Genomic DNA, 57,671 nt, shown 5'->3' with positions numbered 1-57,671 from the left:
GGCACGCTGCGCGAGCCGGCTGTCTGCGTCATCAGCTCCCTCCACCTCGTTCACCCAGCCCCCCGTGCGCTGCGCCGACAGGCGTGGATCGCGCAGGGCAGGCTCGACATCGGCATGCCGGCTGACCAGCCAGGCCCCCTGGAAGAACTCGTCACTCCACTGCACCGGGTGCTCCTGACGCAGATGGGCATAGACCGGATAAGGATCCTGCAGAAAGGCCGGAGTGACGATGGGAGCATGTTCCTGTTCCATGACGGCGTTCATTCCGTGCAATCTCCTGAATCAAGTGCAAAAACCCGGCGCAGCCGCGCCGCATCCAGATGCTCAACGGCAGCAGCCGGCCCCGCCTGGCCCAGAGGAGGAATTCTGCCCAGACACGGCGTCTGGTGTTCGCGTTCGAGAAAAGCCTGAAGCGTATGGAAATTTTCTTCCAGATAGGGCATGTCGGCATGGACGGAGTTGGCAACCCATCCGGCGAGGCGCAGTCCCCGCTGGGCCAGCACATCGGCCGTCAGCAGCGCGTGGTTGATGCATCCCAGCCGCATGCCCACGACCAGCACCACCGGAAGATCGAAGTCGACCATCAGATCGGCGCTGTCCCAATCCTCGCCCAAGGGCACACGCAGCCCCCCAGCTCCCTCGATGACAAGGCGATCCACCAGTCCTCCCAGGACATGGGCCCCGCTCACCAGGGCCATGCGGTCGATGGGACGCTGCTCCAGCGCAGCTGCAATGTGCGGCGCGCAGGCTACCCGAAACTGAAAGGGCCCGATCAGGCCCGGAGGAATATCCGCACTGCCGGCTGCATGCAGACGCATCACATCATCGTTGTACCAGCGGCCGTCGGTCGCCTGCTCCATGCCCGATGCCACGGGTTTGTATCCTGCTGCACGCAGGCCCCGCGTGGTGAGCCAGTGCACCAGCGTGGAACTGACCAGAGTCTTGCCCACTTCGGTGTCGGTTCCTGTCACCAGGCAACCTTGCAATCCTTTCATGCGGGACCTCCTCCTTGCAATGCAATGTCCATGTCTGCCAGCGCCGCCGTGAGCGTCTGCACCTGATCGAGCGTATGGGCAGCGCTCAGGGTCATGCGCAGGCGTGCAGTCCCCATGGGAACCGTGGGCGGGCGGATGGCCGGAACCCACAGTCCCTGATCCTCCAGCCTGCCGGCAAGGGCCAGCGCATCGTCATTGCTGCCCACGATGAGCGGCTGGATGGCCGTGCATGAAGCGGGCAGACTCCAGCCTGCATGGCGCTCGACCACCTGCCCTACCCCTTCTCGCAGGGCGGCGATGAGATGCTGCAGATGCATTCGGCGCGCTGCCCCCTCTGCCCCTTCGATGAGATCCATGCTCACCCCGAGCACATGGGCAAGCACGGGAGGCATGGCCGTGCTGTAGATGTAGGGACGGGCACGCTGGATCATTCCCTCGATGAGGGTGCGATGCGCCACCACGACAGCGCCCGACACTCCAACTGCCTTGCCCAGAGTGCCCATCCAGATGAGTCGCTCACTGCGCAGGCCCGCATGCTCCAGCGAGCCATGTCCCTTCGCGCCAAGAACGCCCACACCATGGGCGTCATCGACCACCAGCCAGGCATCGTAACGCTCGGCCAGAGCCAGCAGAGCGGGCAGATCCGCGACATCCCCGTCCATGCTGAACACGGCGTCGGTCACGATCAGCCGGATGGGCGCTGCGGACTGCTGCAGCATCTGCTCAAGCCGGTCGAGCCGACCATGGGGATAGCGCTGCATGCGGGCCTGTGCCAGCAGCCCCCCATCGATCAGGGAAGCATGGTTGAGCTTGTCGGCAAGGATCACGGCCTGATCGTCCCCCAGCGCCGTCATGAGTGCCATGTTGGCCATGAATCCGCTGCAGAAGAGCAGCCCCCGCGCTTCGGGAATGTGAGCCTCCTGCCAGCGGGCAGCACGTTCCTCGACGGCCGCATGGGCCTGCGAATGGCCGCTCACCAGGTGCGAAGCCCCACTGCCTACCCCCCAGCGCCTGGCCCCTTCTGCCACAGCCTCGACCAGAGCAGGATGCTGGGCCAGGCCGAGATAGTCGTTGCTGCAGAAGGTGAGCAGCGGCGTCTCGCGCCCTTCCAGCTGCTGAACCGGGCCACAAGGCGACAGCACGGTGCGACGTCTGCGGCGCAGGGCAGCCGCATCGGCCTCATGCAACTGCCGGTTCAGATGTTGCATCAGCATCGTTGCTCTCCCAGACATCGTTGAGGGTCATCTGCAGGGCATGTGCAAGCCAGCTGCACACGCCTTCATCCAGCAGATAGGGGGGCATCAGGTACACCGTCGATCCAATCGGACGAATCAGTAGCTCATGGCGGCGCCCTGCCAGATGCACACGTTCGGCAAACCGCCCGCGTGCATGCTCGGGCTTCACATCGAAGGCCCAGATCATGCCGCGCCGGCGCCAGTGCTGAATCCGTTCATCCTCCCGAAGAGAGGCCAGTGCCGCATCGAGCCATTCGGCCTGCCGCACATTGCGATGCAGCACATCATCCTTCTCGAAATGGTCAAGCACCGCCAGTGCAGCACTGCAAGCCAGCGCGTTGCCAGTGTAGGAGTGTGAATGCAGGAATCCGCGTGTCACATCCTCCGACAGAAAGGCCGCATAGACGGTATCGCGCGTCATCACCAGCGACAGCGGCAGATACCCCCCCGTGATGCCCTTGGACAGACACAGAAAATCTGGCCATATGCCTGCCTGTTCACAGGCGAAGAACGTCCCGGTACGGCCGAAACCCACGGCGATTTCGTCGGCAATCAGATGCACGCCATACTGATCACACAGGGTACGCACCTCCTGCAGATAAAGAGGATCGTGCATGGCCATGCCTGCGGCACACTGGATCAACGGCTCCACGATCACGGCAGCAATGCGGTCATGCTGTTCCTGCAGCAGTTTCTCCAGATCGGCCGCCGCACGGCGGGCCACATCGACCGCCGTTTCTCCGGCTCCCGCCTGACGTGCATCGGGCGAAGCCACCTCGTGGCCCTGCAGCAGCAGGGCATCATAGGCATCGCGGAATACCGCCACATCGGTCACCGACAGGGCCCCCAGCGTCTCGCCGTGATAGCCATGGCGTACATGAACAAACTCGCGCTTGCCCGGCTTTCCGGTGTTCTTCCAGTAGTGGAAGCTCATCTTGAGGGCGATCTCGATGGCAGATGCTCCATCACTGGCAAAGAAGGCGTGTCCCAGGACTCCCTGTGTGCGCGCAGCCAGGCGCTCCGCCAGCACCACCGCCGGTTCGTGCGTGCATCCCGCCAGCATGACATGCGGCAGGGTATGAAGCTGATGCGTCACCGCCTGCTGAATGCGCGCGTCGGAATGCCCAAACAGGTTGACCCACCAGCTGCTGTTGGCATCGAAGTACCTGTGACCGTCCTCATCGAACAGCCAGGGCCCCTCTCCCCGCACCATGGGCAGCGGAGGCACGGCATCCGTCCGCTGCATCTGCGTGCAGGGGTGCCACACGCTGGCGATGCTGCGCATCTGCCAGGGCCCATTTCTGCTGTCCACACGTGCCGTGTGTGCTGCGCTTCCCGCTCCAGCATGGTCCACGGCCATGGGCGTTTTTTGATTCATCGAAAAGAACTCTTTTGTCATTCCTGATTTCCTCCGACCCTACGGTCGGCTGTCCTCTCTCTATCCCGTGCATGATTCGGCTGCAGCCGGAGCAATGCTCCCCTTCAGGTACTGCTGCCCGGCGCATCATGACAGAGTTGCTGCAACCTGAGTCTGGCCTGCTGCAGCGCATGCTCGTCTGCGCACTGCACCGCCAGCACTTTCTGTCGCCCTGCCGCGCCATGCAGCAAATCGACCTGCCGCCTCGGCACTCCGAAGACGTCAGCAGCCCAGGTCAGCAGCGCTTCGTTGGCCTTGCCGTCGACAGGAGGAGCCGCAAGACGCACCTTCAGCGCATTTCCATGCATGCCTGCGGCCTCCGTCCGGCGCGCCCCCGGAGTCGCATGGATCGATACCTTCAATACCCAGGACATTTCACTCCATCACCCCATTTGATGTCCCATGGACCCGCTCCTACCATATCTTTTCAACGGGAATGGCTCGCTGCAAAGGCATCCAGATTGACCCATACGGTTTCCAGATGTTCCTCGCAGCCCTGCCAAATGACAGAGGCCTTGTAGACTTCACCAGTTGCTATTCCTTCAGACGCATCCCAAGGCAGCTCTCCAGCTACCGCACCATATGCAGCCCCTCCGCTTGCATCGGCCAAGACCGTGCAGCGCGTGGCCAATGCATCGAGCCGTTCCTGCAGGCCTCTTGGAGGAAGTCCGTTTTCAGGCTGCTCGGTACTCTTGCGCAACCCATCTCCCAACGCTTCCGCTAAAAGCAAGGTCGAAGCATACAGACGATTGCCGCGCCGATCATAACGCGCTGCCACCTCATGCACCGCATCGGCCATCCAGCGCCCCCGCAAGGACCACCGTGCCGTCTTGCGCGCCTCAGTAATCGCGGCATCCAGGACCTGAACCGCGCCATAGGCTGCCGAGATACGGCGCATGGCCACCTCTGCTCGATGCCAGTCACCCTCTCGCAAGGCTTCAGCCGACAACGTCAGTCCTTGCGCCAATTGCCAAAGCAATGCATGCACGGCACGGTTGACGAGACGTACCGGATCAGGGGTCAGCAGCACTTGGCTGAACAGCAGCCCCACGCCGCATCCCACAAGCACATCCAGAAGCCTGGACACCCCTGCTGTCTCCGGCCCGAAAGCAAGAATGAGAATGGCGGAAACACCGGCTTGAATAGGCACGACTGCAGCAAAGCCGAAGGATGAAGCCACCAGCATCGATGCAAAGGTGGCCACGGCCACCTTGAACAGCATCGGCTCCACAGGCGCCATGAGCGTCAACTCGCCCAGCACCATGCCGATGACCACGCCCAATACCACGATGATGCTTTGCTGCCCATGATTGGGCAGCCCAGGCGCCAGACACACCACCGCCGTGACGGCGGCAAACAAGGGCCGTGGCTGTCCATAGAGGTATTGAGCCAGCATCCATGCCAGGGCGGCTGCGCATGCAGCGGTCAAAGCATCGCGTGCGGCAGGCCTCATGCGGGACAGCCACAAGGTCCACCAGGAAGAAAAGGCCATAGAAGTCATGCGTACCCCATGAACAAGGCGATGCTGCTGCCGGCATTCTGCAGGGCTGTCTTCATGACAGCCTGCATCATGCTGGCACGCAAGCATCGCCCGCTGTTTCCTGTGAGCGAGCAGGTCTGCTCCCACAGGAATGTGAATCACGCTTTATTCGAATTCAACGATAGGCTGATCCACAGCCAGGCTCTCGCCCTGCTGCGCCATGATGTCCTTGACCACCCCATCGGCTGCCGCAAAGAGAATGTTCTCCATCTTCATGGCTTCGATGACGGCCACACGCTCACCCGCCTGAACCTTCTGTCCGGGCTTGACCGCCACCTGCACCAGCAGGCCCGGCATGGGGGAGAGCACGTACTTGCTCATGTCCGGCGGTGCCTTGTAGGGCATGAGACGATGCAGCTCGGCCGTGCGGGGATGCATGACGATGGCATCGAGCTGCGTCCCGTTGTTGATCACGCGGATGGCCAGCGGATTCTTGGTGCGGCCACGTTCCATCTGCACCGTGAAGGGTTTGCCGTTCGAGGAACCATGAATGGCGCTGCCGCCCAGGAAGTGGTCGAGCTCCATGTCGTATTCACGATCGCCGGCAGCATCGTGCACCACCACCTTGGTGGGCTTGCCGAGCTCGACTTCACCCAGGCTGACATTGACATAGCGGTTGTCGCCTTCGTTGCCCAGGGCACAGACGGTGAACTCGCGACGCGGCAGACGCTTGTAGCCTTCCCAGAACTTGCCCTGGAGCCCTTGCGCACGGTTGCGATACCACATGTGCAGGCGTGCAGCGAGCGCCACGAGGAAATCGGGATCTTCGTGGGGCACGTCTTCGGCACGGAATCCATGCGCATAGTGCTCGGCGATGAAGCCGGTGTTGAAGTCGCCTGCCATGAACTTGGGATGTGCAAGCAGTGCAGCCTGGAACGGAATGTTGCTCTGCACGCCCTTGATCACGAAGCCATTGAGAGCTTCGCGCATGCGGGCAATCGCGTCGGCACGATCGGTACCATGCACGATCAGCTTGGCGATCATCGAGTCATAGTACATGGAGATCTCGCCCCCATCGACCACCCCTGTATCCACGCGCACGCCGAAGTCGGTCGTGGCCTGTCCGGCAAAAAGGGTCTGCTCCGGCGGCTGGAAGCGCACCAGACGACCGGTGGAGGGCAGGAAGTTGCGGAACGGATCCTCGGCGTTGATGCGGCACTCCATGGCCCAGCCGACGCGCTTGACCTCGGCCTGGGTGAAGGACAGCGGCTCGCCAGCCGCAATGCGGATCATCTGCTCGACCAGATCCAGGCCGGTGATCAGTTCGGTGACCGGATGCTCCACCTGCAGGCGCGTGTTCATTTCCAGGAAGTAGAAATCCTGGTTCTTGCCCACCACAAACTCCACCGTACCGGCAGACTGGTAGTTCACAGCCTTGGCCAGTGCCACAGCCTGTTCGCCCATGGCCTTGCGGGTTTCATCGCTGATGAAGGGAGAGGGAGCCTCTTCGATCACCTTCTGGTGACGGCGCTGAATGGAGCACTCGCGCTCGTTCAGGTAGACCACATTGCCATGCGCATCGCCGAGCACCTGGATTTCGATGTGGCGGGGCTGTTCGACGAACTTTTCGATGAAGACACGGTCATCGCCAAAGCTGTTGCGAGCCTCGTTGCGGCAGGAGCTGAAGCCCTCATAGGCTTCCTGGTCGTTGAAGGCCACGCGCAGGCCCTTGCCACCGCCGCCGGCAGAGGCCTTGATCATGACGGGATAGCCAATGTTCTTGGCGATCTCGACGGCATGCTCGGGCGTATCGATCGGATCGTTGTAGCCGGGAATGGTGTTGACCTTGGCCTCGTTGGCCAGCTTCTTGGAAGCGATCTTGTCGCCCATGGCCGCAATCGCAGCGTGCTTGGGGCCGATGAAGGTGATGCCGTGCTCTTCGACCTTGCGCGCGAACTCCTCGTTCTCGCTCAGGAAGCCGTAGCCGGGATGCACTGCCTGTGCACCGGTCTGCTGGCAGGCCTCGATGATCTTGTCGGCCAGCAGATAGGACTCGCGGGAAGGCGGCGGGCCAAGGCGCACGGCCTCGTCGGCGAGCTGCACGAAACGCGCATCCTTGTCGGCATCGGAATAGACCGCCACGGTCTTGATGCCCATTTTCTTGGCAGTGGCGATCACGCGGCAGGCAATCTCGCCACGGTTCGCAATCAGAATCTTGGTGAACATATTGGGTACTCTTGAATTCGATAAGCTAGTCTGTACGGAAGGCACACGGTGCGATTTACAGCGGAATGTTGCCGTGCTTGCGCCACGGGTTTTCCAGCTTCTTGTCCTTGAGCATGGCGAGGCTGCGGCAGATGCGCTTGCGCGTTTCGTGCGGCAGGATCACATCGTCGATGAAGCCACGGCTGCCGGCCACGAACGGGTTGGCAAAGCGTGCCTTGTACTCGGCCTCGCGGGCAGCGAGCTTCTCGGGATCATCCTTGTCCTGACGGAAGATGATTTCCACAGCACCCTTGGCCCCCATCACGGCGATTTCCGCATTGGGCCAAGCCAGGTTGACATCGCCGCGCAGGTGCTTGGATGCCATCACGTCGTAGGCACCACCGTAGGCCTTGCGGGTGATGATGGTGATCTTCGGCACGGTGCATTCTGCATAGGCGTAGAGCAGCTTGGCGCCATGCTTGATGATGCCGCCGTATTCCTGGCTCGTGCCGGGCATGAAGCCGGGAACGTCCACGAAGGTCACGACGGGAATGTTGAACGCATCACAGAAACGCACGAAACGTGCGGCCTTGATGGAGGACTTGATGTCCAGGCAGCCGGCAAGCACCAGCGGCTGGTTGGCCACGATGCCGACCACATTGCCGTCCATGCGCGCAAACCCGATCACGATGTTGGCCGCATAGTCAGGCTGCAGCTCGAAGAATTCACCATCGTCAACGGTCTTGACGATGAGCTCCTTCATGTCGTAGGGCTTGTTGGCATTGTCCGGCACCAGGGTGTCGAGGCTCATGTCGGCACGATCGACCGGGTCGAGCGTGGGACGATAGGGAGCCTTTTCGCGGTTGTTGCTCGGAATGTAGTTGTACAGACGACGCAGCATCAGCAGCGCCTGCACATCGTTGTCGAACGCCAGATCGGCCACACCGCTCTTGGAGGTATGGGTCACGGCGCCACCGAGCTCCTCGGCAGTCACGGTTTCGTGCGTCACGGTCTTGACCACGTCAGGCCCGGTCACGAACATGTAGGAGCTGTCCTTCACCATGAAGATGAAGTCGGTCATCGCAGGCGAGTACACGGCGCCGCCGGCACACGGGCCCATGATCATGCTGATCTGGGGGATCACGCCAGAAGCAGTCACGTTGCGCTGGAACACCTCGGCATACCCTGCCAGCGAGGCCACGCCTTCCTGGATGCGTGCGCCGCCCGAATCGTTGAGACCGATCACGGGAGCACCCACCTTCATGGCCTGATCCATGAGCTTGCAGATCTTTTCCGCATGGGCTTCGGACAGGGCACCGCCGAAAACGGTGAAGTCCTGGCTGAACACGAACACCAGACGGCCGTTGATGGTGCCATAGCCCGTCACCACGCCATCGCCCGGAATGTGGTTTTCCTCCATCCCGAAATCGGTGCAGCGGTGCTCGACGAACATGTCCCATTCCTCGAACGAGCCGTTGTCAAGCAGCACCTCGATGCGCTCGCGAGCCGTCAGCTTGCCCTTCTTGTGCTGGGAATCGATGCGTCGCTGTCCACCACCCATGCGGGCGGCTTCGCGCTTCTGCTCCAACAAATCAAGAATATCTTTCATTGCCTATCCTTCATGAAGTTTGAAAACTGAAAATTCTGGCCACTCTCACCGGGCCTGAAACCTTTCGAGCAGCTGGCGTGCAGCGGTGGATGCTGCAATTTGACCATGCCGAACCTGATCGGTGGTCGCACCCAGTTGCTCGCGTATACCCGGATGTTCCCTGAATGCCTGCTTGAGCCCGGCATCGATGCGCTCCCACATCCAGGACAATGCCTGCCGCTGCCGCCGCTGATCGAGCTGGCCGTTGGCTGTCTGCAGGCCACGGTACTGTTCGACTGCCGACCAGAAGTCGGGGACGCCTGCATTCTGCAGGGCACTGATCTGGAGCACCTGCCGCTGCCAGACTGCAGGATCATGGGTGGCGTGATGAGGATTGCCGTGCAGACCGAGGAGCCGGAGGGCACTGGTGATCTGCGCCTGTGCGCGCGTGGCGGCTGCAGGGTCTATGTCGGCCTTGTTGATGACGATCAGATCGGCCAGCTCCATGACGCCCTTCTTGATGGCCTGCAGGTCGTCGCCTGCATTGGGCAGCTGCAGCAGCACAAAAAGATCGGACATGTTTGCCACGGCCGTCTCGCTCTGTCCCACGCCGACGGTCTCGACAATGATGACGTCGTATCCGGCCGCCTCGCACACCAGCATGGCTTCACGCGTCTTCTCGGCCACCCCTCCCAGCGTGCCTGCGCTGGGGCTGGGACGGATATAGGCAGCTTCCTGTACAGACAGCTGCTCCATGCGTGTCTTGTCGCCGAGAATCGATCCGCGCGACACCGTGCTCGATGGATCGATGGCCAGCACTGCCACACGGTGCCCCTGAGCAATCACATACATGCCCAGCGCCTCGATGAACGTGGACTTGCCCACGCCCGGCACTCCGCTGATACCGATCCGCAGCGAGCGACCGGTATGCGGCAGCAGAGCCGTGAGCAACTCATCCCCCTGGGCACGATGATCGACCCGGGTGGACTCCAGCAGCGTGATCGCCTTGGCGATGGCCCGGCGCCGAGTGAGCGTCGAGCCCCCCAGGATATGTTCCTGGATGGTTGCAATCGCTGGGGTCATGGGCGGATCAGGCGGCGCGGGCCTTCTTGATCTGCTCCAGCACATCCTTGGCGCTGGCAGGAACCGGTGTGCCGGGACCATAGATCCCCTTGACGCCGGCTTCGTACAGGAAATCATAGTCCTGACGCGGAATCACGCCGCCCACAAAGACGACGATGTCATCTGCCCCCTGCTTGCGCAGCTCTTCGATGATGGCCGGCACGAGGGTCTTGTGCCCAGCGGCAAGAGTAGACACTCCCACGGCATGCACGTCGTTCTCGATGGCCTGACGTGCACACTCCTCGGGAGTCTGGAACAGGCTGCCGATGTCCACGTCGAAGCCCAGATCGGCAAAGGCGGTGGCCACGACCTTGGCGCCGCGGTCATGTCCATCCTGGCCCAGCTTGGCGATCATGACACGGGGACGACGCCCTTCTGCCTCAGCGAAGGCATCGATTTCCTTCTTGAGGGTTTCCCAGCCTTCGGCCGAGTCATAGGCCGCAGCATAGACGCCGGTGACCTTTTGGGTATCGGCACGGTGGCGGCCAAAGGCCTTTTCGAGTGCGTCGCTCACTTCGCCGACGGTCGCACGCAGGCGGATGGCCTGAATGCTCAGGTCGAGCAGATTGCCCTGTCCGCTTTCTGCGGCAGCCGACAGTGCGTCGAGTGCAGCCTGTACGGCGGCGGCATCGCGCGTGGAGCGGATCTGCTGCAGACGTGCAATCTGCGATTCACGCACCTTGACGTTGTCGACTTCCAGGATCTCGACCGGATCTTCCTTGGCGAGCTTGTACTTGTTGACCCCGACGATGACATCCCGGCCGCTGTCGATGCAGGCCTGCTTTTCGGCAGCTGCCGCCTCGATCTTGAGCTTGGCCCAGCCACTGTCGACAGCCTTGGTCATGCCGCCCATGGCATCGATTTCCTCGATGATCTTCCAGGCGGCATCGGCCATCTGCTGCGTCAGGGTTTCCATCATGTAGCTGCCAGCCCAGGGATCGATCACATTCACGATGTGCGTTTCTTCCTGGATGATGAGCTGCGTGTTCCGGGCGATGCGTGCCGAGAACTCGGTGGGCAGGGCGATGGCCTCGTCGAGAGCATTGGTGTGCAGCGACTGGGTACCGCCGAACACGGCTGCCATGGCTTCGATGGTGGTACGAACGATGTTGTTGTAGGGATCCTGCTCTGTGAGAGACCAGCCGGACGTCTGGCAGTGTGTGCGCAGCATGAGGCTCTTGGGCTTCTTGGCATCGAAGCCCTTCATGATGCGGCACCACAGCAGACGGGCCGCACGCATCTTGGCGATTTCGAGATAGAAGTTCATGCCGATCGCCCAGAAGAACGACAGACGGCCTGCGAAGTCATCGACGTCCATGCCCTTGGCGATGGCGGTCTTGACATATTCCTTGCCATCGGCCAGCGTGAAGGCGAGCTCGAGTGCCTGATTGGCACCGGCTTCCTGCATATGGTAACCAGAGATGGAAATCGAGTTGAAGCGCGGCATGTGCTTGCTGGTGTACTCGATGATGTCGCCGATGATCCGCATGGAGGGTTCCGGCGGATAGATGTACGTGTTGCGGACCATGAACTCCTTGAGGATGTCGTTCTGGATGGTGCCGCTGAGTTTTTCCTGGGAGACGCCCTGCTCCTCTGCTGCCACAACGTAGCCTGCCAGCACAGGCAGCACGGCACCGTTCATGGTCATGGACACGGACACCTTGTCGAGCGGGATGCCGTCGAACAGGATCTTCATGTCCTCCACGCTGTCGATGGCCACACCGGCCTTGCCCACATCACCGGTCACACGCGGATGGTCGGAGTCATAGCCTCGGTGCGTAGCCAGATCGAAGGCCACGGAAATGCCTTGTCCCCCGGCAGCCAGCGCCTTGCGATAAAAGGCGTTGGATTCTTCGGCCGTGGAGAATCCGGCATACTGGCGGATGGTCCAGGGGCGGCCTGCATACATGGTAGCCTGCGGACCGCGCACAAAAGGCTCGAAACCCGGCAGGGTATTGGCATAGGGAAGCCCATTGGTGTCTTCGGCCGTGTACAGCGGCTTGACCACGAGATGATCCGGTGTCACCCAGTTGAGTGCCGACACATCACCATGCGGGGCGGACTTGGCAGCAGCCTTGAGCCAGTCTTCCATGGTGGCGGTTGCAAAAACAGGAGCTTTGGGATTCTGGTCTGTAGACGACATGAAATTTTGTCCTCGAATGATGCAATATGTGCCGGCAGGTGAACGTATGTGCACCCATGTGCATGCATGTATCCACCTTGCGTGAATCTCATAATTATGAATGCGAAACCATGCGTTCAGCTTACATGAAACTGAATGTGAAGCCGAACTCTTCTCTCTGAACGGAATATGGCCCCCATCCACTCACGCTCCACCGAGAATCCTGCGCGCGCCACGCGGCTGAAACTGCCTTCTGCCCTGTATATCCAGGTGGCTGATGTGCTGCGCCAGCGCATCCTGAAGCAGGAGCTGCTGCCGGGGACCTGGATCGATGAGATGGCGCTCGCGGAGGAGCTGGGCATCAGCCGTACGCCCATGCGCGAGGCGATCAAGGTGCTTGCAACCGAAGGTCTGGTGACGATCAAAGTCCGTCGCGGCGCCTATGTCACCGAAGTGCCCGAAAGCGAAGTGCGGGAAATCTATCACCTGCTGGGCCTGCTCGAAAGCGACGCTGCCACGGATGTGGCGCTGCATGCCAGCGATGCCGAACTCGACGCGCTGCAGGAGCTGCATGTGGGTCTGGAAGAGTGTGCCGAGCGCTTGCAGCAAATGCCCGGAGACAGTGTGCTGGTGGACGAATTCTTCAGTCTCAATCAGCGGTTTCATGCCCATATTCTGGAAGTGAGTCGCAACCACTGGCGCACACAGATCGTGAACGATCTGAGGCGTGTGATGCAGCTGGGCCGACACCATTCGCTCTTCAAGCAGGGACGCATCCACCAGTCGCTGCGGGAGCATGCGGCCATCATGCAGGCGCTGCTCGCACGGGATGCCAACCGGACTCGCGCAGCCATGCTGCACCACTTCGCGCAGGGACTGCTGGCAGCCGGATGACCTCCAGCACATGACAGGGGATGTGGACGCGGTGCACCCAGCCTTCCGGGGAGCCCCCCTACAATCGGCACATGGCCATCCCGCACGGATTCATTCAGGACTTGCTCAGCCGCGTCGACATCATCGATGTGGTGGGGCGCTATGTGCAGCTCAAGAAGACAGGGGCCAATTTCAGCGGACTGTGTCCCTTTCACAGCGAGAAGTCGCCCTCTTTCACGGTAAGCCCAAGCAAGCAGTTCTATCACTGCTTCGGCTGTGGCCAGCACGGAGATGCCATCGGATTTCTGATGGCGCACAACGGCCTGTCCTTCGTGGAGGCGGTACAGGAGCTGGCGCAGCAGCAGGGCCTGCAGGTACCAGACGACCACCTGAGTCCCGAAGATCGTGACCGCGCGGCAGAACAGCGCCGTCAGCGGCTCACCCTCACCGATGTGCTGGAAAAGGCCGTCGACGATTATCGACAGCAGCTCAAGTCGAGTCCTGAAGCGATTGCCTATCTTCAGGGACGGGGGCTGAGCGGACAGATTGCCGCGCGTTTCGGGCTCGGATATGCCCCCAACAGCTGGCGACATCTGGCCAGCGTGTTTGCCGACTACACAAGCCCCCTGCTGGAAGAGACGGGGCTGGTGATCCATTCAATGCCGGAAGGAGCCACTGCCGGCAGCAGCTCCCATGCGTCTTCCCCGACCGAGGAAAAGCGCTACGACCGGTTCCGCCACCGCATCATGTTCCCGATCCGCAATGTGAAGGGGGAATGCATCGGTTTCGGAGGACGAGTGCTGGGCAATGAAAAGCCCAAGTATCTCAATTCGCCCGAAACGCCTCTTTTCAGCAAGGGACGGGAGCTCTATGGCCTCTACGAGGCACGCGATGCCCTGCGCGAACGGGGCTATGTGCTCGTCACCGAGGGCTACATGGATGTCGTCGCTCTCGCACAGCTGGGATTTGGCAATGCCGTGGCCACCCTGGGCACCGCCTGTACTCCAGACCATGTCCACAAGCTTTTTCGCTATACGGACGAGGTGGTCTTCAGCTTCGACGGAGATGCAGCAGGTCGCCGAGCCGCCCACAAGGCCATGGGGGCTGCGCTGCCCTACGCTACCGACACCCGCACCATCAAGTTTCTCTTCCTGCCGCCCGAACACGATCCTGACAGCTACGTTCGCACCCACGGGCCGGAGGCATTCGAAGCCCTTGTCAAGCAGGCCACGCCACTGAGCCAGTTTCTTCCGATGGCTGCCGCAGAAGGCTGCGATCTCGATACCGCCGAAGGACGGGCGCGCATGGCCAGCCACGCGCGGCCACTGTGGCAGGATCTTCCCGAGGGAGCTCTCAGGAGCCAACTGCTGGGAGAACTTGCCAGGCAGGTCCAGATTCCACTCGACGATCTCAAGGCTCTGTGGGACAAGCCGGATCCTGCCCGCAGATCACAGACACAGACTCCGCCGCCCTCCTCCTCTTCTTCAGGAGGATCAGCCCGCCAATCCCATGTTCCCCACGGAGGCAGGCCGGCATGGCGTAGCGATCGCGTTGCGGCATCCCCTGGGTATGTCGCCTCCGCGTCCTCTCCCAAACGCGGACGTTCCGCTCCGAGCACCAAGGCAGACCATGCACTGCGTCTGCTGCTGCTGAACATGCCGCTGTGGGAAAGCCTGCCGCCCGCTACGCAGGCCATGCTGTGCGAGCTGCCGGCGCCGCATGGCCCGCTCTTTGCGTGGCTCGATGCACAGTACCAGGAATATGGAGCACGCGGCTGGGGGGCCCTGCAGGAATCACTGCCCGCAGCCCCCGGAGGCACGGAGGCACTTGCACTGGTAAAGCGGTTCCAGGCCATGGAACTGCATCCCAGTTCCCAGGAAACCCAGACCGAGCTCCGCTCGGTACTCAAGAGACTGGAACTCGATGAGCTCGGCCGCGCCATCGAGGAAGCCATCCGCACTCAGGACATCGAGCGTTTCAAGACCCTCGACGCGCGTCGCACGGCGCTCAGGATGCACTGAAACCCCGGGGGCACTGCAGACCGCCATGCCTTGCATCACCCTGTGCATCCCTGCCGCCCTTCATGCCTCGGTACAGGACTGCGAAACGGGAGCAGAGACCTCCATTCGCAGGAAATGGGTGCGGTAATAGACCAGCTCCTCGATCGATTCATCCACATCGGCCAGGGCCGTGTGCTTCTGCTTCTTGCGAAAGCCGTCATGCAGATCGGGACGCCAGCGCCGTGCCAGCTCCTTGAGCGTGCTCACGTCGAGGTTGCGATAGTGAAAATAGGCTTCGAGCTTCGGCATGTATTTGACAAGGAAACGCCGATCCTGGCCAATGGTGTTGCCACACATGGGGGACTTGCCCTTGCTGACGTAACGACGGAGAAAGGTCAGCAGCTGCGACTCTGCATCTGCCTCGCTGAGCGTACTGGCCTTGACCTTGTCGATGAGACCACTGCGTCCGTGGGTACCCTTGTTCCAGGCATCCATCTTGCCAAGGAGCTCGTCACTCTGGTGAATGACCATCACAGGACTCTGCGCCCGCACCGACAGATCGGGGCTGGTCACAATGATCGCGATCTCCAGCAGACGCTCCTTTTCAGGATCCAGTCCGGTCATTTCGCAGTCGAGCCATATGAGATTGTCGTCGTGCTTGGTCAGTGCCGGCACTGCAGCCGGCTCCTGACCGACGACGGTTTCTGAGGGAGAGGGAGAAGAAAAGTTCATTCTTCTATTGTCGCGCAACTCCCGCACCCCCAGGATGCACCCCACTCGCCGCCAAGTCCCCACGAAGCCAGAGCCGGTACACTTGCGAGATGGATGCGCAACTCTTTACCGACATCAGTTATCTCAATCTTTTCACCGGGCTTTTCGTGGTCGCCCTGCTCGGTGGGCTGCTTATCAAGTTCTGGCTGGCCTTGCGCCAGATGCGCCATGTGGCGTGGCGCCGTGACCGCGTACCAGACATGTTCGCCCATATGGTCAGCCACGATGCCCACCAGAAGGCAGCCGCCTACACGATATCCAGGAACCAGTGGGACATCTGGGCTTCGGTGTATGCCGCAGCCGTGCTCGTAGGCTGGACACTGCTGGGTGGTCTGGCCGCTCTCAACTACGCACTGCTTGAGAAGCTGCAGCACCCCATGGCACAGCAGCTGGCCCTCCTCGCCTGTTTCTTCCTGATCAACGGTGCACTGGAGCTTCCCCTGGGCTGGTACCAGACCTTCCGACTCGAACAACGCTTCGGCTTCAACACCACTACCACCGCCCTTTGGATAGGGGACCTGCTCAAGGGCATTGTGCTCTCTGCCATCATCGGTCTGCCGCTGGCAGCACTGTTCCTCTGGCTGATGCAGAAGGCAGGCATCTGGTGGTGGCTGTGGGCATGGGCGGCATGGGTGGCCTTCAATGTGCTGCTGATGGTGATCTATCCCACCTGGATTGCCCCCCTGTTCAACCGATTCAAGCCTCTGGAGGATGCACAGCTTGCGGCGCGCGTACAGGCCCTGATGGAGCGCTGCGGATTCCGCTCCCGCGGACTCTTCGTCATGGACGGCAGCCGCCGCAGCGCGCATGCCAACGCCTATTTCACGGGACTGGGCCATGCCAAGCGTGTGGTGTTCTTCGATACGCTGCTCAACAAGCTCAATGCCGACGAAGTCGAGGCCGTGCTGGCGCATGAACTGGGGCATTTTCACCATCGCCACGTCATCAAGCGCATGCTCGTGCTCTTTGCTCTCAGTCTGGCAGGCTTTGCGCTGCTGGGCTGGCTCTACAACCAGGTATGGTTCTACACCGGACTCGGGGTGATCCCGAACATGATGTCCCCAAATGCCGCTCTGGCCCTCATCCTGTTCATGCTGGTCACACCGGTATTCGGATTTCTGCTTTCACCCTTCCTGTCGGCCCTGTCACGCAAGCAGGAATACGAAGCGGACGCCTATGCCGTTGCCCAGACGAACGGCAAGGCCCTGGCTTCGGCCCTGCTCAAGCTCTACGAAGACAACGCCAGCACACTGACGCCCGATCCTCTCTACGCACGCTTCTACTATTCGCACCCCCCGGCGGTGGAACGTCTGTCACACCTTGGCTTTCCTCCCCGGAACTCCTGACCCATGCCCCCTCCTCGCCCATCTTCAGGGAAAACAGGCAAGCGCCCTGTCCCTGCCTCCACCAGCTCTCCAGACCTGTCCACACTCCATGAAGCGCGTGTGGTTTCCAGTCACGGAAGGCACATCGTGGTGGAATCCAATGACGGTACACGGCGCATCTGTCACCCTCGTGGCAAGAAAAACCTGTCTGTGGTGGGAGACCGCGTGCAATGGGCAGCCCCCCCTGCCGGACAGGGACATGAAGGCACCATCGAACAGATTCTCCCGCGCCGCAATCTGTTTTATCGCCGGGACGACATGCGGACCAAGGCATTCGCCGCCAATCTGGACCAGATCCTGATCCTGCTCGCTGCAGAACCCGAGTTTTCACACCGGCTTCTGGCCCGGGCACTGCTGGCGGCAGAAGCTGCCCAGATTCGCCCCTTGATTGTCCTGAACAAAGCCGACCTCGAGGCCGCCCATGCCCGCGGTTGGGAACGGCTGGCGCCCTACCGCGCCATGGGCTACCCCGTGACTGCCGTATCGCTGCATCTCGCTGCAAACCATTCCGCCCACGAAAATGGAGCAGAGGCATTGCGCATGGCCCTGAGCGGACACCACACCCTGGTGCTCGGTCCATCGGGCACGGGCAAGAGCACTCTGGTGAACCTGCTGGTGCCCGGGGCCGGTGTCCAAACGGGCGCCATCTCCCAGGCACTCAATTCAGGCCGGCACACCACCACGGCCACCCATTGGTACTGGGTGGACCGCGCCTCCAACACCGCCATCATCGACTCGCCGGGATTCCAGGAATTCGGCCTGCATCACCTGGCTCCGGCCGAACTGGCCCTGCATATGCCGGACTTCAGTCGCCATGCCACCGCATGCCGGTTCTACAACTGCAGCCATCTTCATGAACCTGGATGTGCCGTACTTGCACAGGTCGGCAAACCGCTCGATCAGGGCGGCATAGATCCCGGCCGACACCGCTTCTATGCCGAACTGCATGCAGAATTGGGGCAGTCCCGCTACTAAACGCTGGCCCCGAGGAAGAATGTCGCCATTCCGCACAAACCGCAAGGCAACCACAACCTCGAGCTCATCCTGCCTGCAGGAAGTGATACAGATCCCGCAGAATGCCCGCTGTCACCCCCCATATATAGCGCTCCACTCGCTGTTCAGGATCGTCATAGGGCATGGAAAACCATTCCCGTCGCTCCCCGGTGGGCGCATGCCAGACATGCTTGCGGTGGTTGCGTGGATCCATCAGAAAGCCCAGTGGCACCGTAAAGATATCCGCCACCTCGGCCGGATTCGGATGCCGTGTCCATACCCTGGGCAAAAGCGCCACCACAGGCAGAATCCGATACCCGGTATGGGTCACGTAAGGGCGCAGTGCGCCCAGCACCTGGATGCCTTGCCTCTCAAGCCCAACCTCCTCGCGAGCCTCGCGCAACGCTGCATCCACAGCATCTCTGTCCTGTGCATCGATTTTTCCACCGGGGAACGCAATCTGTCCGGCATGTGCACGCAGCTGAGCGGTACGCTGGGTCAGCAGCACTTCCAGCCATGCAGACCTGTCAGAGGTGGAAGCTGCTTCCTGCACCCGCTGCAATCCAATCAGCACGGCTGCGTCTCTCTGCCCTGAAGGCACAAGCTGCAGATCATGTCGTTCTTCCTGTCTCCAATCCAGAGGCTGAAGAAAGCGCCTGCGCAGCGCATCGGACGTAAGTCGATCTGGCGTCACGGCCGGTTGATCATGCAGACGATTCGTGGCGTCCTGCCATATCGACACGGCATGTGGATCGGGAACACGTTCGGATACAGAGGCAGCAGGCACAGGGACTGCATGCGGGACAGGAGACATCATCGCGATCTCTGAATGGACAAATCACCGGGCAGGTACGCCTTGATTATCCCTATTCGATTTCGAGCGCACTGCAGTCAGACATGAAAAAAGCCGCTCCATCACAGAGATGGAAACGGCTTTTTTCATGCCGAGGTCCCGCAGCAGAGCTGCCGGACCTGCGTCGAAGCAATCTGCCTTTACTGGGCAGCGACTTCCTTGACGCGGGAAGGCAGCTTTTCCTTGATGCGGGCAGACTTGCCGCTGCGACCACGCAGGTAGTACAGCTTGGCACGACGCACGTCACCGCGGCGCTTGACTTCGATGCTGGCAATCAGCGGGCTGTAGGTCTGGAACGTACGCTCCACGCCTTCGCCGCTGGAAATCTTGCGCACGGTGAAGCCGCTGTTGATGCCACGGTTACGCTTGGCGATCACGACGCCTTCATAAGCCTGCACGCGCTTGCGGGTGCCTTCAACCACGTTCACATTGACAATCACCGTGTCGCCAGGAGCGAATGCAGGGATGGTCTTGCCAAGGCGTTCGATTTCTTCTTGTTCCAGGGTCTGGATGAGATTCATGGGGAATTTCCTCAGAATTTCCGATCGTATTCAAGCTGCACAAAAGGCCTCTTCACAATGTTCCCACACACGGAAACACGCTGCTGCTGGCCGATGCACTGCATGCATCAAGAGCCCAGCGAGGCGGCTAACAGAGGATCAGAACCGTTGATTATAAGATGATTATTTTGCTTTATGCAAGCAGTTCAAGCACTTAGGACCGTCATAGGCCCCTGATGGACAAATGCCCCACCAAGCCGGAGGCCTTGCGGGGCATTCATTCTGCAGACATCGATTCAGGCTGCGCTGCGCTTAATTGGCAGGATGCCGACGTCCACTGCGTGCGCCGGACATGCCATCAGGACGTCCCTGCCCCGAGCGTACGTTTCCACGCTCGGCACGGAATCCCCCATCACGCGAAGGCGCAGGTGCATGGCGAGGCTCCCGACGCCCGGTCGGCGCCGGATGTCCGCTCTCGCCAAATTCGCCGAAGCCGCCAACGCGTCCTCCTCCAAAGCCCTTGCGGCGATTGGCACCACCACCCCAGGCACCCTGTCCGCCCTTGCCACGACCGCCCCGGCCATCGCCAGTACCGGCACCACGCCCTCCCTTGCCGCGCGGCGGATGCCGCGTGGGAGTACGCTGCTCAGGCTCCATGCCCGGAACCACTGCGGTCATCAAGGGCTGGCGCGTGTAATCCTCGATGTCCCAGACGCGATTGCGGTCACGGAATTCCGCAAACGTGATGGCCAGACCCGAACGTCCCGCGCGCCCTGTACGACCGATGCGGTGCGTATAGTCCTCTGCCTTCATCGGCAGACCGAAATTGAAGACGTGCGAAATGGTCGGTACGTCGATTCCGCGCGCCGCCACATCGGTTGCCACAAGAAACTGCACCTGCCCCTGACGCAGCGCCATGAGACGCCGATTGCGCAGACCCTGACTCAGGGCACCGTGCAGTGCGACGGCGGCAAAGCCTGCCTGCTGCAGATCTTCGGCCAGACCATCGCACTCGATCTGGGTGCTGGCAAATACAATCGCCTGATCGATCGAAGGATCACGCAGCCAGTGGTCCAGCATGGCGCGCTTGTGCGCGAAATTGTCGGCCCAGTAAAGCCGCTGGGTGATCTGGCTGTGGCGATCCTGAGGTGAATCGATCTGGATGCGCTGGGGATCCCGCATGACGCGTGCAGCCAGCTGCTGAATGCGGGGCGCAAAGGTCGCGCTGAACATCATCGTCTGGCGCCGGTTGGCCGTAAGGGCATGGATCTCTGCCAGATCCTCCGCAAAGCCCAGATCCAGCATCCGGTCGGCTTCGTCGACCACCAGAAACTGTACCTTGTCGAGCTTGATCTGCATGCTGCGCTGCAGGTCCAGCAGGCGCCCGGGGGTCGCCACCACGAGATCGGCGTTCTGCAGGCGCGCAATCTGCATGGCGTAGGGCATGCCACCCACCACATGGGCAATGCGCAGTCCCTTGCAGTGGCGAACCAGGTCGATGGCGTCATGCGCCACCTGCTGCGCCAGTTCGCGCGTGGGACACAGCACCAGAGCACCAGGCTCGGCTGCACGGAAATGGCGGCGATCGGTGGGATTGCGACGACGGGGACGACGCGGCGCAGGTTCACCCTGCGCTTCGGCCTCATCGATCTTGCGCTGCCACTCAAGACGCTCTGCCTCGGCAGCTGCTTCGCGCTGCGCAAGCAGGGTATGCAGCACGGGAAGCAGGAAGGCAGCAGTCTTGCCACTGCCAGTCTGGCTGGACACCATCAGATCCACGAACCCCGGCGCCGATTCTTCGGAATCAGCCTCTGTGGCCAATGCCATGGGAATGGCGCGCGCCTGTACGGGAGTCGGTTCGGTATAGCCCAGATCGACGCAGGCCTGCACCAGAGGCTCTGCAAGATGCAGCAGTGCAAAACCGTTCGGCGCCACCTCGGCAGGCTGCGAGGGCTGTTCGGTACCGGACTGCTCGGTCGCTGCAGGAGAAGATGCCTCCACCTCGTCGGTGGAAGGCAACACAGAAGCGTCTGTCGAAGGCACCTGTGCCTCATCGGCAGGCGAAGTCATGCCGGGCTGCAGCTGTGCAGCGTCATTGGAAAAAGAAGGAATCATGAAAAACACGCACGCCAAGCTTGGCGCCTGGCGCGTCATCAGAAGGAAGGAGGAAATGTGCATCCACCTTCTGACGATTTTTCACCGCAACAGAGGTTGCGGGCTCCCACGACGTGGGACAGGAAAGAGGGAAGATGTACGCGAATGCCCGATACATTCACCGCAAGGTGATGCTGCGCCAAATCATGTCAGCGCAGCGTCTGGACATGGGACGCTCATTATGCGGCATTCATCAAAAATTGCCAAGCATCCCATGATCGATGCATCATTCGGTGCGCCCTGCTTCGGCACTTATGCCACACAGGCGCTGACGACGCGCCTCATACAGGCAGACCCCGCTCGCCACGGACACATTCAGGCTTTCCACAGCGCCCAGCATGGGAATGCTCACCAGTTCGTCGCACGTCTTGCGCGTCAGCTGACGCATGCCGGGACCTTCCGCACCCAGCACGAGAGCCGTGCCTTGCCGCATATCCACGTCATAGAGCGTGGAGGAGGCATCCCCGCTGGTGCCTATGATCCAGATGTTGCGCTCCTGCAGATCACGCAGGGTGCGTGCCAGATTGGTCACCATGAAATAAGGCACGGTTTCGGCCGCCCCACTGGCCACCTTGGCCACTGTGGCATTGATTCCCGCAGCATGGTCCTTGGGGGCAATGACGGCATGGGCCCCTGCCCCATCCGCCACCCGCAGGCAGGCTCCAAGATTGTGAGGATCCGTCACGCCGTCGAGCACCAGCAGAAGAGGCGGCTCCTGGAGAGTGTCGAGCAGATCATCGAGCGAGTGCTGCACAGGCAGATCATGCACACGTGCCACCACGCCCTGATGGCCATGACCACCACTCAGTCGCGAAAGACGCAGGCCATCGGCTTCGATCACCCTGATTTCCGCTTCCTTGGCACGCTCGAGAAACTGCCGCATACGCGCATCGCGTCGACTGGCGTCGATATAGACCTCAATGACCGAGGAAGGAGCCGTCTTGAGCCGGACGCCCACCGCATGGAATCCGAAGATGATCTTGTGATGTGTAGTAACCATGCGGCCATTATCGCCGCCCCTGCCAGTTGTGCAGCTCCTGTCCTTTGCCCCGTCCTGACGACTCACAATTTTGTTGCCTGGCTGAATCGAAAAACAGATTTTTTCCGCTATACTTTCGGCTTCAGCGCGGGAATAGCTCAGTTGGTAGAGCGCAACCTTGCCAAGGTTGAGGTCGCGAGTTCGAGTCTCGTTTCCCGCTCCAGATTCCTCAGGGAAGCATCACCAAAGCTTCCCTTTTTTGTCGCAGAAGCTGCTTCTGCGACAAAGCCCTGTTCAAGGCGCGATAGCAAAGCGGTTATGCACCGGATTGCAAATCCGTGAAGGGCGGTTCGACTCCGCCTCGCGCCTCCATCCATTGCTTCACACAAGCTTCTCAAGGCCCTCATTCGAGGGCCTTTGTTTTTTCACTCCCTTTCCAAAGACCGACCAGAAAAAATCCCGGAAGGCGGCTGGAATGCCCACCTGTCCGGGATGATCGGCCTTTCGGTCTCCCTACTATGGCATCACATCAGTGCTTGACTGCTCCCTTGCGGGACCTCGCAGTCGCTCTGTCGGACTTGACAACCACGTCTGCCGCTTGTGCCACGGGAACTTCTTCCGTTCCGTGGGCTGCTCCTGTCGCTTGAGGCAAGGGTTGGGGGACATGTTCCAGCGCAATGCCCAGTACCTGGTCAATCCAGCGTACGGGAATGATCTCCAGACCGGTCTTGACGTTGTCGGGAATTTCCTGCAGATCCTTGACATTCTCTTCCGGAATGATGACCTGACGGATACCGCCACGCAGCGCAGCCAACAGCTTTTCCTTGAGGCCACCGATGATGGTGACCTCTCCGCGCAAGGTGATCTCACCGGTCATTGCCACATCGCTGCGCACCGGGATGCCGGTGAGCGCGGACACCATGGCCGTCGTCATGGCGGCCCCTGCACTGGGTCCATCCTTGGGTGTTGCACCATCGGGCACATGAATATGAATGTCGCGCTTCTCGAAGACTTCATCCGGGATACCCAGCTGGGCCGCACGGCTGCGCACCACAGTGCGTGCCGCTTCCACCGACTCCTTCATCACGTCGCCCAGCGACCCTGTGCGCTGAATGACCCCCTTGCCCGGCATGGTGGCCACTTCGATGGTCAGCAAATCGCCGCCCGTCTCGGTCCAGGCCAGTCCCACCACCTGTCCTACACGGTTGGCCGTTTCCGCATGGCCATAGGTGAAGCGCCTTACTCCCAGAAGATCGTTCAGATTGTCTGGTGTGACGACCACCTTGCCGCTGGACTGCTTGAGCAGCACGGCCTTGACCACCTTGCGGCAGATGCGGGAGAGCTCCCGCTCCAGGGACCGCACGCCTGCCTCCCGCGTGTAGAAACGCACGATGTCACGGATGGCGGCCTCGGTCACCTCAAGCTCGGAATCCTGAACTCCATTGTTCTTCATCTGCTTGGGCAGCAAATACTGGATGGCGATATGGACCTTTTCGTCTTCGGTGTATCCGGAAAGCCGGATGACTTCCATGCGGTCGAGCAACGCTGCAGGAATGTTCATGGAATTGGAGGTGGCCACGAACATCACATCACTGAGGTCGAAATCAAGCTCGACATAGTGATCGGCAAAGACATGGTTCTGCTCGGGATCCAGCACCTCCAGCAGTGCACTGGAAGGGTCACCCCGGAAGTCCGCACCGAGCTTGTCGATCTCGTCGAGCAGGAAGAGCGGGTTGCGCGTACCTACCTTGGAGAGATTCTGGAGCACCTTGCCGGGAAGTGCTCCGATGTAGGTGCGGCGATGCCCACGGATCTCAGCCTCGTCGCGCATGCCGCCGAGCGCCATGCGGACATACTTGCGCCCTGTCGCCTTGGCGATGGACTGCCCCAGAGAGGTCTTGCCCACTCCAGGCGGCCCCACGAGACAGAGAATGGGCGCCTTGACCTTGTCCACGCGCTGCTGGACTGCAAGATATTCCAGAATGCGATCCTTGACGCGTTCCAGCCCATAGTGATCGGCGTTCAGGATCTCTTCGGCATGGGCCAGATCGTTCTTGACCTTGGTCTTCTTGCTCCAGGGAAGATCCACGAGCACGTCGAGATAGTTCCGCACGACGCCCGCCTCTGCCGACATCGGCGACATGAGCTTGAGCTTGCGCAGTTCGGACTCGGCCTTGGCAAGAGCTGCCTTGGGCATGCGAGCCTGCTTGATCTTCTTTTCGAGCTCCTCGATGTCGGCCCCCTCCTCGCCTTCACCGAGCTCCTTCTGGATGGCCTTGACCTGTTCGTTGAGATAGAAGTCGCGCTGGTTCTTCTCCATCTGACGCTTGACACGGCTGCGGATGCGCTTGTCCACATTGAGAATGTCCACTTCCTGCTCAAGCTGGGTGAACAGCTGGTCGAGCCGGGTCTTGACATCCTGCTGATCGAGGATGGCCTGCTTTTTGTCGAGTGTCAGCGGCAGATGGGCTGCGATGGTGTCTGCCAGACGTCCTGCCTCGTCAATGCCGGAAATGGAGGTAAGTATTTCCTGGGGAATCTTCTTGTTGAGCTTGACATACTGCTCGAAGGACTGCATGAGGGCACGACGCAGTGCCTCCATCTCGGACTGGGTTTCTCCCAGCACCGTGAGATCGGATTCCTGCTCGACGGGAGCGGGCTCGATGTGTGCAGAAAAATAGTCATCTCCCTCCACGATCGCATCCACACGTGCACGCTGACGGCCTTCCACCAGAACCTTGACAGTTCCATCGGGAAGCTTGAGCAGCTGAAGAATGGAGGCGATGCATCCGGTCCCGAACATGTCTTCGGTCGTCGGGCTGTCCTGGGCTGCACTTTTCTGCGCCACGAGCACAATGGAACGCCCGGCCTGCATGGCCGCCTCCAGCGCAGCGATGCTTTTGGCACGGCCGACGAACAGAGGAATGACCATGTGCGGGAACACGACGACGTCGCGCAGAGGCAGCATGGGCAGATCCACCGCCTCGGGTGGAAGATAGGTAAATTCAGACATGGGAGGCACTTTTCTCCATCTTGGGCATCAAGCCTTGTTTATGAGGGCAGCAGAAGGCTTTTCAAGCAGGGCACCCTGGGAAGGTGGCTGAATTCAGAGGTGCAGCGGTCACCGCTAACTCCGCATGAAAATCCCGAAGGCCGGCTGCAGGCACTTCGGGATAGAAAATGAACACAGGCAGAAGCAGCTCATGGCGTCAGCAAGGGAGCGAGAGGGAAAAGCTGCAGCGCAGCCGCAACTCTGCTCTCCTTCACCTTGCCGCCCACTGTACGGCGGACGCCGGGTGGGTCAGGCCTGTTTTTCCTGCTCGGGGACACGATAGACCAGCATGGGACGCTCTCCCTTGGAAATCGTGGCCTCTTCGAGCACTACCTTCTCGACGTTGGAGAGCGCGGGCAGCTCGAACATGGTGTCGAGCAGTGCCTGCTCCATGATGGAGCGCAGCCCCCGTGCGCCGGTCTTGCGCTGCATGGCCTTGTTGGCAATGGCCTCAAGTGCCTTGGGCTGCACTTCCAGCTCAACCCCTTCCATCTGGAAAAGGCGCTGGTACTGCTTGACCAGGGCGTTCTTGGGTTCGGTGAGAATGCGCACCAGGGCTTGCTGATCGAGCTCGGAGAGCACCGCCACCACCGGCATGCGTCCGATGAGTTCGGGAATGAGGCCGTACTTGATCAGATCCTCGGGCTCGATCTGGTCGAAGATTTCGCTGAGTGTACGGTTTTCCTTGCCACGCACCTCGGCACCGAAACCGATGCCAGATCCTTCGGTACGCTGCTCCACCACTTTTTCGAGTCCTGCGAATGCCCCACCACAGATGAACAGCATATTGGTGGTATCGACCTGCAGAAAGTCTTGATTGGGGTGCTTGCGCCCTCCCTGCGGAGGAATGCTGGCGATGGTCCCTTCGATCAGCTTGAGCAGTGCCTGCTGCACACCTTCGCCCGACACATCGCGTGTGATGGAAGGGTTGTCGGACTTGCGGGAAATCTTGTCGATTTCATCAATGTAGACGATGCCCTTCTGCGCACGCTCGATGTCGTAATCACAGCTCTGAAGCAGCTTGGTGATGATGTTCTCGACATCTTCGCCCACGTAGCCTGCTTCGGTGAGTGTGGTGGCATCCGCCATCACGAAGGGCACATTGAGCATGCGTGCCATGGTCTGAGCCAGCAGGGTCTTGCCCGATCCGGTGGGACCTATGAGCAGAATGTTGCTCTTGCTGAGCTCGACATCATCCTTGCCGGGCTGCTCCTTGTGACGCAGACGCTTGTAGTGGTTGTAAACCGCCACGGCCAGGGTCCGCTTGGCCACTTCCTGACCGATCACGTAGTTGTCAAGGTTGGCCTTGATCTGCGCAGGAGTGGGCAAGGCATCGGCTGCAGCGGTGTCGCTGCTCCCCTGATCGAGATCTTCCTTGAGGATGTCGTTGCATTGCTCGATGCATTCGTTGCAGATGAAGACGGACTGCCCGTTGTAGCTGCCCGAAACCATTTTCTGCACTTCATCCTGGGACTTGCCGCAGAACGAGCAGTGCATGGTCTTGCTGTGGGACGAGCCTTCTTTGTGCGTGGTCATGAATCATGTGCGACCGGCAAAATGCCAATCGACTGGAGAAGACGGAAAAAATGCGAGAAATGCCAGAACCAGAAATGCCCGGCACCAGTGTGGCCGACGGTCTCGCTGAGATCGTTGGCCACACCTGCAGGAAGGAGGTCGGTCAGACGGCCTGGCTGCGGTGCGTGATCACCTTGTCGACGAGGCCATAGTTCTGGGCTTCCTCGGCAGACATGAAGAAATCCCGCTCGGTATCGCGTTCGATCTTGTCGAGCGGCTGTGCGGTATTGGAGGCCAGGATATGGTTCAGGTCCTTGCGCAGGCGCAGGATTTCCCGGGCATGGATCTCGATATCGGTAGCCTGGCCCTGGGCCCCGCCCAGAGGCTGATGGATCATCACGCGGGAATTGGGAAGGCTGAAACGCTTGCCCTTGGCACCGGACGACAGGAGGAATGCCCCCATGCTGGCTGCCATCCCCATGCAGAGGGTGGAGACATCCGGCTTGATGAACTGCATGGTGTCATAGATGGCCATGCCAGCGCTCACCGACCCACCGGGAGAGTTGATATAGAAGGAAATGTCCTTCTCGGGATTCTCGCTCTCCAGGAACAGGAGCTGCGCCACCACCAGACTGGCTGTCTGGTCGTTGACGGGCCCTACCAGAAAGACCACCCGCTCACGCAACAGGCGGGAATAGATGTCATAGGAACGCTCCCCCCGTCCCGACTGCTCGATCACCATGGGGATGAGGCCAAGCGCCTGGGCGTCCAGTGCACCGGTACCGCTGAATTGATTCTGCATGACTTGCTCGCTCCGATAGGATGGATCAGACACTGCACTCACCTGACAGCAGATACAGAAAACAGTGTCGACCTGCAATAAATAAGGCCTGTGAAGGGGACTGCAAGCCCACCCGCACAGGCCACCCGTTCAAGGGCTGACGTCGCCGCCGATCAGGCCTGAGGGCCCATCAGTTCGTCGAAGGACACCTTCTTGTCAGTGACCTTTGCCTTGCCCAGTACATAGTTGGCTACGTTGTTCTCGGTGACGACCGCTTCGATTTCGGCCATGCGCCCTTCGTCGCCATAATACCAGCGGGCCACGTCCTCGGGCTTCTCGTAGCTGGAAGCCAGCTCTTCGACATGGGTCTTGACCTGTTCGGGCGTAGCAAGCAGGTTATTGGCACGCACGAGCTCTGCCACGATCAGGCCCAGACGGACGCGACGCTCGGCCTGATCCTTGAACAGGTCGCCGGGAATGGGCGCCTTGTCCGCATCCTTGATGCCGCGCTGCTGGAGATCGGCACGGGCGTTCTGCACCATGTTGTCGATCTCGGCCTGCACGCTGGCCTTGGGCAGGTCGAGCTGGGCATGGGCCAGCAGCGCTTCCATGACCGCAGACTTGTTGCGGGCCAGCAGACGGTACTTGACCTCACGAGCCAGATTCTTGCGGATGTCGTTGCGCAGGGCTTCGACCGTGCCTTCGGCCACGCCGAGCTGCTTGGCGAATTCGTCATCGACTTCCGGCAGGTGCGCAGCTTCGAGCTTCTTGACCGTGACGAGGAAGTCGGCGGTCTTGCCTGCCACGTCCTTGCCGTGATAGTCCTCGGGGAAGGCCAGGGGGAAGGTCTTGCTTTCGCCCAGCTTCATGCCGCGCACGGCATCCTCGAACTCCTTGAGCATCTGGCCTTCGCCGACGAGGTACTGGAAGTCCTCTGCCTTGCCGCCCGCGAACACTTCACCGTCGATCTTGCCCTCGAAATCCACAGTCACGCGGTCGCCATCCTGGGCCGGCTGATCGTTGCCACGCTGGCTGAAGGTGCGGCGCTGCTTGCGCAGGATGTCGATGGTGCGATCCACGGCAGAATCATCCACCTCGGCTTCCAGCTTCTCGATCTCGGCGTTTTCCAGGCCTTCGATCTTCACTTCAGGGAACACCTCGAAGACAGCGTCGAACTGAAGCTCGCCTTCGGGAGCGCCTTCCTTCTCGCTGATGGCAGGCTGGCCAGCCACGCGCAGGCCAGCTTCGCTGGCTGCCTGGTAGAAGGCCTCGCCGACCTTGTCGTTGATGACTTCGTACTGGACAGCAGGACCATACTGGCGCGCCACCACGCTCATGGGCACCTTGCCGGGACGGAATCCATCCATCTTGACGGTACGGGACAGACGCTGAAGGCGCTTGCCGACTTCGGTCTCGATGTCCTTGGCAGGGACGTTCAGGGTGATCTTGCGTTCCAGCTTTTCCAGCGTTTCAACGGTCACTGTCATTGAGATTTCCTTTGTGATGACGTGCATGTCGCAGCGGGGGCTGCGGCATGGCTGCAGAATCGTGTGGTGCGCGGGGGGGGACTTGAACCCCCACGCCATTGCTGGCGTCAGGACCTAAACCTGGTGCGTCTACCAATTTCGCCACCCGCGCTGCTCCCGGTCCATGGGGCACCGCACGGCGGTGTTCCGGACGAAAACAGGTAACATGTGATTCTACCTTGCAAAATGCACCGCACGGGCCACGCGCCGGACAAACGGCCGCTTTGGCCCGCGTGGCGCCCTTCCCCACAGGGGATCTGCGCCCTTGGATCACACCGTGCCCCCATCTCCCTCCCCCGTCGATCATTACGAGAACTTTCCCGTGGCCAGCCTGCTGTGCCCGGCTGCGCTGCGCCCTGCCATCGTGGCGATCTATCACTTCGCGCGCACAGCCGATGATCTGGCAGACGAAGGCAGCCACACAGCCGATGCACGGCTGCAGTCTCTGGCCGCGTATCGGCTCGCCCTCGACCGCACCCTGACTCGTGCCTCCGAGAATGTGGACGACGGTGCCCCCTGGGCGTCCGTGATGCAGCCGCTCAGAACGGCCGTGATCCGGCATGCCCTGCCGGTGTCGTGGCTGCATGATCTTCTCAATGCCTTCGAACACGATGTGGAGGCCTCCCGAGATGGCAGCGTGCACGCCGACCTGCGCAGCCTGCAGGACTATGCCCGTCTGTCGGCGAATCCGGTAGGACGACTGCTGCTGCACCTCTATGGTGTTGCTTCCGAAACGGCCCTGCAGCAAAGCGACGCCATCTGCACGGCGCTGCAGCTCTTCAATTTCTGGCAGGACCTTTCGGTGGATGTGCCCCGAGGACGCTACTATCTCCCAGCAGACCTGTGCGCACAGTTCCATGTGGATCCGCGGTGTCCGCAGCAAGCCCATGCCATGGATCTGCAGATGCTGATGGAGGAATTGCTGGCGTTCAGCACGACATTGATGCGCAGCGGGATGGGCCTGCCGGGTGTCGTGCGCGCCGCAGCGGGCTGGAAGGCCGGGCTGGAACTGCGGCTGGTGATCGAGGGCGGACTGCGAATCGGTCGCCGAACCCGCGCCCTTGGAGCCAGCATCGCGCAGCACCGCCCTGCGCTGGGTGCTGGAGATCTGCCGGGGCTGCTGCTGAGCGCCCTGCTCCTGCCGGCGCGGTGAGGCTTCCATGGGACAATAGGCGCATGTCTTCGCCTACCGCCAGTTCTCCCCAGGATTACGTTCAGCAGACCGCTGTATCTTCCGGCAGCAGTTTCTATTACGCCTTCCTGTTCCTCCCGGCCGAACGCCGTGCCGCCATCACGGCCTTCTACGCCTTCTGCCGCGAGGTGGACGATGTGGTGGATGAGGTCAGCGATCCCATGGTGGCACAGACCAAGCTCGCATGGTGGGAGCGCGAGGTCGAACAGGCCTACGCGGGAGAAGCGACCCACCCCGTGATGCGTGCGATCATGCCGCTGGCTCCGCGCTTCGGCATCGAGAAACGCCACCTGATGGCTGTGATCGAAGGCTGCCGCATGGATCTGCAGCAGACACGCTATCTGGATTTTCCAGGCCTGCAGCGCTATTGCCACCTCGTGGCGGGCATCGTCGGTGAAGTGTCGGCACGCATTTTTGGGCAATCGGAAGCCGGGACCACCGACTACGCCCACAAGCTGGGACTGGCCCTGCAGCTCACCAACATCATCCGCGATGTGGGCGAGGATGCCATGCGAGGCCGCATCTATCTCCCCGTGAACGACATGCAGACTTTTGGGGTGCGTGCAAGCGCCATCCTCGATAGGCAATACAGCCCCGAATTCCGGGCCTTGATGCAGTTTCAGGCCCAGCGTGCCCATGCCCTCTACGATGAGGCACTGGCCGCATTGCCGGCAGCGGATCGCCGCAGCCAGAAGCCGGGGCTGATGATGGGCAGCATCTATCGCACGCTGCTGCGCGAAATCGAAAGAGAAGACTTCCAGGTTCTGCACCAGCGCATTGCCCTCACTCCCCTGCGCAAGTTCTGGCTGGCGTGGAAAGTGCAGGCGCTGGGGGCGCGCAGGATATGATCCCGACGCTTCTTTCCCTCACAGACTGGAAGGCCAAGCTCCTGCAGTGTCGGGATTTTATCCATGCCCATGCCTGAGGCCCTGAGGCGCTTCGACATCGCCATCATCGGTGCCGGCTGGGCAGGATGTGCCGCCGCCGTGACAGCGGTGGCAAGGGGACATCGGGTCACGGTATATGAAGCAGCCTCGGAACCCGGTGGGCGTGCGCGCACGATCGCAGGCCGAAACGACCTTCCGCTGGACAACGGCCAGCATATCTTGCTGGGTGCCTACCGGGAAACGCTTGCGCTGATGCGCGAGGTGGGCATCGAACCGGACACCGTACTGCAGCGGCTCCCCCTGGATCTGCGCTGGCCTGACGGCACGGGACTGGCCCTGCCCTGCAGCTGCCGCTTTCCGAGTCTTGCCACAGCCTGGGGCATCCTGCGTGCCAAGGGATGGACCTGGGCGGACAGATGGCACCTGCTGCAGACCGCCATGCACTGGCAAAAAACCAGATTCACATGCTCCGAGGAGGTCACGGTACAGACCCTGTGCGCCAGCCTGCCTCCGATCATCCAACGCCACCTGATTGAGCCCCTGTGCCTGTCGGCCTTCAACTCTCCACCGGAAAAAACCAGTGGACCGATGTTTCTGCGCGTGATTCGAGACGCCTTGTTCTCCACGCGGGGGAGCGCCGACGTGTTGTGGCCCATGGTTCCTCTGGGCGCCGTACTGCCCGCTCCCGCTCTGCAATGGGTATCCCGTCATGGCGGACAGGTGCACCTTGCCAGCCGCGTGCGCAGCCTGTCGCGCCATACAGACACCGCCCCCTGGGAACTGGAAGTGACCCCGAAGGGGACCAGCACCGTGAGCGCCCGGCATGACCGTGTCATTCTGGCCTGCCCCTCCTGGGAAGCGGCTAAGCTGGTATCGACTCTGACTGCTGCTGAGGTTGTCCCCGCCGATCTGTCCTGGGCACAGGATGCCCGTGCACTTGCGCAGGCCGCCATCGCCACTACGTACGTGTGGTGCCCCGCTCGATCCTGCGCCGGACTGCCTGCAATGCAGGCCTTGCCCGACTCGGACAACGCTCCTGCACAGTTCGTGTTTCATCACGCCCACCGCACGCGTCTGATGGATGGACAACCGCACCACCTGCTGGCCTTTGTCTGCAGCCATGCCATGGAAGAGCGGCAGGTGATGGAGGCTCGTGTGCTGCAGCAGGCCACCGACCAGCTGAATCTGACTGAACTGATCCTGGAGCGCACCGTGATGGAAAAACGGGCGACCTTTGTCTGCGCCCGGGAACTGTGCCGCCCATCCCCACGCGTCCTACCGGATCTGTGGGCATGTGGCGACTATGTGGAAGGCCCCTACCCCGCGACGCTGGAAGGTGCCGTATCCAGCGGTCGTGCGGCCGGCATGGCCGCCACTGCCGCAACCGATGGGGCCGATCAGCTCTTGTCGACGTAGGGGTTGTGCGAAGTCTTCATCTCGATGCGCAGCGGGGTGCCGATCAGATTGAAGTGCTTGCGCAGGCGTCCTTCCAGATAGCGCTTGTAGGCATCGGTGACACCTTCGAGCGAGTTTCCATGCACCACCACCACAGGCGGATTCATGCCCCCCTGATGCGCATAACGCAGCTTGGGGCGGTACATTCCGCTGCGCCTGGGCGCCTGGAACTGCACTGCCTCATGCAGCAGCCTGGTCAGCACTGGCGTGGGCATCTTGCAGTTGGCTGCTGCATGTGCGTCGGCGATGGACTGCCACAGAGGACCGAGCCCCTGCCGTTTCTTGGCGGAAATGTAGTGCAGCGCCGCGAACTTCAGGAAGGCCAGACGACTCTCTACCGACCGCAGCACCAGCTCACGCTGGTATTCGTCCACGGCATCCCATTTGTTGATGGCGAGTACCACGGCGCGGCCGGATTCCAGGATATAGCCTGCAATGTGGGCATCCTGGTCGGTCACGCCCTGGGTGGCATCGAGCAGCAGCAGCACGACATTGGCAGATTCGATGGCCTGCAGCGTCTTGACGACGGAGAACTTCTCGATCGCCTCGAACACCTTGCCCTTGCGGCGGAGCCCTGCGGTATCGATCAGCTCGAACTTCTGCCCGTTGCGCTCGAAAGGCACCGAAATGGCGTCACGGGTAGTGCCGGGAAGATCGAACGCCACCAGACGCTCCTCTCCCAGCCAGGTGTTGATCAACGTGGACTTGCCCACGTTCGGGCGGCCTGCCACCGCCAGCCGGATCACGTCATTCGCAGGCTCTGGCGCGTCTTCATCGGGCTCTGGAATGCCGATGAGATCGAGCGCCAGATCCACCAGACCGCGCACCCCCTGTCCGTGGGCCGCAGAGATGCCGTGCACCTCACCAAGACCCAGTTCATAGAACTCGGCGAGCTGCCGCCCCTCCTTCATGCCTTCGGCCTTGTTGCCCACCAGCACGGTAGGCTTGCCGAGACGACGCAGGTAATTGGCGATCTCGTAATCCTGGGCAGAGAGCCCTTCCCGAGCGTCCACCACGAAGATCACCACATCGGCTTCTGCCACGGCCTGCTGGGTCTGCCGCGCCATTTCCCGGTAGATGCTGCCGTTGCCCGCATCGGGCTCGAAGCCCCCGGTGTCTATGACGATGAACTCCCGCCGACCCTGACGGCCATTGCCGTAGTGACGGTCGCGCGTGAGGCCGGCGAAGTCGGCGACGATGGCGTCGCGGGATTTGGTCAGGCGGTTGAAAAGTGTCGATTTGCCGACATTGGGCCGTCCGACCAGTGCAATGACGGGCTTCATCGTGACAGGTTCCTATGAATAAAGAGGATGGGGAAGATCACTGGAGACGAATGGCCGATACGGTGCCCTTGGCCCCCACGACCACTGCAAGATCGCGGCCTGCTGCCACCGGTGCAACCTGAATGGGCGCGCCATCGGTGGCCACGCGGTTGCGCAGCTCTCCGTCTGCTGCGTCGAGCACGTGCACATAGCCCTGGGCATCTGCCACCAGCACGTTGTCTCCCATCACCAGCGGGGCCGACAGGCCACGATGGCGGAAGGTCGTGTTCTTCCAGAGCTGCTTGCCATCGGCACGGGACCATGCCACGACATCGCCAAGGGAATCGGCGCCGACGACGATGCGTGCATCTCCGGAAATGCCGGAAGTGCCATCGCTGGGCTGACTCCAGGCAATGGCTGACTTGCCGTAGTCGGCGCAGGCCACATTGGCCTGGAAGGTGCGGGCGCACAGACTGTTGCCCACGCGCGAGGCGGGCGCCACCACATCGGACATGCGCGCCACCTCATCGACTCCGCGCGGAATGGCCAGCGTGACCTCTCCCAGCGGGGCTCCATTGTCCGGATTGAACGCAACGATGCGTCCTGCGACTCCCACCAGCAGGCCGCCGCCTGCCGCCATCAGCAGGGAATCCTGCTTGAGCACGAGGTTGTCCTCATTGCCTGCACGGGCCTTCTGCTGCCAGAGGCGATAGCCATTGCCCGCATCATAGGCGGCAATGCTGCGATCGGCGTTGACCACGAACACGCGCCCCCCTGCCACCAGGGGAGCTGTGTAGGATTGCGACGCAAGAGGAACCTTCCAGGCCACCATGCCATTGCGAATGGCAATGAGCTCGCTGCTGCCGCTGACCACGGCGCTCGTGGTGCCGTCGGTACCGACCCCAGCCACGAGGCTCGAAGCGACATGGGTGCGCCAGGCCACACTCCCCGTGGTGGCATCGAGTGCCATGACATCTCCGCTGGCATCCGCCATGATCAGGCGGCCATCGACAGCGGCCACATGCAGGGGAAAGTTCACCCCGCCTGCCAGGCGCTGCGTCCATGCTGCATGGGCAGCCACCGTGGCCGGATTCGGCTGCAGGGGCGACGGGGGCGGCGGTTTGTAGCCAGAGCAGGCCGACAGCATGGCCGCCACCGCGAGAGATACGGCACAGACCGTCCGGTGCAGGCCGCGGGATGCATGTCGAGAGGTTGCGGAACTGTCCGCGGGGAGGAGAGACCTCATGGAATTTCCTTGCACTCAGGCGGAAAAGAAGAAAAAGATGACAGATCGGGCTCCACGGCTACACCCGGAAGCTCCCTGCAGAAGAACCGGCAGGAATCAGCCTGCCTGCGCTGCCGAGGATGCGGATGCAGCGCTCGATGCGGGTCCGGCTGCCGATGCAGCAGCGGCCTCCGGCGCAGACGATGCAGCTGCGGTTTCCGGGGCAATGTCGACCCCCAGTGCAGTCAGCTTGAGGGCCACCATCTGCCGATAGGGCAGTCCGGCTTCCAGGGCCTTGTAGGCGCGCGTGTAGTCCTGAATGGCCTCTGGTGTCTTGCCCTGCAGCTGGTGAATGTCTCCCTGCGCATCGGCTGCCAGACCTTCGAACGCGGGATCCATGCTGCCCGACACCTGCTGCAGCGCCAGATCGTACTGTTTCTGCTGTGTCAGGATCTGTGCAAGCTGCAGCCTCGCCATGCTCTGCAGGCCCTTGTCGGCCTTTTCTGCGATGACCTCGGTCAGTGCCGCCTTGGCCTGGTCGACCTGCCCTTTCTGGAAGAAGGTCGATGCGGCCAGAAGGCCCGCCTGCTGCGCGTAGGTGGTGCTGCCGTACTGTTCCTGCATGGTCTTGAGACTCTCGGCAAGCTTGACTGCATCACCGGACTGAGCATCGAGACGCACCTGGTCATACAGCAGGGAAGCCTTGCCAGCCTGCTGGGACTGGTACCAGTCGTAGCCGCGCCAGCCTGCAAAACCCAGCAACCCCACGATCAGCACGCCGGTGATGATGTTGCCCCACCGCTCCCAGAACTGCTTGATTTTGTCGAGCTGCTCCTGCTCCTCTAGATCGAGATGTTGAACCTGGATGACCATAAATTGCCTGTGCGCGCCTGGGCGCGGAAAATTCGAATGTCAGGATTGTAGGCGCTGTGCCCACGTAGATACGTCGGCCAATGGTAACGGGCTTTGCGCCCCCGTTCCATCGCGGAGATGCTTGAGCGTGACAACTCCCTGTGCCAGCTCGTCGGAACCGAACACGAGCGCATAGCGTGCACCACTGGCATCGGCCTTCTTGAACTGGGACTTGAAGCTGCCAAGCTCGGGCGTTCCCCCCGCATGCATCTGGACCCGCACGCCAGCCAGACGAAGCTGCTGCAACGTCCGCATCGCCACCCCCAGAGCGGCGACATCGGGAATCACTGCGTACACATCCGGCGCTTCGGCTGCCGGCAGCAGATTCTGCTCGCGCAACAGCTCAAGGACACGTTCCACGCCCATGGCCCAGCCCACTCCGGGGGCAGGCTTGCCTCCCACCTGCTCGATGAGCCCGTCATAGCGCCCACCTGCACAGATGGTGCCCTGCGCCCCGAGACTTTCCGTGATGAACTCGAACACGGTGAGGTTGTAGTAGTCGAGGCCGCGCACGAGACGCGGATTGATGCGGAAGGCAATGCCGTTGGCCGTCAGGATGTCCTGCAGGGTCTGAAAGGCCGCCAAAGAGGCTTCACCGAGAAAATCCAGCAGCCGGGGAGCAGATTCGACCACCTCCTTCATGGCCGGATTCTTGGTGTCGAGAATGCGCAGTGGATTGCTGTGGAGGCGCCGGGTGGCATCCTCGTCGAGCAGCTCGGCATGGGCCTCGAAGTGGCGAACAAGGGCCTCGCGGTGCTGGCGGCGCTCGTCGGGCTGCCCCAGGCTGTTGATCTCCAGCCGCACATCTCGCACACCCAGCTCCTGCCACAGGGCCTGCGCCATCAGAATCAGCTCGGCATCGACATGGGCGCCGGCAAAGCCGAGCGCTTCGGCTCCGATCTGGTGAAACTGGCGATAGCGGCCCCGCTGGGGACGTTCATGGCGGAACATCGGCCCCATGTAGTACAGGCGCTTGCCGCCTTCGTACAGGGAATTGTGTTCCACCACGGCACGCACCACTCCCGCGGTGTTCTCGGGACGGAGCGTCAGCGCCTCGCCATTGAGCTTGTCCTCGAAGGAGTACATCTCCTTTTCGACCACGTCGGTGACCTCGCCCAGACCGCGAATGAACAGCCCCGTGGATTCCACGATGGGGGTGCGGATGTTGCGGTAGGCAAAGCGGCCCATGACGCTGCGGACCTTGGCTTCCAGCCACTCCCACTGGGCCGACTCAGGGGGCAGGATGTCGTTCATGCCCTTGATTGCGTTGATTTTCTGTGCCATGCGTATTTCCATCAAGAAAAATGCCGTGCACGAGACCTCGCGCACGGCATGCGAACCCGGGATGCGTCAATGACCTGCGGAAGGCGCAGCGTCGCCGAAGCGGTCCTCGATGTACTGCGTCACGAGCGCCTGGAACTCCTGGGCAATGCCATCCCCGCGCAGCGTGAGCGCCTTGACGCCATCAATGAACACGGGAGCAGAAGGCGATTCGCCGTTGCCGGGCAGGCTGATGCCGATGTCGGCATGCTTGCTTTCTCCGGGACCATTGACGATGCAGCCCATGACGGCCACCTTGAGTCCTTCGACTCCTGGATAACGGGCACGCCATACCGGCATCTGCGCGCGCAGGAAGTCGTCGATCTGCTTGGCCAGCTCCTGGAAGGTGCTGCTGGTGGTCCGGCCACAGCCGGGACAGGCGGTGACGCTGGGCACGAAGGTGCGCAGACCCAGAGCCTGCAGGATCTCGGAAGCGACCACCACCTCCTGCGTGCGGGATTCACCGGGCTGTGGCGTCAGGGACACGCGGATGGTGTCACCAATGCCCTGCTGCAACAGGATGGAGAGTGCCGCCGTGGAAGCCACGGTGCCCTTGGTGCCCATGCCGGCCTCGGTCAGCCCCAGATGCAGCGGATACTCGCAGCGCTCGCTCAGCGCCTGGTAGACGGAGATGAGATCCTGCACGCCACTGACCTTGCACGACAGAAGAATCTGGTGCGGCGGCATGCCCATTTCAACCGCGCGAGCAGCTGACCCCAGCGCAGAGGCGATGAGCGCCTCGTACATGACCTGCTGCCCCGTCCAGGGTTCGGCCCGGCGGCTGTTCACATCCATGAGACCTGCGAGCAGCTCCTGATCGAGACTGCCCCAGTTGACGCCGATGCGAATGGGCTTGTCCCAGCGCAGCGCGGCTTCGATCATCTGCCCGAACTGGCGGTCTTTCTTGTCCCCCTTGCCTACATTGCCGGGGTTGATGCGGTACTTGGACAGAGCCTGTGCGCAGTCTGGGAAATCGGTGAGCAGGCGATGGCCGTTGTAGTGAAAGTCGCCCACGAGCGGTACATCGATGTCCATGCGATCGAGCTGCTCACGGATGTAGGGAACCGCCTGTGCCGCCTCGGGCGTGTTGACCGTGATGCGCACCAGCTCGGACCCCGCCACGGCCAGCTCCTTGACCTGGATGGCAGTGGCAATCGCGTCGGCGGTATCCGTGTTCGTCATGGACTGGATGCGCACCGGCGCATCACCACCGATGGTCACGACACGACTGCCGTGCACGACCCGTGCCTGCATCGTGGCATGACGGCGCGGCATGGCAACCGGAATGGGGAGTTCCTGATCCTGCATGAAGGGCTTCTTTGCGTTACTTGAGTTCAAACCGTGCCACGCCGGTTCTGGCGATGGCAGAAAGATCGAAGGGATGGCCCCGATCCTGGAGATGGACATTCTCGACCCGTCCCACCGTGACCTTGACCGGGTAGGCTGGAATGGCCACATGGTCCTGCTGGCCAGCGGTCAAAGTCCGTTCGTACAGGCGCTTGCCGGATGCGGAACGCACCTGCACCCAGGCCTCCCCGGAGGCCTCCAGGGACAGTCCCGCCTGAGCTCCGACTGCAGCCGATGCCGGGAGCTGAGTCGACGAGGCGGTAGCCGAAGCTGGGACTGCTGCCGCGACAGCGGCCGATGCCGGTGTCGTGACGGCAGCAGGCGCCAGGCGCGGGAGCCCTCCGCTCTCTCCAGCCGTGCCGGATGCATCCTGGACCACGCCCGAAGCACCTGCTGCGGACGAAAGCCCTTGCGACGCAGCCACGGAGGCATGGCTTGCCGCATCAGCGGCTCGGCTCTGCCACTTGGCAGTCAGGGTCGGGAGCAGGAACAGCAGCAGCGCTGCCAGCAGGGCCACCACGATCACTGCCACTGCCCAGCCGGGCATGGACAGGCCGCCGCCCAGTCGAGGCACCAGATCAGCCAGACGCCCATGCGTGACAGGTTCGTTGATGGATTCGTCATCCGAGGCGATATGAGGACGCTCATCGGGCATGAGTGCAAGCACCGGCTGTGCGTCATAGCCGAGATAGCGGCAGACATTGGATGCAAGTCCGCGGGCAAAGAACACTCCCGGCAACTTGGTGAGTTCGTCGGCTTCGAGGGCACGGAGTTTCTGGGGGGTGATCTTGAGATAGGAGGCCAGGCTTTCCAGCTCGACTCCGGCCTGTTCGCGCAACTTGCGCAGCACTGGGCCCGCCGTGGTCTCGCCAGCGAGCGTTTCCTGAGGAATCTCTGCCACTACTTGATGGTTGCTGCTCATACGCCTGCGTGATCATTCATCCCACGCGCCGCGCTGGTAGAGCTGCGATTCATGGGAGTTGGGAAAGGAATCCTGAAGCTGCTGCCCATACCGGGCCACGCCATCGGGATGACCGAGACGCTGTTCCGCACGGATGCCCGTCCACAGCGAAGCCGCAGTGGCGGTGCCAGGACGGTTGGCCTGATTGGCATACATGGCAGACTTGCGGTAGTCACCGCGCTGATAGTAAAGATCCGCCAGCCCCGCCGAGGCCTGTGCATCCTGGGGGTTGGACTGCAGGACATCGAGCAGGGCATTTTCTGCATCGCCGCGATCTCCTGCCTTCAGGTCGCAACGCCCCTTGGCCACCCGAGTGCGTTCCTTGTTCTCATAGTATGGATTGGCAAGCGCCTGATCGAGATAGCCCATGCCTTCGGCCGTGCGGCCGTTCTCGCACAGCAGCCAGCCGAGATTGTGCTGGGCATCCCCATCTCGTGGATTGAGGGCAACGGCTCGACGGAAGCTCTCCTCGGCCATGCGCTGATCATGGAGCTGGTTGTAGATGAGACCACGCACGTTGTAGGCCTTGGAATATCCGGGGTAGGCCGTGAGCGACCGCTTGACCTCATCGAGTGCGAATTCCATCTGACCGCGCTGGAAATACCCGATCGCCAGCTCCAGCCGAATGCGCGCCCGACGTGCGTATTCGGGTTCATCGGAAGCCGTGATCATTTCCCCCTCGCCTGCCGTTGGCGCCTGCGGCGCTGCGCAGCCGGCCAGACCATGCACCGTTCCCCAGACGGCCGACAGAATCAGGCTCCACCGTCCGACACGCTGCCGCCAAGTGGCAGCCGTGCGGGCAAGAAGGAAGTGAGAAACGGGTTCAGATGCCATGCGTGCCTCCTCGCGACAACGGCGCAATGGCCGTCCCCGCAGCTTCCGGTGCATTGCGGCGCTGCCATTCGATGCGCTGCGCCACGCCGGTGCGATCCCTGATCTCGCCTGCCAGCTGGCCACAGGCCGCATCGATATCGTCGCCACGCGTCTTGCGCACGGTGGTCACAATGCCGGCCTCGGCGAGCTGGCGTGCAAACGCTTCGACCGCTGCTGCAGAAGAACGGTGCAGCCCCGAAGCGGGGAACGGATTGAACGGAATGAGATTGAACTTGCACCACGCGCCCCTGCCGGAGGTGCGCACGAGGTCGATGAGTTCACGCGCATGCTCGGGCTGGTCGTTGACGCCGTCGAGCATGCAGTATTCGAAGGTAATGAAGTCGCGGGGGGCATAAGCCAGATAGCGCTGGCAGGCTGCCATCAGCTCGTGCAGGGGGTACTTGCGGTTGAGGGGCACCAGATAGTCGCGCAGGGCATCATTGGGCGCATGCAGCGACACGGCCAGAGCCACGGGCGCATCCTGGGAAAGCCGGTCCATCATGGGCACCACCCCGGAGGTGGAAACGGTGACGCGGCGGCGCGACAGGCCATAGCCGTGATCGTCGAGCATGGTGCGCAGCGCGGGCACGAGGGCGCTGTAGTTCTGGAGAGGTTCTCCCATGCCCATCATCACCACGTTGGAGATGACACGCTCTGCAGTGCCCAAGTGGCCCCGCAGGAAATGTTCTGCATGCCAGAGCTGGGCGATGATCTCGCCCGTGGAGAGATTGCGGCTGAAGCCCTGGTGCCCGGTGGAACAGAACCGGCAGCCCACGGCACATCCGGCCTGGGACGACACACACAGGGTGCCTCGGTCTGTCTCGGGAATGAAAACGGTCTCGACGGCGTTGCCGCCGCCGACGTCGAACAGCCACTTGATGGTCCCGTCCGAGGAAATATGCTGCGACAGCACCGGCAGGCCACTGACATGGGCCTGTGCGGTGAGCTTGTCGCGGAGCGATCTGGCGAGATCGCTCATCAGGGCAAAATCGGACACCCCCTTCTGATGTATCCAGCGGAACAGCTGGGTGGCGCGAAAGCGCTTCTCACCCAGCTGGCCACACCATGCCACCAGCGATTCCAGATCGTAGTCCAGCAGATTGACGGTGGGATGCATGTCGGGAAGTGCCTTATTGTCCCGCTGCTTAGCGGGAATAGATGTTCATGCCGGGGAAGAAGAAAGCCACTTCGACAGCGGCCGTTTCGGGCGCGTCGGAACCGTGCACGGCGTTGGCGTCGATGCTTTCAGCGAAGTCGGCGCGGATGGTGCCCTTTTCGGCCTTCTTGGGATCGGTGGCGCCCATGAGGTCACGGTTCTTGAGGATGGCGCCTTCGCCTTCCAGAGCCTGGATCATGACGGGGCCGGAGATCATGAACTCGACGAGATCCTTGAAGAAGGGGCGTTCCTTGTGCACGGCATAGAACTTCTCGGCTTCGCCACGGGACAGATGCACCATCTTGGCAGCAATGATCTTGAGGCCGGCAGCCTCGAAGCGGGCGTAGATCTGGCCGATGACGTTCTTGGCGACTGCGTCGGGCTTGATGATGGAGAGCGTGCGTTCGATAGCCATTTGGATTCCTGTGTGGGGTTGAGAACTATATCTGTCGTTGTAACCGGGACTGCCCACAAGGCCCTCCCGTACAGGGAAGGCATTTTACGTCATGGGATGCATGCCGGGTCAGCTGCCGCTGGCCGGCCATTGCGGAAGGGGTTCCTCGTCAGCGCGTGCCCCGACCTGTGGTGCGCCCGCGAGGACCGGATGCCGGCTTGCCGCCCAGCCAGCCGCCCGGTGCACCACGCCCCGCATCCTTGCGGGAGGCACCGGGAGCAGCACGACGGCTGCCGGAGCGGTTGCCGCCGGGGGCGCGCTCTTCCCGCTGGACCGGCGGCTGATCGCCTCCGGCTTCTGCCTGGCGCCCGCGAGCGAGCGGCAGATGTTCCTGCTGATGGCGCTTGCGCGCGGAAACGGCACGATCAGGACTGCGTCTGCGGATGTTCTGGGTATTCTGTTCCTGGCGGCGCACCTGCTCGATGCGCTTGGACTCCTGCATGCCGGCCGCTTCCATGAGCGCCCTGACGTCACGTTCGCCGAGCTCCATCCAGCTGCCACGCCGCAGTCCACGCGGCAGGGCGAACAAGCCATAGCGGATGCGAATGAGCCGGCTGACTGCATGACCGACGGTTTCGAACATCCGGCGCACTTCGCGGTTGCGCCCCTCGGAAATGGTGACGCGATACCAGCAATTGGCCCCTTCGCCACCGCCCTCCTCGATGCTGCCGAACTGTGCCGGACCGTCCTCGAGCTGCACGCCATCGAGCAGCCGCTGCTTTTCTTCATCGCTCAGGGCGCCGAGCACCCGCACCGCGTATTCACGCTGGAGGCCGAAGCGGGGGTGCATGAGCTGGTTGGCCAGTTCGCCGGAGCTGGTGATGAGCAGAAGGCCTTCGGTGTTGAGGTCGAGCCGTCCCACCGACTGCCATTTGCCGTGGGCAAGCCGTGGCAGGGTGCGGAACACCGTGGGGCGGTTCTGCGGGTCATCGTGGGTCACGACCTCCCCCACCGGCTTGTGGTAGGCGATCACGCGGGGCAGGGGCGGAGCAATGCGCACGCGCAGAATCCGGCCGTCGAGGCGAATGACGTCTCCGTACTGAATGCGCTGCCCGACATGGGCCGGCTCCTGGTTGACGGAGATCCGTCCCTCGGTGATGTAGCGCTCCATTTCGAGGCGCGAACCCAGGCCTGCCTGGGCCAGCACCTTGTGCAGCTTGGGTGCGTCAGGCTGTGGTTGCAGTACCCGCTTGGCAGGCTGATCGGTGTCCTCCTGCTGGTCGGCGGCATTTTCTGCCCCATCGAAGGCACCGGAAACCACCTCGGCAAAGAGGTCGTCGTGCTGAGCCTGCTCCTGTGAAAATCCGGTCGCATCGGACAGGTCCTGCGAAGCACCGGTGCGCTGCTCCTCGGGGTTCACCCGGCGTGAGCGCCCTGGAGCGGTCCCCTTTGCCGATGCGGCGCGACCCCCCTGGAACGGGGAACGGGGCTTGCGGGAAGGACGGGAAGGTTGGTTCATGAAAAGGATCTCGGGATCGGAATCAGATGGGTGAAAGGGGGAAAGTGGCGTGCTCCACCACTGTGTGGCAACCGGCACGGCCGCGCCGACAAGGACAAGACCAAGGCCCCATGCGGGCCCTGGGCAGAAGAAAAGGGGAAACAGGAGCCCTGAATAGCGGTGGCATCCATGGCGTTTGAGACTGCCGCTCAGGCACGGTATCAGTCTGGCGATGGAGACTCTGCGACGGATGTGCGTGCATCAGAGTCCTCTGCGACGTCCTGGCGGCTCTCCTGGGCATCATTCTGCCCGTTTGTGGGCGCCACTGCATCCTCTGCGACGTCCATCTCGAGTTCCTGCTGGGCTTCCTGCTCTGCGAGGGAGGCCATGAGGGCCTGCTGGCCCGCGTCGTCGAGGGCTGGCAGCTCCTGGAGCGAGGAAATGCCCATGTCGTCCAGAAACTGCCGTGTGGTGGCAAGCAGGGCCGGACGGCCTGCCGTATCGCGGTAGCCGACGGTTTCGACCCATCCACGCTCCTCCAGCTGGCGGATGATCTGGGAATTGACTGTCACCCCTCGGATGTCCTCAATGTCGCCCCGCGTCACGGGTTGGCGGTAGGCGATGATGGCCAGGGTTTCGAGCGTGGCCCGCGAGTAGCGGGGAGGCTTCTCGGGCTGCAGGCGCTCCAGATATTCCCGCATCTCGGGCCGGCTCTGGAAACGCCATCCGCTGGCCACGCACACCAGCTCGATGCCGCGTTGCTCCCACTGCCGGGCCACGTCACGCAGGAGCTGCCGGATCGAATCGGCTCCGAGCACGTCGTCGAACAGAAGCCGCAGCTCACGCATCTGCAGCGGCTGCGGCGCACAGAGCAGCGCGGTTTCGAGAATGCGGAGAGCTTGGACGGAATTCATGGGCGGAAAGACATCACTCGGGGAGGCGAACCACTGTCATTCTCCGGTTCCGCACTCACTCCCTGGGCAAGTCGAGCCCCATGGCCGCAATGGCCGCCTGCATGTCGGCCGGAGGAAGTGCCTGGTATTGTAAGGGGGCTCCCGTCTGAGGATGGCGAAAGCTGAGCCGGAACGCATGGAGTGCCTGGCGCTGCATGCCCAGAGCGACCGCACCGCCATACACGGCATCCGACACCAGCGGATGGCGCAGCGTCTGCATGTGCACCCGGATCTGGTGCGTGCGCCCGGTATGCAGCGTGCAATGCACCCAGCAGGCCGCCTCGGCAGAATCCATGCTGTTGCCCACCAGCCGGAAATCAGTGCGGGCGGGCTTGCCGGCCTGACGCTCCAGATCCACGGCCGCCATGCGCAGGCGATTGCGTGGATCGCGCCCGATGCCGGCCGTCACGATGCGCTGCGCAGGCCCGCTCCAGCGGCCTGTCCCGAGGGCCCAGTATTCGCGGTGCACCTCCCGGTCGGCAATGAGCCGGATCAGCCGGTCCATGGTGATGCGATCCCGCGCCACCACCATGAGTCCGCTCGTATCCTTGTCGAGTCGATGAACAATGCCGGCACGCGGCAGCGTGGCTGCCTCGGCATAGCGGTGCAGCAGCGCATTGAGCAGGGTCCCGCTCCAGTTTCCTGGAGCCGGGTGCACCACCAGTCCTGCCGGCTTGTTGATCACCGCCAGATGCGCATCCTCATACACCACTTCCAGTGCAATGTCCTGTGCCACGAAGGCCTGTGACTGTGCCGTGGCGCGCAGGGTGAGTTCGAGCACATCACCTGTCTTCAGTCGCACGGCTGCCTTGCCGCAGGGAACGCCGTTGCGCCGCAGCAGGCCTTCGTCGATGAGCTGCTGGAGGTAACTGCGTGAAAAATCCGCGACCTGTTGCGCCAGAAAGCGATCCAGCCGCAGCCCTGCTGCCTCTGCCGGCACCGTCCAGTGACGCTCCTCGGATGCAGCTGCCCCTTCGTCCTGGAAATCCTCTCCTTCACCGCTTTCCCCCTCGATCCGGGGCCCTATTTCGGGAGACTGCACGGGGGAAATGATCGGGGGCACCTGGGAATGGGTCATGGACAGTCACGCAACGCCGCCATCGACGGCGGGAAAAGGAATAGAACCGGGGTCATGGACGTGCTGGCTATAATCAAACGCACTCATTCATCGCGCCTTACGCCACACATGCAACACATCTCACGCCACGGCAAATTATCTGGTGTTTCTGCCCTGCTGACGATTGCAGCAGCCATCTTGTCCGGATGTGCAGCACAGGATACGGTCCAGCAGAAGACAGCTTCCTGGAGTCCCAACAAGATCTATGCCGAAGCGCGCGACGAAAGCAACTCGGGCGGCTATGACAAGGCCATCCCGCTGTATGACGTGCTCGAAGGCCGTGCCGCAGGCACCCCGCTCGCCCAGCAGGCACAGCTCGACAAGGCCTATGCCCAGTACCGCAATGGCGATACGGCTGAGGCCAATGCCACGCTGAACCGGTTCATTCAGCTCAACCCGTCGAGTCCGGCACTGGATTACGCGATGTACCTCAAGGGCATCGTCAACTTCAATGGCGACGTGGGCTGGCTGGCATCCCTCGCCAATCAGGACATCACCGATCGGGACCAGCATGCCGCACGCGAATCGTTCGATGCCTTCCGTGCGCTGGTAAGCCGCTTCCCGAACTCCCGCTACACTCCCGACGCCAAGAAGCGGATGACGTACATCATCAACTCCCTGGCCAAGTCCGAAGTGTCGGTGGCGCTGTACTACTACAGGCATGGCGCCTATGTGGCTGCCATCAACCGTGCCCAGTCCGCCATCAACAGCTATCAGGGAGCTCCCGCCCAGCAGGAGGCGCTCGCCATCATCGCGCAATCCTACGATGCACTGGGTCTTGCACAGCCCCGGGACGATACCCGCCGTGTACTGGCCCAAAACTATCCGGACAGCCCCTACCTCAAAACGCCCTATACGGGCTCCGCTCACTCGTGGTGGCGGCTCTGGTAACTGCGCCGCCCTCACTCGGACGGAGCTCCGCTTCCCCTCGTGCAGCAAGCCCGGCAATGCCGGGCTTGCCCGTTTGATGGGCATGTCCCGTCTCGCGCTTGTCCGTTTGTCCGTTCGTCGATTTGTCCCTCTGGCAGGCATCGCCCCCTTGTCACAGCGCAAGGAAAGAGAGCCAGGAGCCGGCGTATGATCGCCCTCCATGCATGCCCTGACCACCGCGTTTCCTCTTCCTACCCCCCTTTTCGGCCACCTGAATGCCCCTGCGCGCATCGGCATTGCGGGGGCAGGCGTACTGGGACGGCTGCTCGCCTGGCAGCTGGCCCGTCAGGGGCATCAGGTCACGGTCATCGATCCGGCATCGTCTGCCGCTCCCGACTACGCGCACGCCCGTGCGGCCGGATTCACGGCCGCAGGCATGCTCAGCCCGCTGGCTGAACTGGATTGTGCCGACTGGAGTCTGGCCCAGCTGGGCTGGCGCAGCGTCGATCTGTGGCACGCCCATGTCGCACGCCTGAACGAGGAATGTGGCCAGCCGGTGTACTTTGCCCAGAAGGGAAGCCTGCTGCTCGCCCATGGCAGCGACATGGGGGCCGCCCAGCGCATGCTGCAGATGCTGCACAGCAAGATTCCTGCCGGTGAAGCCATGCGCGAAAGTGCCATCCAGCCCCTGAGCGCAGCCCGCCTGCAGGAAATGGAGCCTGCCGTATCCCGCCATCTCAAGGGCTGGCTGCTCGACCGGGAAGGGCAGATCCACACCGTGCAGGCCATGCAGGCCATGGCGGCGGCGGCCGTGCAGGCAGGAGCCACCTTTGCATGGGGCCAGCATGCCACGCAGGTGGTTCCACATGCCATCGATGGCACCCCTTTCGACTGGGTCTTCGACACGCGGGGACTGGGGGCCCGTGACGGCAACGGGCATGCCGCTGCACGATCCACACCCACCTCTCCTGTTTCTCCTGACGCACCGCAGAACCTGCCTGAATTTGTCCATCCGGTCATACCGGGAACTGCATTGCCCAACCAGCCTACACGGGGGGTGCGCGGCGAGGTGTTCTGGCTGCACGCTCCTGGTGTGACACTGCATCGCCCCGTGCGGCTCATGCATCCCCGGCACCGGGTCTACGTGGTCCCCCGCCCCGGTGATCTGATCGTGGTGGGCGCCAGCGAAATCGAAAGCGAGGATCGCAGCCCCGTGAGCCTGCGCAGCACGGTCGAACTGCTGGCTGCCGCCCATGCCGTCCTGCCCGAACTGACCGAGGCCCGCGTGGTCCACACCGAGAGCAACCTCCGCCCTGCCCTGCCAGACAACCTTCCCGACATCACGGTCACGCCGGGACTCACCCGCGTGAACGGCCTGTTCCGACACGGCTGGCTCATTGCCCCGGCCATGGCCGAACGCGCCCTGGCAGTGAGCGGCCTGCTGAAAGCCTGAGCACGGTGGTTTGCGGAGGGAGGCCGCACTCCCTCTCCATGCAGACACAAAAAAGCCGCCCGGTACAGGGCGGCTTGTGGCCATGAGAGAAATCTGCACCCCATGCCGTCATGACACGGATGGGGTGCAAAGGCAAGCCTCCACTCAGCTCTGCTCGACCGAGAACTGGAACTCGCCGGGTGCCTTGACGGGGTCGACAGCCACCCGGATGGTGGTCTTGGGCGGGAAGTGCCCTTCGAGCAGCTCCCGGGCCAGCGGATTCTCGATGCGCTGCTGGATGGCCCGCTTGAGCGGCCGCGCACCGAACACCGGATCGAAGCCCACCTTGGCCAGCTCTTCGAGCGCACTCTCGGTCACGTCCAGACGCAGCTCCATCTTCTCGAGGCGCTTTTCGAGCACGTGCAGCTGAATCTTGGCAATCTCGGCAATGTGCGAGGCGTCGAGTCCATGGAACACCACAATCTCGTCGATCCGGTTGAGAAACTCGGGGCGGAAGTTCTGCTTGAGCTCCTCGAACACGGCGTCCTTGATCTCCTGCTGCTCGTGTCCCACCATGCTCTGGATGATCGGCGAACCGATGTTGCTGGTCATGACGATGACGGTGTTCTTGAAATCCACCGTGCGCCCCTGGCCATCGGTGAGCCGTCCGTCATCGAGCACCTGCAGGAGCACGTTGAACACGTCGGGATGGGCCTTCTCGACTTCATCGAGCAGCACCACGCTGTAGGGCTTGCGGCGAACCGCCTCGGTCAGATAGCCACCTTCCTCGTAGCCCACATATCCCGGAGGCGCACCGATGAGGCGTGCCACCGAGTGCTTCTCCATGAATTCGCTCATGTCGATGCGGATCAGGTGCTCCTCGCTGTCGAACAGGAACCCGGCCAGCGACTTGCACAGCTCGGTCTTCCCCACCCCGGTCGGCCCGAGGAACAGGAAGGAACCAGTGGGGCGGTTCGGATCACTCAGGCCCGAACGCGAACGCCGGATGGCATCGCTCACGGCGCGAATGGCTTCGTCCTGTCCCACGACCCGCTCATGGAGCTTTTCTTCCATGTGCAGGAGCTTGTCTTTTTCTCCCTGCATCATCTTGGCCACGGGGATGCCTGTGGCACGGCTGACCACCTCGGCGATTTCCTCGGCCCCCACCTGCGTGCGCAGCAGCTGGTTGCCCTTGCCGTGACCGTCCGCAGCGGTTTCCTTGGCCTGGGCTTCCTTGAGACGCTTTTCCAGTTCGGGAAGCTTGCCGTACTGCAGCTCGGCCACCTTGTTGAAGTCGCCCTTGCGGGTGGCCTCCTCGATCTGGAAGCGCAGCTTGTCGATTTCCTCGCGCACCTGCTGGCTGCCCTGTGCGGCGGCCTTCTCGTTCTTCCAGATTTCCTCCAGATCGGCATAGCGCTTCTCGTCGCGGGAGATCTCCTCTTCCAGCAGCTCCAGACGCTTCTGGCTCGCCTCGTCCTTTTCCTTGCGCAGCGCTTCACGCTCGATCTTGAGCTGAATAAGGCGGCGGTCGAGCTTGTCCAGGGCCTCGGGCTTGGAATCGATCTCCAGCTTGATCTTGGCAGCAGCCTCGTCGATGAGGTCGATGGCCTTGTCAGGCAGGAAGCGATCGGTGATGTAGCGGTTGCTCAATTCCACAGCAGCCACAATGGCCGGATCGGTGATGTCCACCCCGTGGTGCACCTCGTATTTTTCCTGCAGCCCCCGCAGAATGGCGATCGTGGCCTCGACGGTGGGCTCGTCGACCATCACCTTCTGGAAGCGGCGCTCCAGGGCAGCATCCTTCTCGATGTACTTGCGGTATTCGTCGAGCGTGGTGGCACCCACGCAGTGCAGCTCGCCGCGTGCCAGGGCAGGCTTGAGCATGTTGCCTGCGTCCATGGCGCCGTCCGTCTTGCCAGCACCGACCATGGTGTGGATTTCGTCGATGAACAGGATGGTCTGTCCATGGTCCTTGGCCAGCTCGTTGAGAACGTTCTTGAGACGCTCCTCGAAGTCACCGCGATACTTGGCACCAGCCAGCAGCCCGGCCATGTCGAGCGCCAGCACGCGCTTGCCCTTGAGGGTGTCGGGCACCTCGCCAGAGACGATGCGCTGGGCCAGTCCTTCGACGATGGCCGTCTTGCCCACACCGGGTTCGCCGATCAGCACCGGATTGTTCTTGGTGCGCCGCTGGAGCACCTGCAGCGTGCGGCGGATCTCGTCATCGCGCCCGATCACGGGATCGAGCTTGCCCTCGCGGGCGCGCTCGGTCAGGTCGAGCGTGTATTTCTTGAGCGCACCGCGCTGTTCCTCGGCATTGGCACTGTCCACTGTCTGTCCTCCTCGTACCGCTTCGATCGCGGCTTCGAAATTCTTGCGGGTCAGCCCGTTCTGGCGGGCCACATCACCGATGCTGCTGCGCGCATCGGCCACTGCCAGCAGGAACAGCTCGCTGGCAACGAACTGGTCACCGCGCTTGATGGCCTCCTTCTCGGCTGCTTGCAGCAGGCGCCCCAGATCAGGGCCCACTTGCACCTGTTCCTGCCCTTCGACCTGAGGCAGGCGGTCGACGGCCTGCTCGGCAGCCGCCAGCAGACCCACTACATTCACGCCCGCGCGCTGCAGAAGCGGCGTGGGGCCATCCTCCTGCCGCAGCATGGCCACCACCACATGGGCCGGCTCAATGTAGGCGTGATCCTTGCCCAGTGCCAGACTCTGTGCGTCGGCCAGGGCTTCCTGAAAATTGGTTGTCAGTTTGTCCATTCGCATAGGGGAATATCCTCCGTGTATGACTCAGAAATGGGGGAAATCACCCGCCTTTCAAGGCACTCGGCAAGGCTCCCCAGGACGAATGTGGTCAGCTGGCTGACATTCCAGGCACAGAGAGGAGGCGTTCACCTCTCAGCCTGAGTCACTGCGGTCTTATCGTCCTGCCCTATTTGCTGAGGACGTAGCGGTCGGCATCGACTCCGCGGATGCGCTGGCCGTCCTTGTCGAGCATGCGCAGGCGAGTGGGAGACAGGATCTCGAAGCTGCGGTTCTGCCCGTTGGCATCCAGCAGGATGTGGGTTTCATTCGCATTGAAGGTGAAACTTCCGCGACGTGTGAAATGCCGGTTGGTTCCCAGAATATCGGTCTGCAGCTCATAGGTGGCATCCCGAAACAGCGACAAGGCCACGCGGACTCCGGCGCAGTCATTGCAGGGCAGCATGCCCTGATAGGTTCCGGTCCAGGAAGGCTCGGCCGCGCGCACGGCCGGATGGTGCCCCCCCCGCGCCTGTCGGGACGATTCGGAAGGACCGAACACCTGTTGCGACAGACTGTCGACCGTGGTGCACCCTGCCAGAGTCACGGTCAGGGCTGCGCACAGTCCACACCACCGTGCAGCACGGAAGACTGTCTTCCGAGATGGAGAAACGGCAAGCATCATGAAAACTCCTTCGTCCTGTATACGATGGTGTCATTCTAGGCGCTGCATTCCGGGATGCGGCTCTTTCCTTCCCTGTCCACGCAGGCCGTCTCGATCCCCCTCTCTCCCCTGAAAGAGCCATGCCGCCTGGGCCACGAGAATGCAGAAGGCCACCCGCAGGTGGCCTCTCTCTGGATGGGTGAGTCGGGGCAGTGGCGTGAATGCCCCGGCGCCCCTGACGCAGGGGACGGTCTCAGGCGCAGTCGGTGGCGATGAGATGCTTGACCACCTCCACATCGGCCGGGATGACCTGCACGCGCTTGGGCAGGTCTTCGATGCCACGGAAGCGCTCGGGCACATCGGGCGCCCGTCCCAGAGCTTCCTCGATGGTGACGGCGAACTTGATGGGCAAAGCCGTTTCCAGCACGATCATGGTCTCGCCGGTCTGCGGATGCTCGCGTGCCACCTTGACGCCATCGGCGGTATGGGTGTCGATCATGACGCCCAGCCGCTCGTAGCAGTCCCGGATGGTGGCGAGCCGGTCGGCATGGGTGCTCTTGCCGCTCAGGAAGCCGTAGCGGTCTGCAGCCTGGGCAAAGACCGGGTCCTGGCTCAGATCGAAGCACCCGGTGCGCGGAAGCTCTTCGCCGAACAGCCCTGCCAGCCGTGTGGCATCGCGTCCGACCAGATCGAAGATGAAGCGCTCGAAGTTGCTGGCCTTGCTGATGTCCATCGAGGGGCTGGAGGTTTCATAGGTATCAGCCCCGGCACGCACGCGGTACACACCGGTGCGAAAGAACTCGTCGAGCACGTCGTTCTCGTTGGTGGCCACCACGAGATGGTCGATGGGCAGTCCCATCATGCGGGCCACATGGCCAGCACAGACATTGCCGAAATTGCCGCTCGGCACCGTGAAGGACACGCGCTCCGCATTCGAAGCGGTGGCCTCGAAATAGCCGGCAAAGTAATACACCACCTGCGCCAGCAGCCGAGCCCAGTTGATGCTGTTGACCGTACCGATCTTGTAGCTGCGCTTGAAGTCGAGGTCGTTGCTCACCGCCTTGACGATGTCCTGGCAATCGTCGAACACGCCTTCTACCGCCAGGTTGTGGATGTTGGCGTCCTGCAGGCTGAACATCTGGGCCTGCTGGAAGGCACTCATGCGCCCGTGAGGGCTGAGCATGAACACGCGCACCCCTTCCTTGCCGCGCATGGCGTATTCGGCCGCACTGCCGGTATCGCCACTGGTGGCTCCCAGAATGTTGAGCTGCTCGCCGCGGCGACGCAGCTCGTACTCGAACAGGTTGCCCAGCAGCTGCATGGCCATGTCCTTGAAGGCCAGGGTCGGCCCGTTGGACAGGGCCTCCAGACACAGCCCGGCTTCGAGCGGCTTGAGGGGAGTGATCTCGGGCGTGCCGAACACGTCGGCCGTGTAGGTTCGCTGGCAGATGTCGCGCAGATCGGCGGCGGGAATGTCGTCGATATACAGCGAGAGCACGGCAAAGGCCAGCTCGGCATAGCCCTTCTCGGCCAGCAGCGCGCGCCAGTCGGCCAGCGTGGCGTCGTTGACGAGCGGGTAGCGCACGGGCATGTAGAGGCCGCCGTCGGGAGCCAGCCCTTCCAGCAGGATTTCGCAGAACTTGCGCGGAGTGGCTCCGCCACGGGTGGAGATGTAATGCATCGTTTGGGCTCGGATCAGTTGAGTTCTTCCTTGCGGATGCGCACGATCGGCCGCAGCACGCTGGGCAGCTGCTGCATGCTGGCCATGGCCTTGTTCATGGCAGCTTCGCGGCATTCATGGGTGAGGATGATGACGTCGGTCTGGCTGGCGTTCTCGCCATCCACCTCGTCCGCCTCGCGCTGCACAATGGCGTCGATGCTGATGCCGTCATCCGCCAGGATGCTGGTGATGCGCGCAAGCACACCGGCCTCGTCGGCCACCCGCAGACGGAGGTAGTAGCTCGTGACCACCTCGTCCATCGGCAGGATGGGCAGATTGGTCTGCATGGCATCGGGCTGGAACGCCAGGTGCGGAACGCGGCTGGAGGGGTCGGAAGTGTGCATGCGCGTCACGTCCACCAGATCGGCGATCACGGCGCTGGCCGTGGGCTCGCTGCCGGCACCCTTGCCGTAGTACAGCGTGGTGCCGACGGCATCGGCATGCACCACCACGGCGTTCATGGCGCCTTCCACATTGGCGATCAGGCGCCGCGACGGGATGAGCGTGGGGTGCACGCGCAGCTCCACGCCCTTGGCCGTGTGCCGGCTGATGCCCAGCAGCTTGATGCGGTAGCCCATCTGCTCGGCGTAGCGGATGTCGGTGGAGGACAGATGGGTGATGCCCTCGATGTAGGCTTTATCGAACTGCACGTTCACCCCGAAGGCGATTGCACTCATGAGCGTGACCTTGTGTGCCGCATCGACCCCTTCGATGTCGAAGGTCGGATCGGCCTCTGCATAGCCGAGCTCCTGGGCATCGCGCAGAGCCACGTCGAAATCGAGCCCCTTGTCGCGCATCTCGCTCAGGATGAAGTTGGTGGTGCCGTTGATGATTCCCGCGAGCCACTGGATGCGGTTGGCCGTCAGTCCTTCACGCAGGGCCTTGATGATGGGAATGCCACCGGCCACTGCCGCCTCGAAGGCCACCATCACGCCCTGCTTCTGCGCCGCCGCGAAAATCTCGCTGCCATGCACGGCCAGCAGTGCCTTGTTGGCAGTCACCACGTGCTTGCCCTGGGCAATGGCCTCCAGCACCATCTCACGCGCCACGGTGTAGCCCCCGATGAGCTCCACCACGATATCGATGTCGGGACGCTTCACCAGGGAGGCGGCGTCGTCCGTCACCTCCACTTCGGAACCGACATAGGCACGCGCCCTGGCCACGTCACGCACGGCAATGGCGGCCACCTCGATGCCGCGACCGGCACGCCCGCGTATTTCTTCCTGATTGCGGCGCAGAACGGTGTAGACGCCCTTGCCCACGTTGCCAAGACCGAGAAGGCCGATTCGAATGGGATGCATGCTGTTCATCGTGCGGAAAGTGAAGGTAGGAGAGAAAGGCTGCCTGTCGGCAGGAGTCAGGACGCCGCGCCGTGGCGCTTGCGATAGACGGCAAGAAAGTCGGCCAACCGCCCGATGGCGACGCGCAGGTCATCCTCGTTGGGCAGAAAGACGATGCGGAAATGCTGGTTGTCGGGATAGTTGAACCCCGAGCCCTGCACCAGCATGACGCGGGTGGCGCGCAGCACCTCCAGGAAGAACTCCCGGTCATCCTCGATCGGATAGAGCTCGGGATCGAGGCGCGGGAACATGTAGAGCGCAGCCTGCGGCTTCACGCAGGTCACGCCCGGAATGGCGGTGATCAGGGCATGGGCCAGGTCGCGCTGACGGCGCAGACGCCCTCCTTCGCGCACCAGGTCGTTGATGCTCTGGTATCCCCCCAGCGCCGTCTGGATGGCCCACTGGCCGGGCACATTCGAGCCCAGCTTGATGTTGGCCAGCATGTTCAGGCCCTCGATGTAGTCGCGTGCGGCGGACTTGTCGCCCGACACCACCATCCAGCCGGCCCGGTAGCCACAGCCGCGATACGCCTTGGACAGGGAATTGAAGGTCAGCGTCAGCACGTCGGTCGACAGGCTTGCCAGCGCCGTATGCTTGACCCCGTCGTACAGCACCTTGTCATACACCTCGTCGGCCATGATGATGAGGCCGAACTCGCGCGCAAGCGCCACGATGCCCAGGAGCAGCTCATCGGAATACAGCGCCCCCGTGGGATTGTTGGGGTTGATCACCACGATGCCCTTGGTGCGGGGCGTGATCTTGGAGCGGATGTCGTCGAGATCGGGCATCCAGCCATGGTTCTCGTCACACATGTAGTGCACCGGAATGCCGCCCGCGAGGCTGGTGGCCGCAGTCCACAGGGGATAGTCGGGCGCAGGGACGAGCAGCTCGTCGCCATCGTTGAGCAGGGCCGTGGTGGCCATCACGATGAGGTCGCTCGCACCGTTGCCCAGGTAGATGTCGTCCAGGGTGACGCCCTTGACCCCCTGCTGCTGGCTGTAGTGCATCACGGCCTTGCGTGCGGCAAAGATGCCCTTGCTGTCGGAATACCCGGCCGAGTTGGGCAGGTTGTGGATCATGTCCTCCACGATCTCTTCCGGCGGCTCGAACCCGAACGATGCCAGATTGCCGATGTTGAGCTTGATGATCTTCTGCCCCTCGTCCTCCATCTGCCGCGCCGCCTCCACGATGGGACCTCGCACGTCGTACAGCACGTGGGCAAGCTTGGAAGATTTGAGTACGGGTTTCACAACGACTCCTGCTGAGGGTTTTTGAGGAAAAACTATAATTTGACCACATTTCCCAGGCCACTGTCCGTCTGCATCGCGATGGGGCATTTCCCAGCGCTCCGGCTCTCATGCCCTGCTGATCGACCCACACACAGCCCTGCTCCATGAAGAGGCCAATGCACGACGATGCAGCCTCTTGGCGCCCCTCTGTGTCTCCCTTCTTCCCTTCCGGACCCCTGCCATGAAGATTCAGCCCGATCACATGGATGTGCAATCCATCACCGCCTACGGCCCCGGCTGGATCGCCGTCGACGAACAGCGCCGCACGCGCAGTGTCTGGCTGGGGTCGGACGGCTTCCTGCAGGACTGGCCCTGCTCGCGCTTCGAAGACCTGGCTGCAGTGGATTTTGCGCCGCTGGCCGAGCTGGACTACGAAGTGGTGATCTTCGGCAGCGGCAACCGTCTGCGCTTCGTGCCGCCGGCGTGGCTCGCACCGCTCATGGCCCGGCGCATCGGTCTGGAGACCATGGACACCGAGGCGGCGTGCCGTACCTACAACATTCTTGCCGGCGAAGGACGGCGGGTGCTGGCCGTGCTGCTGCAGGAAGAGCCCGCACAGACCGCCTGAGGCGTCTGCCCCAGAAAAACGGGGGCATTGTTATCGCTCAAAACAGGCGCGGCTTTCCGTTTTGGATTAAAATTACTACTTGGCTGTAGCATGGCAGCCACGCTCCAAGCCCTCACCAGTAGTACGAAGGAGTACATACGCAGTCACTCCTTCTTGGCAGCGCTTGTTTGTATCCCATCGTCGGCAGCGGCGTGCTCCTCCTGCACGCCACGCCCATCCGACACATCGAAAGAGAACGATTCACATGGCGATTGCTGTAGACAAACCGATCCCCGAATTCGAAGCCAACGCAACCAACAACGTCAAGGTCAGCAATACTTCTCATCATGGTCAGATCGTGGTGCTGTTCTTCTATCCCAAGGACAACACACCGGGATGCACCACCGAGTCCATGGGCTTCCGCGACAAGTACAAGGACTTCGTGAAGGCCGGTGCCACGGTGTTCGGCGTCTCGCGCGACAACATGACGTCGCACGACGGCTTCAAGGCCAAGCTCGAACTGCCCTTTGAACTGATTGCAGACACCGAAGAGAAAATGTGCCACATGTTCGGCGTGGTCAAGAACAAGATCATGTACGGCAAGAAGGTCAAGGGCATCGAGCGCAGCACCTTCCTGATCGATCCCGACGGCATCCTGCGGCAGGAATGGCGTGGGGTCAAGGTGGCAGACCACGTCGAGGAAGTGCTCAAGGCCGTCAAAGCACTCAAGAAAACCCTGGCCGCCACCCACGCAGAAGAATAAGCCAGAACACCGCGCACCCTCTGCGAGAAGGGCGCGCTGGTCGCTGGCCATGCTGCACACCAAGGCTTCCCTTCGGGAAGCCTTTTTCATGCGGGTGGCATCCACATCGTCCTGCCGCAGCGCGGCAACGCAGCTCCTCTGTACGCAGGCGAGCCATTGGTGCAACCAGGCGTTCTGCTCGATGCAAGAAGAAAGATGCCACA

General features: G+C 62.2%; 47 protein-coding genes and 3 tRNA genes (1 of these 50 only partly in view). 13 read left to right on the top strand and 37 right to left on the bottom strand.

The genetic code is table 11. The features are described from left to right. The 10 genes from ACE3P9_RS06850 to scpA form a co-directional block, all read right to left on the bottom strand. A protein-coding gene (locus ACE3P9_RS06850; RefSeq protein WP_374492740.1) for a cytochrome P450 crosses the window boundary here: on the bottom strand, window positions 1-264 show its 5' end (the start). The gene continues 978 nt to the left of window position 1, outside the view; 264 of the gene's 1,242 nt are visible here — the first part of the coding sequence; its start codon is at window positions 262-264; its stop codon lies beyond the left edge, outside the window. Beyond that, the gene (bioD, locus tag ACE3P9_RS06845) at window positions 261-995 is read right to left on the bottom strand and encodes a dethiobiotin synthase (protein ID WP_374492738.1); all 735 of its coding nucleotides are present in this window, start codon (window positions 993-995) and stop codon (window positions 261-263) included. The genes ACE3P9_RS06850 and bioD overlap by 4 nt, the downstream gene beginning before the upstream one ends. Then, entirely contained in the window at window positions 992-2,209 is a 1,218-nt protein-coding gene (gene bioF, locus ACE3P9_RS06840) for an 8-amino-7-oxononanoate synthase (RefSeq protein ID WP_374492736.1), read from the bottom strand. The genes bioD and bioF overlap by 4 nt, the downstream gene beginning before the upstream one ends. Further along, the gene (gene bioA / locus ACE3P9_RS06835) at window positions 2,175-3,590 is read right to left on the bottom strand and encodes an adenosylmethionine--8-amino-7-oxononanoate transaminase (protein ID WP_374492773.1); all 1,416 of its coding nucleotides are present in this window, start codon (window positions 3,588-3,590) and stop codon (window positions 2,175-2,177) included. The genes bioF and bioA overlap by 35 nt, the downstream gene beginning before the upstream one ends. 122 nt (window positions 3,591-3,712) lie before the next feature. Then, window positions 3,713-4,021 carry a DUF167 domain-containing protein gene (locus ACE3P9_RS06830; protein ID WP_374492734.1) on the bottom strand — a complete coding sequence of 103 codons (309 nt, stop codon included), beginning with the start codon at window positions 4,019-4,021 and terminating at the stop codon, window positions 3,713-3,715. A gap of 53 nt (window positions 4,022-4,074) precedes the next feature. Beyond that, window positions 4,075-5,289, bottom strand: a complete 1,215-nt coding sequence (locus ACE3P9_RS06825) for an aromatic acid exporter family protein (protein WP_374492732.1) — start codon at window positions 5,287-5,289, stop codon at window positions 4,075-4,077. Window positions 5,290-5,292: 3 nt separating this feature from the next. Beyond that, a complete protein-coding gene (locus tag ACE3P9_RS06820; protein ID WP_374492730.1) occupies window positions 5,293-7,353 on the bottom strand; it encodes an acetyl-CoA carboxylase biotin carboxylase subunit in 2,061 nt (686 codons plus the stop codon). A 55-nt stretch (window positions 7,354-7,408) separates the two neighbouring features. Beyond that, window positions 7,409-8,941: an acyl-CoA carboxylase subunit beta gene (locus tag ACE3P9_RS06815; RefSeq protein WP_374492729.1), complete on the bottom strand. Its 1,533-nt coding sequence runs from the start codon at window positions 8,939-8,941 to the stop codon at window positions 7,409-7,411. A 45-nt stretch (window positions 8,942-8,986) separates the two neighbouring features. After that, window positions 8,987-10,003 carry a methylmalonyl Co-A mutase-associated GTPase MeaB gene (gene meaB / locus ACE3P9_RS06810; RefSeq protein WP_374492727.1) on the bottom strand — a complete coding sequence of 339 codons (1,017 nt, stop codon included), beginning with the start codon at window positions 10,001-10,003 and terminating at the stop codon, window positions 8,987-8,989. A gap of 7 nt (window positions 10,004-10,010) precedes the next feature. After that, window positions 10,011-12,185: a methylmalonyl-CoA mutase gene (gene scpA / locus ACE3P9_RS06805; RefSeq protein WP_374492725.1), complete on the bottom strand. Its 2,175-nt coding sequence runs from the start codon at window positions 12,183-12,185 to the stop codon at window positions 10,011-10,013. A 168-nt stretch (window positions 12,186-12,353) separates the two neighbouring features. Here scpA and ACE3P9_RS06800 point away from each other — a divergent pair, with 168 nt between their 5' ends. Then, on the top strand, window positions 12,354-13,058 hold the full coding sequence (locus ACE3P9_RS06800) for a GntR family transcriptional regulator (protein WP_374492723.1): 705 nt from the start codon (window positions 12,354-12,356) through the stop codon (window positions 13,056-13,058). A gap of 71 nt (window positions 13,059-13,129) precedes the next feature. Continuing rightward, a complete protein-coding gene (dnaG, locus tag ACE3P9_RS06795; RefSeq protein WP_374492721.1) occupies window positions 13,130-15,058 on the top strand; it encodes a DNA primase in 1,929 nt (642 codons plus the stop codon). 60 nt (window positions 15,059-15,118) lie between these two features. Here the strand turns inward: dnaG and orn are convergent, their stop codons facing one another. Further along, window positions 15,119-15,769 (bottom strand): oligoribonuclease, encoded by a 651-nt coding sequence (orn, locus tag ACE3P9_RS06790; protein ID WP_374492720.1) that lies wholly within the window; start codon window positions 15,767-15,769, stop codon window positions 15,119-15,121. 89 nt (window positions 15,770-15,858) lie between these two features. On the opposite strand from orn, the gene ACE3P9_RS06785 reads away from it, so the two are divergent. Together ACE3P9_RS06785 and rsgA are read left to right on the top strand one after the other, a co-directional pair. Next, window positions 15,859-17,154 (top strand): M48 family metallopeptidase, encoded by a 1,296-nt coding sequence (locus ACE3P9_RS06785; protein WP_374492718.1) that lies wholly within the window; start codon window positions 15,859-15,861, stop codon window positions 17,152-17,154. A gap of 3 nt (window positions 17,155-17,157) precedes the next feature. Then, window positions 17,158-18,168: a ribosome small subunit-dependent GTPase A gene (rsgA, locus tag ACE3P9_RS06780; RefSeq protein ID WP_374492716.1), complete on the top strand. Its 1,011-nt coding sequence runs from the start codon at window positions 17,158-17,160 to the stop codon at window positions 18,166-18,168. Window positions 18,169-18,232: 64 nt separating this feature from the next. On the opposite strand, the gene ACE3P9_RS06775 is transcribed toward rsgA, so the two are convergent. The 4 genes from ACE3P9_RS06775 to rlmB all read right to left on the bottom strand — a co-directional run bounded on the left by ACE3P9_RS06775 (window position 18,233) and on the right by rlmB (window position 22,693). Beyond that, entirely contained in the window at window positions 18,233-18,973 is a 741-nt protein-coding gene (locus ACE3P9_RS06775; protein WP_374492714.1) for a CoA pyrophosphatase, read from the bottom strand. 206 nt (window positions 18,974-19,179) lie between these two features. Then, on the bottom strand, window positions 19,180-19,560 hold the full coding sequence (gene rplS, locus ACE3P9_RS06770; protein ID WP_374492713.1) for a 50S ribosomal protein L19: 381 nt from the start codon (window positions 19,558-19,560) through the stop codon (window positions 19,180-19,182). Window positions 19,561-19,851: 291 nt separating this feature from the next. Further along, window positions 19,852-21,654, bottom strand: coding sequence for a DEAD/DEAH box helicase (locus ACE3P9_RS06765; protein ID WP_374492710.1), 1,803 nt, complete (start codon window positions 21,652-21,654; stop codon window positions 19,852-19,854). Window positions 21,655-21,919: 265 nt separating this feature from the next. After that, window positions 21,920-22,693: a 23S rRNA (guanosine(2251)-2'-O)-methyltransferase RlmB gene (rlmB, locus tag ACE3P9_RS06760; RefSeq protein WP_374492708.1), complete on the bottom strand. Its 774-nt coding sequence runs from the start codon at window positions 22,691-22,693 to the stop codon at window positions 21,920-21,922. 126 nt (window positions 22,694-22,819) lie between these two features. Here rlmB and ACE3P9_RS06755 point away from each other — a divergent pair. Both ACE3P9_RS06755 and ACE3P9_RS06750 read left to right on the top strand, forming a co-directional pair. Then, window positions 22,820-22,895 (top strand) — tRNA-Gly (locus ACE3P9_RS06755). Between the two features lie 75 nt (window positions 22,896-22,970). Then, a tRNA-Cys gene (locus tag ACE3P9_RS06750) sits at window positions 22,971-23,044 on the top strand. Window positions 23,045-23,201: 157 nt separating this feature from the next. On the opposite strand, the gene lon is transcribed toward ACE3P9_RS06750, so the two are convergent. From lon to ACE3P9_RS06725, 5 genes are all read right to left on the bottom strand, one after another. Further along, the gene (gene lon, locus ACE3P9_RS06745; RefSeq protein ID WP_374492706.1) at window positions 23,202-25,685 is read right to left on the bottom strand and encodes an endopeptidase La; all 2,484 of its coding nucleotides are present in this window, start codon (window positions 25,683-25,685) and stop codon (window positions 23,202-23,204) included. A 288-nt stretch (window positions 25,686-25,973) separates the two neighbouring features. Then, on the bottom strand, window positions 25,974-27,260 hold the full coding sequence (gene clpX, locus ACE3P9_RS06740) for an ATP-dependent Clp protease ATP-binding subunit ClpX (protein WP_374492705.1): 1,287 nt from the start codon (window positions 27,258-27,260) through the stop codon (window positions 25,974-25,976). Between the two features lie 142 nt (window positions 27,261-27,402). Beyond that, window positions 27,403-28,041 (bottom strand): ATP-dependent Clp endopeptidase proteolytic subunit ClpP, encoded by a 639-nt coding sequence (gene clpP / locus ACE3P9_RS06735; protein ID WP_374492703.1) that lies wholly within the window; start codon window positions 28,039-28,041, stop codon window positions 27,403-27,405. 152 nt (window positions 28,042-28,193) lie between these two features. After that, the gene (gene tig / locus ACE3P9_RS06730; RefSeq protein WP_374492701.1) at window positions 28,194-29,507 is read right to left on the bottom strand and encodes a trigger factor; all 1,314 of its coding nucleotides are present in this window, start codon (window positions 29,505-29,507) and stop codon (window positions 28,194-28,196) included. Window positions 29,508-29,571: 64 nt separating this feature from the next. After that, window positions 29,572-29,658: transfer RNA gene (locus ACE3P9_RS06725), tRNA-Leu, on the bottom strand. 153 nt (window positions 29,659-29,811) lie between these two features. Between ACE3P9_RS06725 and hpnC the strand changes: the two genes are divergently transcribed. From hpnC to ACE3P9_RS06710, 3 genes are all read left to right on the top strand, one after another. Continuing rightward, window positions 29,812-30,699 (top strand): squalene synthase HpnC, encoded by an 888-nt coding sequence (hpnC, locus tag ACE3P9_RS06720; RefSeq protein WP_374492699.1) that lies wholly within the window; start codon window positions 29,812-29,814, stop codon window positions 30,697-30,699. Between the two features lie 23 nt (window positions 30,700-30,722). Beyond that, window positions 30,723-31,586 (top strand): presqualene diphosphate synthase HpnD, encoded by an 864-nt coding sequence (gene hpnD / locus ACE3P9_RS06715; protein WP_374492697.1) that lies wholly within the window; start codon window positions 30,723-30,725, stop codon window positions 31,584-31,586. Window positions 31,587-31,649: 63 nt separating this feature from the next. Then, window positions 31,650-33,041 (top strand): FAD-dependent oxidoreductase, encoded by a 1,392-nt coding sequence (locus ACE3P9_RS06710; protein WP_374492695.1) that lies wholly within the window; start codon window positions 31,650-31,652, stop codon window positions 33,039-33,041. Here ACE3P9_RS06710 and der read toward each other — a convergent pair. The 12 genes from der to ACE3P9_RS06650 all read right to left on the bottom strand — a co-directional run bounded on the left by der (window position 33,023) and on the right by ACE3P9_RS06650 (window position 46,059). After that, window positions 33,023-34,363: a ribosome biogenesis GTPase Der gene (gene der / locus ACE3P9_RS06705; RefSeq protein ID WP_374492693.1), complete on the bottom strand. Its 1,341-nt coding sequence runs from the start codon at window positions 34,361-34,363 to the stop codon at window positions 33,023-33,025. The genes ACE3P9_RS06710 and der overlap by 19 nt on opposite strands. A 37-nt stretch (window positions 34,364-34,400) precedes the next feature. Continuing rightward, window positions 34,401-35,489 (bottom strand): PQQ-binding-like beta-propeller repeat protein, encoded by a 1,089-nt coding sequence (locus ACE3P9_RS06700; protein WP_374492691.1) that lies wholly within the window; start codon window positions 35,487-35,489, stop codon window positions 34,401-34,403. Window positions 35,490-35,684: 195 nt separating this feature from the next. After that, window positions 35,685-36,440 (bottom strand): YfgM family protein, encoded by a 756-nt coding sequence (locus tag ACE3P9_RS06695; RefSeq protein ID WP_374492689.1) that lies wholly within the window; start codon window positions 36,438-36,440, stop codon window positions 35,685-35,687. Between the two features lie 39 nt (window positions 36,441-36,479). Continuing rightward, on the bottom strand, window positions 36,480-37,763 hold the full coding sequence (gene hisS / locus ACE3P9_RS06690) for a histidine--tRNA ligase (RefSeq protein WP_374492687.1): 1,284 nt from the start codon (window positions 37,761-37,763) through the stop codon (window positions 36,480-36,482). Between the two features lie 66 nt (window positions 37,764-37,829). Continuing rightward, a complete protein-coding gene (gene ispG / locus ACE3P9_RS06685) occupies window positions 37,830-39,107 on the bottom strand; it encodes a flavodoxin-dependent (E)-4-hydroxy-3-methylbut-2-enyl-diphosphate synthase (protein ID WP_374492685.1) in 1,278 nt (425 codons plus the stop codon). A 16-nt stretch (window positions 39,108-39,123) separates the two neighbouring features. Next, entirely contained in the window at window positions 39,124-40,068 is a 945-nt protein-coding gene (locus ACE3P9_RS06680) for a helix-turn-helix domain-containing protein (protein WP_374492684.1), read from the bottom strand. Between the two features lie 12 nt (window positions 40,069-40,080). After that, complete coding sequence (gene pilW / locus ACE3P9_RS06675; RefSeq protein WP_374492682.1) at window positions 40,081-40,941, bottom strand: type IV pilus biogenesis/stability protein PilW; 861 nt, start codon at window positions 40,939-40,941, stop codon at window positions 40,081-40,083. Then, window positions 40,931-42,097, bottom strand: a complete 1,167-nt coding sequence (rlmN, locus tag ACE3P9_RS06670; RefSeq protein ID WP_374492680.1) for a 23S rRNA (adenine(2503)-C(2))-methyltransferase RlmN — start codon at window positions 42,095-42,097, stop codon at window positions 40,931-40,933. The genes pilW and rlmN overlap by 11 nt, the downstream gene beginning before the upstream one ends. 28 nt (window positions 42,098-42,125) lie before the next feature. After that, window positions 42,126-42,551 (bottom strand): nucleoside-diphosphate kinase, encoded by a 426-nt coding sequence (gene ndk / locus ACE3P9_RS06665; RefSeq protein WP_374492678.1) that lies wholly within the window; start codon window positions 42,549-42,551, stop codon window positions 42,126-42,128. A gap of 148 nt (window positions 42,552-42,699) precedes the next feature. Beyond that, window positions 42,700-44,049, bottom strand: coding sequence for a pseudouridine synthase (locus ACE3P9_RS06660; protein WP_374492676.1), 1,350 nt, complete (start codon window positions 44,047-44,049; stop codon window positions 42,700-42,702). 200 nt (window positions 44,050-44,249) lie between these two features. Next, the gene (gene scpB, locus ACE3P9_RS06655; protein WP_374492674.1) at window positions 44,250-44,942 is read right to left on the bottom strand and encodes an SMC-Scp complex subunit ScpB; all 693 of its coding nucleotides are present in this window, start codon (window positions 44,940-44,942) and stop codon (window positions 44,250-44,252) included. Between the two features lie 55 nt (window positions 44,943-44,997). After that, the gene (locus ACE3P9_RS06650) at window positions 44,998-46,059 is read right to left on the bottom strand and encodes an RluA family pseudouridine synthase (RefSeq protein WP_374492672.1); all 1,062 of its coding nucleotides are present in this window, start codon (window positions 46,057-46,059) and stop codon (window positions 44,998-45,000) included. Between the two features lie 108 nt (window positions 46,060-46,167). On the opposite strand from ACE3P9_RS06650, the gene ACE3P9_RS06645 reads away from it, so the two are divergent. Both ACE3P9_RS06645 and ACE3P9_RS06640 read left to right on the top strand, forming a co-directional pair. Next, a complete protein-coding gene (locus tag ACE3P9_RS06645; RefSeq protein WP_374492670.1) occupies window positions 46,168-46,989 on the top strand; it encodes an outer membrane protein assembly factor BamD in 822 nt (273 codons plus the stop codon). Window positions 46,990-47,188: 199 nt separating this feature from the next. Further along, window positions 47,189-48,421, top strand: a complete 1,233-nt coding sequence (locus ACE3P9_RS06640) for an FAD-dependent oxidoreductase (protein WP_374492669.1) — start codon at window positions 47,189-47,191, stop codon at window positions 48,419-48,421. Between the two features lie 144 nt (window positions 48,422-48,565). On the opposite strand, the gene clpB is transcribed toward ACE3P9_RS06640, so the two are convergent. The 5 genes from clpB to ACE3P9_RS06615 form a co-directional block, all read right to left on the bottom strand. Next, window positions 48,566-51,169 carry an ATP-dependent chaperone ClpB gene (gene clpB, locus ACE3P9_RS06635; RefSeq protein WP_374492666.1) on the bottom strand — a complete coding sequence of 868 codons (2,604 nt, stop codon included), beginning with the start codon at window positions 51,167-51,169 and terminating at the stop codon, window positions 48,566-48,568. Between the two features lie 166 nt (window positions 51,170-51,335). Beyond that, entirely contained in the window at window positions 51,336-51,830 is a 495-nt protein-coding gene (locus tag ACE3P9_RS06630) for a copper resistance protein NlpE (protein WP_374492664.1), read from the bottom strand. Window positions 51,831-52,062: 232 nt separating this feature from the next. Next, window positions 52,063-53,490, bottom strand: a complete 1,428-nt coding sequence (thrC, locus tag ACE3P9_RS06625) for a threonine synthase (protein ID WP_374492663.1) — start codon at window positions 53,488-53,490, stop codon at window positions 52,063-52,065. A 14-nt stretch (window positions 53,491-53,504) separates the two neighbouring features. Further along, window positions 53,505-54,830: a homoserine dehydrogenase gene (locus ACE3P9_RS06620; protein ID WP_374492661.1), complete on the bottom strand. Its 1,326-nt coding sequence runs from the start codon at window positions 54,828-54,830 to the stop codon at window positions 53,505-53,507. Window positions 54,831-54,886: 56 nt separating this feature from the next. Beyond that, entirely contained in the window at window positions 54,887-56,119 is a 1,233-nt protein-coding gene (locus ACE3P9_RS06615) for a pyridoxal phosphate-dependent aminotransferase (protein ID WP_374492659.1), read from the bottom strand. 220 nt (window positions 56,120-56,339) lie between these two features. Here ACE3P9_RS06615 and ACE3P9_RS06610 point away from each other — a divergent pair, with 220 nt between their 5' ends. Further along, a complete protein-coding gene (locus ACE3P9_RS06610; RefSeq protein ID WP_374492657.1) occupies window positions 56,340-56,726 on the top strand; it encodes an Mth938-like domain-containing protein in 387 nt (128 codons plus the stop codon). A 244-nt stretch (window positions 56,727-56,970) separates the two neighbouring features. After that, entirely contained in the window at window positions 56,971-57,468 is a 498-nt protein-coding gene (locus ACE3P9_RS06605) for a peroxiredoxin (RefSeq protein ID WP_374492655.1), read from the top strand. Window positions 57,469-57,671: the final 203 nt, after the last annotated feature.

The organism is Allobrachymonas sp. (assembly GCF_041912815.1).
Taxonomy (GTDB): Bacteria; Pseudomonadota; Gammaproteobacteria; order Burkholderiales; family Burkholderiaceae_C; genus Brachymonas.
Note: the sequence above shows the minus strand (reverse complement) of the source record. Positions and strands in the feature narration are given on the sequence as shown.

What these genes read in the sequence shown, in the direction of transcription:
- ndk (WP_374492678.1), bottom strand. Translation starts at nt 42,551, where the DNA reads ATGGCTATCGAACGCACGCTCTCCATCATCAAGCCCGACGCAGTCGCC.
- der (WP_374492693.1), bottom strand. Translation starts at nt 34,363, where the DNA reads ATGAAGCCCGTCATTGCACTGGTCGGACGGCCCAATGTCGGCAAATCG.
- clpX (WP_374492705.1), bottom strand. Translation starts at nt 27,260, where the DNA reads ATGACCACGCACAAAGAAGGCTCGTCCCACAGCAAGACCATGCACTGC.
- rlmN (WP_374492680.1), bottom strand. Translation starts at nt 42,097, where the DNA reads ATGCATCCCACCGTCAATCTGCTGGACTACGATCTGGAATCGCTGGTG.
- meaB (WP_374492727.1), bottom strand. Translation starts at nt 10,003, where the DNA reads ATGACCCCAGCGATTGCAACCATCCAGGAACATATCCTGGGGGGCTCG.
- ACE3P9_RS06700 (WP_374492691.1), bottom strand. Translation starts at nt 35,489, where the DNA reads ATGCTGTCGGCCTGCTCTGGCTACAAACCGCCGCCCCCGTCGCCCCTG.
- ACE3P9_RS06820 (WP_374492730.1), bottom strand. Translation starts at nt 7,353, where the DNA reads ATGTTCACCAAGATTCTGATTGCGAACCGTGGCGAGATTGCCTGCCGC.
- ispG (WP_374492685.1), bottom strand. Translation starts at nt 39,107, where the DNA reads ATGCAGGATCAGGAACTCCCCATTCCGGTTGCCATGCCGCGCCGTCAT.
- ACE3P9_RS06605 (WP_374492655.1), top strand. Translation starts at nt 56,971, where the DNA reads ATGGCGATTGCTGTAGACAAACCGATCCCCGAATTCGAAGCCAACGCA.
- scpB (WP_374492674.1), bottom strand. Translation starts at nt 44,942, where the DNA reads ATGAATTCCGTCCAAGCTCTCCGCATTCTCGAAACCGCGCTGCTCTGT.
- ACE3P9_RS06830 (WP_374492734.1), bottom strand. Translation starts at nt 4,021, where the DNA reads ATGTCCTGGGTATTGAAGGTATCGATCCATGCGACTCCGGGGGCGCGC.
- rsgA (WP_374492716.1), top strand. Translation starts at nt 17,158, where the DNA reads ATGCCCCCTCCTCGCCCATCTTCAGGGAAAACAGGCAAGCGCCCTGTC.
- rlmB (WP_374492708.1), bottom strand. Translation starts at nt 22,693, where the DNA reads ATGGTTACTACACATCACAAGATCATCTTCGGATTCCATGCGGTGGGC.
- ACE3P9_RS06640 (WP_374492669.1), top strand. Translation starts at nt 47,189, where the DNA reads ATGCATGCCCTGACCACCGCGTTTCCTCTTCCTACCCCCCTTTTCGGC.
- ACE3P9_RS06630 (WP_374492664.1), bottom strand. Translation starts at nt 51,830, where the DNA reads ATGATGCTTGCCGTTTCTCCATCTCGGAAGACAGTCTTCCGTGCTGCA.
- orn (WP_374492720.1), bottom strand. Translation starts at nt 15,769, where the DNA reads ATGAACTTTTCTTCTCCCTCTCCCTCAGAAACCGTCGTCGGTCAGGAG.
- hisS (WP_374492687.1), bottom strand. Translation starts at nt 37,763, where the DNA reads ATGGCACAGAAAATCAACGCAATCAAGGGCATGAACGACATCCTGCCC.
- ACE3P9_RS06800 (WP_374492723.1), top strand. Translation starts at nt 12,354, where the DNA reads ATGGCCCCCATCCACTCACGCTCCACCGAGAATCCTGCGCGCGCCACG.
- tig (WP_374492701.1), bottom strand. Translation starts at nt 29,507, where the DNA reads ATGACAGTGACCGTTGAAACGCTGGAAAAGCTGGAACGCAAGATCACC.
- rplS (WP_374492713.1), bottom strand. Translation starts at nt 19,560, where the DNA reads ATGAATCTCATCCAGACCCTGGAACAAGAAGAAATCGAACGCCTTGGC.
- pilW (WP_374492682.1), bottom strand. Translation starts at nt 40,941, where the DNA reads ATGGCATCTGAACCCGTTTCTCACTTCCTTCTTGCCCGCACGGCTGCC.
- ACE3P9_RS06680 (WP_374492684.1), bottom strand. Translation starts at nt 40,068, where the DNA reads ATGAGCAGCAACCATCAAGTAGTGGCAGAGATTCCTCAGGAAACGCTC.
- ACE3P9_RS06785 (WP_374492718.1), top strand. Translation starts at nt 15,859, where the DNA reads ATGGATGCGCAACTCTTTACCGACATCAGTTATCTCAATCTTTTCACC.
- ACE3P9_RS06660 (WP_374492676.1), bottom strand. Translation starts at nt 44,049, where the DNA reads ATGAACCAACCTTCCCGTCCTTCCCGCAAGCCCCGTTCCCCGTTCCAG.
- ACE3P9_RS06610 (WP_374492657.1), top strand. Translation starts at nt 56,340, where the DNA reads ATGAAGATTCAGCCCGATCACATGGATGTGCAATCCATCACCGCCTAC.
- thrC (WP_374492663.1), bottom strand. Translation starts at nt 53,490, where the DNA reads ATGCATTACATCTCCACCCGTGGCGGAGCCACTCCGCGCAAGTTCTGC.
- ACE3P9_RS06695 (WP_374492689.1), bottom strand. Translation starts at nt 36,440, where the DNA reads ATGGTCATCCAGGTTCAACATCTCGATCTAGAGGAGCAGGAGCAGCTC.
- dnaG (WP_374492721.1), top strand. Translation starts at nt 13,130, where the DNA reads ATGGCCATCCCGCACGGATTCATTCAGGACTTGCTCAGCCGCGTCGAC.
- scpA (WP_374492725.1), bottom strand. Translation starts at nt 12,185, where the DNA reads ATGTCGTCTACAGACCAGAATCCCAAAGCTCCTGTTTTTGCAACCGCC.
- clpB (WP_374492666.1), bottom strand. Translation starts at nt 51,169, where the DNA reads ATGCGAATGGACAAACTGACAACCAATTTTCAGGAAGCCCTGGCCGAC.
- ACE3P9_RS06645 (WP_374492670.1), top strand. Translation starts at nt 46,168, where the DNA reads ATGCAACACATCTCACGCCACGGCAAATTATCTGGTGTTTCTGCCCTG.
- ACE3P9_RS06650 (WP_374492672.1), bottom strand. Translation starts at nt 46,059, where the DNA reads ATGACCCATTCCCAGGTGCCCCCGATCATTTCCCCCGTGCAGTCTCCC.
- hpnD (WP_374492697.1), top strand. Translation starts at nt 30,723, where the DNA reads ATGTCTTCGCCTACCGCCAGTTCTCCCCAGGATTACGTTCAGCAGACC.
- ACE3P9_RS06710 (WP_374492695.1), top strand. Translation starts at nt 31,650, where the DNA reads ATGCCCATGCCTGAGGCCCTGAGGCGCTTCGACATCGCCATCATCGGT.
- bioF (WP_374492736.1), bottom strand. Translation starts at nt 2,209, where the DNA reads ATGCTGATGCAACATCTGAACCGGCAGTTGCATGAGGCCGATGCGGCT.
- lon (WP_374492706.1), bottom strand. Translation starts at nt 25,685, where the DNA reads ATGTCTGAATTTACCTATCTTCCACCCGAGGCGGTGGATCTGCCCATG.
- bioA (WP_374492773.1), bottom strand. Translation starts at nt 3,590, where the DNA reads ATGGCCGTGGACCATGCTGGAGCGGGAAGCGCAGCACACACGGCACGT.
- ACE3P9_RS06765 (WP_374492710.1), bottom strand. Translation starts at nt 21,654, where the DNA reads ATGATTCCTTCTTTTTCCAATGACGCTGCACAGCTGCAGCCCGGCATG.
- bioD (WP_374492738.1), bottom strand. Translation starts at nt 995, where the DNA reads ATGAAAGGATTGCAAGGTTGCCTGGTGACAGGAACCGACACCGAAGTG.
- ACE3P9_RS06815 (WP_374492729.1), bottom strand. Translation starts at nt 8,941, where the DNA reads ATGAAAGATATTCTTGATTTGTTGGAGCAGAAGCGCGAAGCCGCCCGC.
- ACE3P9_RS06620 (WP_374492661.1), bottom strand. Translation starts at nt 54,830, where the DNA reads ATGCATCCCATTCGAATCGGCCTTCTCGGTCTTGGCAACGTGGGCAAG.
- clpP (WP_374492703.1), bottom strand. Translation starts at nt 28,041, where the DNA reads ATGCAGAATCAATTCAGCGGTACCGGTGCACTGGACGCCCAGGCGCTT.